The organism is Hymenobacter sp. J193, assembly GCF_024700075.1.
In the GTDB taxonomy this organism is placed as follows: domain Bacteria; phylum Bacteroidota; class Bacteroidia; order Cytophagales; family Hymenobacteraceae; genus Hymenobacter.
Genome location: NZ_JAJONE010000007.1, coordinates 57,672 through 114,893 on the forward strand (window position 1 = coordinate 57,672; position 57,222 = coordinate 114,893).

Genomic DNA, 57,222 nt, shown 5'->3' on the forward strand with positions numbered 1-57,222 from the left:
GAGGCCCTTGCCAGGTATGACCGCATACTCGGTTGTCATGTGCCAGCAGCAGCCGCCTTTCCCAAACGTAATCAGGCGCTTCCGCTTCGAGTCGACCGTGAACATGCCCAGATTGTCAGTGGCCAGAGCCGTCAGCTCGGCACTGCGAATGAATTTTCGGGGGTGGCTGGCGTACACGTACACGTCGTAGGAAGGGCCGCCGTAGCTGCTGTTGTTGCCGTTGCGGATGGCCAGGTCTTCGGTGCTGTCGAAGTTGAAGTCGTCGAACAAGAGCGGACTTTGCTCCCCGTACAGCTCCACGGTATTAACCGAGGGCTGCTGGCGGGCGTCGAGGTAGAAATTCAGGTCCTCGGAGATGAATGTCTGGACCAGCTGCTTGGTTTGCTTGTCGTAGAGGCGGATGGTGCCTGCCCCCTGACACTGCTCCGTGGTGCAATCGGCCGCGGTAATTTTAGCCGAATAGCGGGCCGATGCCTTGGAAATAGTGAAGCTGCGTTGCGCATGACCGGCCGTGGCGGCTCCAAGCAAGAAAGTCAGTATAAAGCAACGAATCATAAGAGCCGGAAGCTTCATTAACCATCAGGGTTTGATGACGAAAGCCGTTAACTCGGCCATTTTCCCGTCGCGAAAACGCCAGACGTCACAATACGCGTAGTCGGTCGCCTTCCCGCTTTCATCCGGTAGCGTAATCGTGCCGAGGGCCGTCACGAAATCAGCCTCGGCAATAAGGTGCTTGACCAGAAACACGGGCGGCTGTTCATACGCCGTGGCCATCCAGGTGCGCACCGCTTCCTTACCTCGCAGTGTTTGTTCGCCTACAAAATTCCACTGCGTGTCGTCAGTGCAGTGCGCCAGGAAACCTTCGTAGTTGCCGGCCCTAATGGCCGCATTTGCCTTTTCCAGTATCGTTTTGTTGTCTGTCATCACGGGAGAGAAGAGGATGAGAAGTAGAACATGCGCTACTGCCTTTTTATACGCCCGAGCGCGCTTTATTGCCGCAATGGCCACTAGGCGTTCTTTTGACGACCAATCATGCTACCTGCAGCTCCTCCTCGCGGTAGCAGTCCCAGAACCCATCATTGAGCCGGTACACGTTCACGCGCTGCACCCAGCCGGTTTCGGGGCTGCGCTCTTTGAGTTGCCCACGCCACACGATGGCATGCGGCTGGGCCTGGGTGGCCGGCTGCACGGGTTGGCCCAGGTCGTAGGCGAAGGTGCCCAGCTTCCGATGAACTGTCGGCGTTTCTTCCCTGAGAGCAGGTGATGCGGCGCAGGCTTCCTCGTGCCAGGCCAGCAAGTCGCCGCAGGTGGGGCACAGGGCCGCCTCCGTGCTGCTATCTTCCGGCAGATCGTTGCCGGATAAGTCGGCCTCTTGAATGGGTTGGACGTCCGCAACGATAGTAGAGGGACGCGGCTTACGGGTGGCTGCCATGGCTGGATTAGCTAAATGGATCAGCTAAAATACCGCCTGCTAACTTTTTTGGCAAATCAGTTTGCGTTCCGACTTGGAATATGCTTGTGCTTTATCCTTCTGGTATAGCTTCAACTAACTTCCATTAAAAGTCTGGTTTAAAGAGATTTGAACAACTTAATAATCCCTCTGAAGACACTGCTGACGTGGCGTCGCCAGACCGGGCTCCGATTAGCTTATTTCAGGTCCCAGGGCATCATAAATCACCACTTTCTCCCAGTAGGCCACATACTGCTGGCGAAAGGCATCGTGAATCGGGTGCTGCTGATAGAGTTCCTCTTGCTCAGCATTGTCGAACAGGCAGAGCCACGAATACGTGTAGGTGCGGTCAATCACCTCTCGATTGGTAGCGGCCGGCGTGCCGATATGCGCCATCCTGATAGATGGAATGCGGGCTAACTTCTGCAGCCCTTCCAGGAGGGTGTTTTTGTCGGCCTCACTGGCAGCAGCGGGCATGTAAAACAAGACGTGGTGCACAAAAAGAGCGGACGAGGCGGGCACATTCATACAGATCAGGACCAGTTACCAGGGAAATCGATTCCGCGCTAAGATGGGAAGATTGTCTTCATCAACCAATGAGGGCATTGAACGTCTGGCTGCATGTGGCCGGTCTCCAAGCTCGTGATGAGTATTTACAAGCACGACGGAGGCGTAGTGAAGTCGGTGCCGGCGCCGCTTGTGTTTATGGCGCGGGCGCTTCCGGCGGTCCGCTGAGGCAGCTGAGTCTGCTTCCAGAATTTGAGAGGGACGCTTTTTAGCGTAAGCGGCCCGTTTTAGAGCACCGATTTCGGTCGGTCGGCTGGTGCCACGCCCCAAGTCTTGCTGGGCTTAGGGCCCATTTCAAAGGACAGCGTACCTCCCTTGAGCAGCTCTTCGTGCGTGATGTAGGACTTGGGGTAGGCCCGGCCGTTGAGGGTAACCGCCTGGATGTATTGGTTGACGGAGCTGTTGTTTTTAGCCTCAATGGTTAGCGTTTTGCCAGCCGCCAGCTGAATGATGGCCTGACGGATAGCCGGGCTGCCAAACACGTAGGTGCCGTTGGCCGGATTCAGCGGGTAGAAGCCCAGGGTGGAGAAAACGTGCCACGCCGACATCTGCCCGACATCCTCGTTGCCGATAATGCCGTCGGGCTTAGCGGTGTAAAAGTTCTCGGTGATGAAGCGAACTTTTTCGGCCGTTATCCAGGGCTGGCCTACGTAGCTGTACAAATAGGTGATGTGGTGGCCGGGCTCGTTGCCGTGGGCGTACATACCTATCAGGCCCGAAATGTCGGGGGAAGCTTCCTTGCCCATGCTGCCTTTCACCAGAAACAGCGAATCCAGTTTCTGGCTGAACCGCTGCTCTCCGCCCAGCAGGTCAACCAGGCCCTCCACGTCCTGGGGCACCAGCCACGTGTACTGCCAGGCGTTGCCCTCCGTAAAGTCGCTTTTCTCATGCACCGACGTAAACGGATTGAACGGGACACGCCACTTGTTTTGCGCCACGCGGCCGCGCATAAAGCCCACGCGCTTGTCGAAGTAGTTCGCGTAGTTTTTGGCGCGCTTGCTGAAATAGGCGTAGTCATCGGCCTTGCCCATTTTCCTGGCCATCTGTGCAATACACCAGTCGTCGATGGCGTACTCCAGGCCTTTCGATACGCTTTCCACTTCGCTGTCGGCCGGAATGAAGCCTTGCTCTTTCACGGCTTTCAGCCCAAACTCGTCGCGCATGGCGGTGGCCTTCACGGCCTCGTAGGCCAGCCTGGCATCAAACCCCTTGAAGCCTTTCAGGTAGGCATCGGCCACGACGGGCACAGCGCTGTAGCCTACCATACAGTTGGTTTCGTTGCCCATCAGGTGCCAAACGGGGAGCTTGCCCTGCTGCTGATAGATGGCCAGCATGGAGCTAACCATGTCGTTGACCCGCTCGGGCTGGAGAAGGGTGAACAGCGGGTGCGCTGCCCGGTAGGTGTCCCAGAGGGAGAAGGTAGTCAGATTGGTAAAGCCCGGATTTTTACGCACCTGCTTGTCGGTGCCCCGGTAGTCGCCGTTGTGGTCGTTGAAGACGGAAGGCGCAATCATGGTATGGTAGAGGGCCGTGTAGAAGGTTTTCAGGCGAACTTCATCGGCCTGAATGCGCACTTTCTGCAGCTCCCGGTTCCAGGCGGCATCGGCCTGCGCCACTACGCTGTCAAAATTCCAGTGCGGAATTTCGGCCCGGATATTGGCCAGCGCCCCCGCGGTACTCACGGGGGAAATGCCCACTTTCATCCGGACTTTTTCGCCCGCCTGCGTGGCAAAAGTCACCACGCCCTTGATGCGGTTGCCGGTAGCGGCGGGCTTGGTGTTGCCCAATGTGTCCAGCACCTGCACGCTGCTGAAGCGGCGGATAGGCTTCGAGAATACTGCCGCGAAATAGAGACGCTGATCCGCAGCCCAGCCCTTGGAGTTGCGGTACCCAACGAGGGTGCTGTCGTTGAGCTGCTCGATGTGCGTGTCGGTGGCCAGGTCCCAGCCAATGCCCTGCTGCAGATCGAATACCAGGTGCGAGGCATCGGATTTGGGAAACGTGTACTGGTGGAAGCCCACCCGCTCGGTAGCTGTCAGCTCGGCCTTGATATCGTAACGTTTCAGGCGCACGGCGTAGTAGCCGGGCCGGGCCTGCTCTTCCTTGTGCGAGAACAGTGAAACCAGGCCTCGCTCAAGGCTTTTTATCCGGCCTTCGGTCACGCGCACCGGCCCGGTGGTAGGCATCACCGTCACATCGCCCAGGTCGCCAATGCCGGTCCCGCTCAGGTGGGTGTGGGAAAAGCCGACGATAGTAGAATCGGAGTAGTGGTAGCCCGAGCACCAGTCCCAGCCCTCGGTAATGTTTACCGGCCCCAGCTGCACGGCCCCAAACGGCACATTCGCCCCCAGAAATACGTGGCCGTGAAAATCGGTGCCGATATACGGGTCCACGTACTGGGTGAGGCTGTTTGTTGGGTGTTTACTGGCCGTTTCCCGGCTGCTGGCTCGAGGAGAGAAAGCGGCCATACCGCAAACCAAGGCGGCTGAGACAAGGATAAACCGACGGTTGAGGCGCTTCATAGGGGTTGCTTAAGCCAGTAAGAGAAGCGGAAAAGTAAGACGGTAGTCGTATAAAGGCAGATGATGCACACAAAAACGCGTGTTTGCAAAAGCCGCCTCTCAGAGATTCTAAAGCAACCATTGCCCCTGTCCGGAAAACCCTAATCACCTCCCGTTATGGTACTGCCCTTTATTTCCAATGTCTGTAGTATGGCTTTTTGCAATTTTTCCGGTTCATCTTTATGTATTTGATGACCAGAATTTTCAAAGACAAACAGACTCTTTCTTGGGGCTTTGATGACCTGAAAATAGTTTTGTGTAATGGTAGATGATGTTTGAATATCATTTTTGCCAACGAAGAAATAAATCGGGCACTTGACCTTCTTCAACGTCTTCGGCAAATCAATGGCCATTACTTCGTTCCACACGGGCGACCACGTCGCAGACCATTTAAGAAACCCATTTTTGAATTCGTCGCTGGTTGCGTACTTCTTGCCTTCCTTGTAAAAAAGCCACTTTCGGAGGTAGAACAAGTCTTCGTCCTTTTCGAAGGGAATAGTTACACTTGCCAACTCTTTGCTGGCCAGCGGGTCTTCTTTGAAATGAGTTCTTAGAATTTCAAGCAACTCCTGTTCGCTTGCTAATTGGCTGATAACTGGATTCACGGCGAAATAACCATGCAGCAGTTCCGGATGCTTTTCGACCATATAAAACCCCAACACGTTTCCCCAAGAGCTGCCCGCCAGGTATATTTTTTCCTGGTTTAATTCCTTGGTCAGAAACCGGATAACTTGGTACGTGTCCCGTTTCATCTGCGCAACGGACGGTTGGGTTGGCGAAGGATTCAATGCCAAGGTCTTTCCGGCATCCCGTTGGTCCCACTGGACCAGGGTAAATTTGGTTTTTAAAAGGCTGGTAAAGCTACTGGCGGCAGGCATCATCGAGCTTCCGGGCCCACCCGATAAAAACAACAGCACCGGCTTGTTGGAATCATCCGTCTTGATTTCCAGCGCCTGCTTAATTCCCTCAATATCAGGCATTAGAAGAGTGTCAATCTGGCGCGAAATAACAGTGGATAATTGTCTTTGGGTATGCTGGGCGTTACCAGCATAAACTTGAAAAAGAAGAGGCAACAGGAGTAAGAAGGAGCGCTTTTTCACGATAAAAACGGTTTGTCTGTTACAAGGATCTGCAACCACTGGGCGTTGTTGCAGGGGGCCCGCTATTGACCATTGGGCCTGAACTACACCAGCCAGCAGCAGTCACCGGCAGGCGCAGACCTCAAGATTAGCGCGCCTTCACCTGGCTGGCAAGTAAATTCATGCCAATGGCTCCAGGGACTTGCAAACAACAGGTACGCTTACCTTTAGCCCATGCCCCGGCTTCTGCTCTTTTGTCTGCTCCTGCTCACCCTGGCCTCCTGCCACTCGCAGGTGCGCTACGCGGAGGGCGCCGCCGTGTACCAGCTCGGCGACGACCCGCGCTGGGCCGCCCGGCAGTACGACGATTCCGGCTGGCGGCCCGAGCGCGGGCCTGTTGGCGGCCAGGTATGCTGGACCCGCAACTGGCTCACGCTGCACCATCGCAACCCCCACACGCCGCTGGGGTTGCAGATTGGCGCGTTCGGCGCGTTCGAAGTCTATTGGGACGGCACCCTTATCGGCCAAAACGGGCAGTTACCCGCCGGCCAGCAGGCCGAGGTCCCCGGCACGGAAACCAGCTACTACCAAGTGCCGGATTCGCTGGCTCGGCCCGGCCGGCACCTGGTTGCCCTACGCAGCACCCAAACCTACCTCCCCGGGGAGGAGCGGGGCACGCACATCCGCCTCGACAGCTACCCGCGGCTGCTCCAGGGGCCGCTCCTCATCACGTCCTTCATGAACCTCATGGCCGGGGCCTTTCTCATCGCGGCGGTATACTACCTGTTTCTGTTCCTGAACAGCCGCCGGAAAGAGCCGGCTGTTTTGGTGTTCAGCCTTATCTGTTTCCTTTTTTTGCGCTGCTGCTGCTGGAGTACGTTAAGTTCTACCTGGCCATTCCCTACCCGCAGTTCTACTTCCGGCTGGAAGCCATTGGCTGGCTCACTCTTGCTATTGCCCTGCTGGTGCCACTGTACTTCACCATGCAGTTTCGGCTTGCGCGCAAGCGCCTGCTTTCCGTACTGCTGCTAGCGGTGCTCCTGGGCATTTACGTCAGCAACTTTCGTCACTACGACCTGACGGCCCTGTACTTTAGCTACGCAATGTGGCTGGCGTCGATGGCGGTGGTTGTGGTGGCCGTTACCCGCAAGGCCCGGGGGGCGCGTGGTGCTGGCCGGGCTGCTGGCCAGCGCAGTGGTTCATTATTTTCTGTTCCATGATTTTGGTCTGTTTATCTCGTTCACACTCCTGGTGCTGTGTATGCTGTATCTGCACACCCTTCAGGTGCAGGCCATAGAAGCAGAGCGCCAGGCGGCTCAGCTACTCTCTTCGCGGCTGAAACTGGAGCTGCTAAAGAAGAACATTCAGCCCCATTTCATCAAAAACACGCTCACGTCCATGCTCGACTGGGTGGAAGAATCACCCAAAGAAGGCGCCGTGTTCATCCAGGCCCTGGCCCGGGAGTTCGACATTCTCAACGACATTGCCGAGGCCACGCTTATCCCCGTGAGCCAGGAAATAGCGCTCTGCCGCCACCATTTGCAGGTGATGGAGTTCCGCAAGGAAATTCGCTACGAGCTCGAAACCTTCGGCATTGACCTAGGCGACCTCATTCCGCCGGCCATTTTCCACACCGTGCTCGAAAACGGTATTACCCACAGCCTGCCCCCGGCCGATGGCTGCATACGGTTTCAGCTCCGATTTGAGCGCACCGGCCGCACCAAGCACTACACCCTGCTCACCTGCGCCCACAACCGGCCCGAGGCCCCTAACGGCCCGCCTAGCACCGGCTTCCACTACATCGAAGCCCGCCTCCGGGAAAGCTTCGGCAGCCAGTGGGCATTCTCGTCGCACGCCGTACCGGAAGGCTGGCTTACCTCCATCACCATTGGTCCCTTGGTATGAATATTCTCCTAGTGGAAGACGAAGCCCGCATCGCCCGGCGGCTGGAGCGCATGACCCGCGCCTTCTTCGGCCCTCAACTTGCGAGTCTCACCGTTTGCGAATCGCTGCCCATGGCCCTGCGCGCACTCCACACCGCTGCGCCCGACCTGCTTTTGCTTGACCTGAACCTGAACGGCCAGGACGGCTTCGACCTGCTGAAAAGTGTCGCGGCCGGCGCCTTCCACACCATCATCATTTCGGCGTACACGGAAAAAGCCATTACCGCCTTCGCCCACGGCGTGCTCGATTTCGTGCCCAAGCCCTTCACCGAAGAGCGGCTGACCCAGGCCTTTGCCCGCCTGACCATACCCACCGCCAAGCCCGAGAATGCCCTGCAGTTTCTGACCGTGAAGAAGCAGGGTAGCCTGGTATTGATTGAGGTGAAAGAGCTTCGCTACATCAAAGGCGCGGGCATTTACTCCGAACTGCATCTGCTAAACGGCCGAAAAGGGTTGCACGACAAGTCCCTCAATAAGCTGACACAATTGCTGCCCGCTTCCTTCGAGCGCATTCACAAGTCCTACATCGCCTGCCTCACACAAGCCGAAAAAATCATCGTGCAGGAAGGCAGCCGCTACCAGCTGCTCCTCAAAAGCGGCCAGCTACTGCCTATCGGCCGCTCCCGGTACAAGGAACTACGCAGCAAAATAAACTGACCTGGACACTTCGATCAGGAAAGTCCCTAAAGCAATCTAAATACCCAGGTAGTAAAGCAGGAGCAGGCTAGGATAAACGGGCCAAACTGGCTCCAGGAGTAAGCGCTGAGCATTGGCTGGCAACAAGTGTGGCCCCCATAGGTCGGCTAACCCGGGTGGAAACAAGCCAAACCAGCGTTTGACGCTGCAAACCTATCGGGACCTAAAACCCGATTGATAGAAAGTTGACGAACGGTTGAAAATGGGTGGTAGGGTGCAGAAGCCGCACACGAACGACACACCTTTAGCAAGCCAATGGTCCCCCTTCTTTCTTTGCTAGCTGCCCGGGTTTGCCTATCTGGGGTGTTATTAAACAAATAGAGCAAAACCTCCGACTCAGAGAAGCAGCTGCCCTGTTTGCGAGCTTAACATATTGTTATGCAACAAAATACATGGGGTTCTTTTAGTAAGTGGACATAATCCTACGCTAAGCGCCGGTTCTTAATGGCCGTAGTCCGGCCAGGAGCCCGGTTTCGTCGGGCAGGAACGAGTAGCGCCCGAGGCGATTGATGTGCCGGTAGCGCGCCGGCGAGAGGAAACGCAGGTCTTCGGCAGCGACTGCTTCCCCTTCACGCCTCAGCTGGGCGACCACTTCCTGCATATACCGGGTATTCCAGACCACGACCAGGTTGGTGAGCAGGTTCAGGCAGCGCACGGTTTCCTGCTGCTGCTCGTCCTGCTGGCGGCGCAGGGCCCCGTCGCCGCCGAACCAGAGCCAGCTGCGCAGCGCGTGCAGCTGCTCGCCTTTGTTGAGCTGGGCGTGGATGCGGCGGCGCAGCGGCTGGCTTTGCAGGTAGCGCAGGATGAAGTTGGTTTTCAGCAGCCGGCCGTATTCCTGCAGCAGTGTGGTGAGCTGGTGCTGCCGGGGGTAGGCCTGCAGCTTGCTGATGAGCAGCGAGGAGGTGACGTAGCCCAACTTCAACGAGGCGGCCACGCGTAGCAGCTCGTCCCAGTGGCGGCGCACGAATTCGGGGTGGAAGCGGGCCGTGAATTTTAGGGAGGGGTAGACCAGGTCGCGGCCCTGGATTTTGCACAGGCGCTGGTCCTTCAAATCGCGCAGCCGGGGCGAGAAGCGCAGGCCCAGCAAATCGAACAGGGCAAAGACCAGGTCGGTGTAGCCGTGCGTGTCGGTGGTGTGCTCGAGCAGGGGCAGCTCCGTTTCGTTGCCCAGCACCTCGTCGAGCACGTAGGTGGCGTCGCGGACGGTGGAGGCAATCGCCCGGCTGCCGAACTGCGAATACTGGTCGGCCGTGTGGGTGTAAAAGGTGAGCCCCTGGCCGTAGCCGTAGTAGCGCGGCAGCGCCCGGGCGGCGCGCACGTGGCCGCGCACGGGAAAGCGCTGCCCATCGGACGAGGAAAGCGTTCCACCGCCCCAGGCCGCGGCCAATGGCTGGCGGTACTGGTAATTGACCAGGCACGTGGTGGCCTGCTTGAGCGCGTCTTCGCGCAGGTAGTTGCTGGCCACCCACCACAGGGCCTGGTAGTCCAGGGCGGTGCTGCGGGCCATGTCCGTGAGCGGGATGTTGCACGCGGCGGCCAGCAGCGCGGCGTAGAGCAGCGCCCGCTGCGCCGCCACCGGCTCGGGGCCCAGGAGTACGCGGGAGAAGCCGGTCCAGGCATCCACTTCGCCCAGCAGCTCGCTCAGTTCCACCAGCGGCAGGCGCTGGCCGACCTGCGCGGCCAATTCCTGGGCGGAGACCGGCACCTCGGCCGCGGCGAGCGGGGTCACCACCAATTCGCCTTGCGCGTTGAGGCGGATGTCGCCGCCTTCCCGTAGAATCTGCTCCATGCGCGGCAGGTGCCCTTCCAACTCGTGCAGGTGGTCGTCCAATTGCTGCACTGGGACGGCGGGCAAGCCCAGCTGGGCGCAGGCGTCGGCCCGCAGCGCGGGCCATTGGTTGAGCGGAATGAGGTAGCTGTCCAGGCTGGCGTGTTTGCGGGAGTGGCGCACGTACACGTCCCCCGAGCGCAACCGCTCGCGCAGGGTGGCCAGCACGCTCAGGGCGTAGGCCGGCACCGAAAGCGGCCCACCCGTCGCGCCCACAAACGCCTGCCAGGCCGGTGCCATAAACGCCCGGGGCGGCTGGGGCGGCAACTGGCGGCGGGTGCCGGTCAGCAAGTCGCGCACCACCAGCAGGGCGGCGAAGAAGTCGTCGCCGGTGAAGGCGTTCTCCCAGTCCAGGTCGGCCAGCAGCGGGGCCGAAAAGCGCTTGATGGCCGCGTAATGGGCTTCGAGAAACTCCAGGTAGGAGCGCTTGGCGGGCTGCGTCAGGGCCTGGGCGGTGGCCAGGGCCTGCTGCAGTTCGGCCCGGGGGACGCGGGCGTAAATCTGCGCCCGCAGGTCTTCCCCCGGGCACGTGCGCTTCGTCGAGCAGCAGGCCCACGGCGTGGCCCAGCGTGGCCAGCACCTGGTCTTTGGCGCGGGCCGTGGCGCGCTGGTACTCCTCCATTTCCCGGCGCGCCCGCGCCAGGGCCGTTTCCCAGTATTCGTCCGCCATCTTCAGCACCAGGTCGGTGAGTTCGAGCAGCATCTCGCGGCCAAAAGCCAGCAGCAGCGGGTAGCGCTTGGCCGGGGCCAGGCGCTGCAGCGCCTGGTTGCTGCGGTGGCGGGCCAGGCCCGCCAACCGCTTTTGCCGGTTCGGGTGCAGGGCCGCCAGGTTCCACTCGCCCGCCCCCAGCGCCCGCAAAAAGCGCAGCTTGTCCAGCGTGGCGCGGATGGTGGCCGGCGTGCTGCGGGTGGGCGGCTGCAGGAGCCAGCCGTGGCGGGTGCGCCGCTCCGGGTCCTCCACCACGAGCAGGGCATCGAGCTGCGCCTCCACGGTGGGCGTGAGCACCGGGGCCAGCCGACGGTACGTTTCCGTGTGCGCTTGCTCCACGAGCGAGCCAATCAGGCGCTCCAGCTCCACTACGGACGGGCGCACCAACTGCTGCTGGCGCAGTCGTTGGCAGGCCAGTTCCAGCAGCACCCGCTCCTGGTCGTGCGCAAGCGCCTGCTCCAGCAGCCACGCTTCCAGCACCGGCGTATCGAGCAGTGGCTGCCAGCGCCGCCAGCCCAGGTGCCCGAGTACCTGTTGAAAGTGTTCGTACACGGTGGCCTCGCGCTGGCCGTAGGCGGAAAATACGCCGGCATCCACAGCCAGTTGTACCGCCACAAAGTCGAGTAGGACGGCGGGCACCTGCGTCCACCAGCGCTCGGGCAAGTGGGCGAACACGCGCAGCACGACCAACTGCACGGCGCACCCGAGCCGGTTGACGTCCCGGCGTTGCCCGCGTAGCAGGTGCTGGTCGGCCTCCGACAGCTGGCCGTGCTGGCGCAACGCGCCTTCCGGCACGGAGGAGGGCAACTGCTGGTAGCGGAGGCGCTCGGCCTCGGAGAGAAAGGTAGCGGGCATGGGGCGGCAAAAAGGTGTCTCGCGAAACGGCCGTTTTAGCGGCCCACCCGCTTCGGCTTTCTGACGAGTCGAAAAGCTACCAAAGATTGTCTCATTTCCTGTTCTCACCAATCAACGGCTCGCTATCTTCGCCCCCATTGACTTCTTGAGAATAATGGCGATGATTTTCGGCTATGCCCGCGTGAGTACCTCCGACCAGCACCTACACCTGCAGACCGATGCCTTGCAGGCCTACGGCTGCGTGGAGGTGGCCCAGGAGAAAGTGTCCTCGGTGAAAGAACGCCCGGCCCTGCAGCACCTGCTGACCCGGCTGCGGCCCGGCGATACGCTCGTGGTCTGGAAACTCGACCGGCTGGGCCGCTCGCTCAAGGACCTGGTCGCGTTGGTGACCGGGTTTCAGGACCAGGGGGTGCACTTCGTCAGCCTGCAGGACCACCTGGACACGACCACGGCCCAGGGCCGGCTCATGTTTAACCTGTTTGCCTCGCTGGCCGAGTTTGAGCGCGACATCATCCGCGAACGAACCAAGGCGGGACTGACGGCGGCCCGCGCCCGCGGCCGGCAGGGCGGCCGGCCCAAGGGGCTGTCGAAGGAGGCCCTCTCCAAAGCCCAGGCGGCGAAGACCCTCTACCTGCAGCAGGACAAGACCGTAGCCGAAATCGGCCAGCTCCTCGGCGTGGGCCGCGCCACCATTTACCGTTACCTCGCCCACTTGGGGGTCCCCACGGGGCAGTTACCACCCGTGTCTGGCAATTAATTGCTTCCCCTGGCTCATGGAAGGTGCCGAGGTGCAACTAGCCAGCTGCGCGAGGTATCTGATTCTCTAGAAACTCACTTTTTCCTTATGCTACCGCTTCGTTACCTGCCACTCATTACCCTACTCGGGTTGTTTAGTCTGCCAGGAAAGGCGCAATCGCGGGTCAAAAAGTATGTGCAAGCGCACGTGGCCCCTATTGTTTCCATTCAGCCCGACTACAACGACAACGCGGATTTAGCCGTGGTAGGACAGGCCATCGGCGAGGCCCGCATTGTGATGCTGGGGGAGCAGGACCATGGAGATGGCGCGACCTTCTTGGCCAAAAGTCGGCTGGTGCGCTACCTGCATGAGCAGAAGGCCTTCACGGTACTCGCCTTTGAGGGCGACCTGTTTGCGCTAAATCACGGCTGGGAGCAGGTAGCCACGGCGGCTGACCGGCAGGCAGCCTTTTTGCACACCACTATTCACCCCTACTGGGCTGGCTGCCAGCAATGTGACCATTTGTTGTACGAGTACGTGCCCCATACTACGCGCAGCGCACGTCCCCTGCGTATCACCGGCTTTGACAATCAACTCTACTCGGACTACAGTCGACAACAGTTTCCAACTTATTTCCACACTTACTTAGTGCACCACCGCTTGCCCTTTCTGCAGACCACCACTTACCGGCATTTCTTTCGGCCCTTTTTAGACACGCTGCTGGTGTCCAGCAATTTCATCACCGGGAAGCTGGATTTGGATAATCCAGATAAGGCACGGGCTATTAAGGCTATTAAGGATAAAAGAGGCAAATTAAGGCGTTTTGAAACGTGTCTGGATACCCTCACGGCGCAATTGCCAGTGACCGACGGCACGCCCGCCGAAGCGTTTAACCGGCTGCTCCTGCGCAATCTTTATGCCCTTGCGCAGGAAAGCGCGGTGTACACGGAGGACCGCACGGCCACCTACAATGTGCGCGATGCCCAGATGGCCGCGAACCTAGACTGGTTAGCCAATACGCAGTTCAAGAACGAAAAAATCATCGTGTGGGCCGCCAGTGCCCACCTAGTGAAAGGCCGGGGGAGCGACTACTTGGTGCAGTCTCGGTTCACCCCCGCTGAGCAAGCGCAACTGCGCGCCGATAACGAGGCGTTGCATCCCATGGGACAGGTATTCATGGACCTCCCGCACAATCGTCAGCAAACGTATATCGTCGGCTTTATCTCTCGTATGGGCAGCAGCCAGCGCACGGTTGCCGCAACGGCTACTGCGCTAAGCCCACCTGTTAAAAACAGTTTGGAAAGCTGGCTACCTGCTAACCTGGCCTATGGCTTCCTGGATTTCCAACCGTTACGGGCGCAACTCGTGGGCCAACCGCCCGAGTATTTTGCCATGCAAGGCATCCGGCACCAAACGCAGTATGCGAATTGGCCCAATTTCTTCGATGGTATTTTCTACGTGCAGACAATGACCCCCTGCACTAAAACAAATTTTACGCCCAGTAAATGAATGCCAACTGCTGAGCTTACCTGGCTTAGCGTAGAATTATGTCCACTTGCTAAAAGAACCCCTACATGGAATAACGGCGTGAACGATAGCGTAAACGTTCGTTTTCGCTAGCTTCTTTCGATGGCTTTAAGGGACGTGTAAAACTATCGTCCCTCGCTATTTTTACGGCGCATTTGTGCCTTATAAGCAGCATTGGGGCTGCTCCACTTCCGAATCGGAGGTTTTGCCCTAATTGTTTAACAACACCCTAAACAAGGTATCCAGCTGCTGGCGCACGGCGGGTGTGAGCAACGCGGCCAACTGCGTGGTCAACTGCTGCTCGACCGTGCGGAAGGCCTCGGTCACGACGCCGGCCAGCGCAGCGTATGTAGGCACTTCCCAGCGGCGGGCCCGCAGCGTATCCACGGCCGAGCGAAATACGGCCACGGGGTTCATCTGCTGGCGTGCGAAGTGGGTCACCTGCGCGCGCACGGCGGCTTCGACCTGTTCGAAGGGGGCCACGCCGAACTGCTGCAGAATCAACTGGCGGTGGTGAAAGCGGGTGGCCTTGTCGTAGCGCGCCCACTCGACCGCGCCTAGGCGGTAGCGCTGCTGCACGTACGCGCCGTCGGCGGCCCGAAACCGGTCGGTGGAGAAGAAGCGGCCGGTGGCCTGAAAATAGCTCACCTGCAGCACGAAACCGCCCCGGCTGTGGGACGTCACCAGGCTGCCGAGCACCTGGGCGGCCCAGTCGGGCACACTGCAGTAGAGCTTGCGCTGGGCCGCGGTCCACTTGGGCGGGTGGTCGAACGCCCGCCGCTGGGCGTCGTCGAGTAGCGGGAGGTAGCGCACGGACTTACGGGGCCAGCTGGCGCCGGTAGCGCTTGACGCTCGACTCACTGACGCCCGTGGCGGCCACAGTTTGGTGCACCGACATGCCGGCGGCCAGGCAGGCCTGCACCTTGGCCAGCTTCGTGGCGTCCACTCCCGCGCGGCGGCCCAGGTGCTTGCCCTGCGCCTTGGCCAGGGCGATGCCCGCCGTGGCCCGCTCGCGGATGCTCTCGCGGTCGTACTCGGCCAGCGCGGCGAAAATGCCCAGCACCAGCCGTCCGGCCGGTGTGGCCGTGTCGATGCCCAGGTCCAAGGCGACGAAGCGCACCTGGCGCTCGTGCAGGTCGGCCACGACCTGCATGATGTGGGCGCTGTTGCGGCCCAGCCGGTTGAGCCGGGCCACGGTCACCGTGTCGCCGGCGCGCAAGGTGGCCAGCAACTCGGTGAGCACCGGGCGCTGCGTGGTGGTGCCGCTGATTTTTTCCTGAAACAGGCGGTCGACGCCGGCGGCCTTGAGTTGGTCGAGCTGAGTGTCGAGGTGTTGGTCTCTGGCCGAGACGCGGGCATAGCCGAAATGCATACAAACGGGTCAACAAGGTGGGGCCACGAAGGTAAGCAGGTGAACCCACTTTCTGGCCCCAGCTTGGCCTATCCCGCAGTCCTCAATTTGTGGGGGCCGGCAAGGTGTACCTTTCTCGCCCCCACCTAAACGGCGCAGCGGGCGTAGACACACCTATCGAGTGGCCGCTCGTTTAACTTCGTATGATTGCGATGCCTTTCGGTGAAGGGCAGCTGGCGCAGGAAGCAGGGTCACCACGTTTAACCAAACGCGCGGCTGCGGCCTTGACGTTGCTACAAAGAAAGCGTGCCCTGCTTCCGTTTTGCCTGAAGACTGCACAGTATGGAGGGAACCTAAGCCGCGTGCGGGTATCCCGTATTTGTACGAGACAAGTTGTGGCAAAACCCTGGCCGGCTGATGGTTTAATCTGCTTACTGCTTGCCCAATGCCCTCCGCAAAACCCCTGATTCCCCCGCTCAAGTACGTTGTCGGAATCGACATTGCCAAGAGCTCCTTTGTCGCCTGCTTTGGCCAGGTGGACGGCCACCAGCAGTTGCTCTTTGGCAAGGAAACTACCTTTGAAAACACGCTGGGCGGCTTTGCCAGCCTGCTCAGCTGGGTGGCCCGGCAGCAAGCGGTTGCCGTTCCGCTGTGGTTTGTGGTCGAAGCCACCGGCGTCTACTACGAGGAGCTAGCGTACTTTTTAGCCGATCAGCAGCAGCTACTCAGCGTGCTGTTGCCCAATAAGGTGAAGCATTTTGCCCGCAGCACGGAACTCAAAAGCAAGACCGACCAGCTGGACGCGCGCTTGCTCTGCCGGTTGGGTCTGGAGCGGGCGCTGCCTGCCTGGCAGCCGCCCACGCCGGCGCTGCGGCAGCTGCGGGCCCTGGCCCGCGAGCGGCAGGTGCTGACCAAGCAAGGGGCGCAGCTCAAAGCCCGCGTACATGCTTACCAGCATAGCTACCAGCCCGATAGCCGAACATTGGCACGCCTGGCGGCCCAGCAGCAACTTATCCTGCAGCAGTTGGCAGCGCTGGACCAGGACCTGACGGAACTGCTGGCGGCCGAGCCGGAGCTGGCGCGCAAGTTGACGCAGTTGACGAGCATTCCCGGCATTGGGCTGACGACAGCCATCATCGTGGTAGCCGAAACCAGCGGCTTTGCCCTGGTCGAGAATGAGCGTCAACTCGCTTCCTATGCCGGCCTGGACGTGGTGCAGCGGCAAAGCGGCCTCTCGGCGCATGCCACCCGCATTTCCAAGCGCGGCAACACGCGCCTGCGCACGGCGCTCTATTTGCCCGCGCTCAGCAGCCTGCGCCATAACCCGCGGCAAATCGCCTTTTATGCCCGTTTGCGTACGCGTCACCCCAGCGGCAAGCCGGGCGTCATTGCTGTCATGCGCAAACTGCTCGTGCTCTGCTACTCGCTCTGGAAAAACGATCAAGCGTATAATCCCGACTATCCCACGGCCCACCAGAGCAGACATGAAATAGCCCCGGCCACAGAAGTGAGCCGAGGCTACACAGGATGAACGCGCACGCCCTCCTTGAGGAAGTCGAAGATAAATAAATGCGGCCTAGCCCTTGCTTGCCATCACAGTATCTTTACGGCAAACTTTTAACCAAGGCCGATAATGTTAGCCATACTGAAAAACGACTTTTTATCAGTTAAGTGGTCAGTTATTACTGACTGCATGTCGTGAAGCCAAGGCAATCAGCTAGAAGGCACTTGAGTGCGAGCTAGTAGGTAGCATTGACTGATAAAAAGTCGTAATAAGCTTTGGACGTATTTGCGAAGGTTAGTGTAGTAAATTCGTAGGTTGATATGCCGGGTCTATTTCTGAGAAGTAGTTATTTAGAACGGGGAAACGCTAGGTAATAAAAGCACAATAAAGTATTAAAAAAGTGCAATCACATAATGCGGTTTTGAGCTTTTTTGTGCTTTCTGTTTTGTTGCTTTTTCTCCCTTGTTGTGTCGTATATACCACACCTTAAAAGCTATCCTTTTGCTCTTGCGCGCGAATCATCAACTTGTGTATTTTTAGTTATTTGTCTATTTGCAGGGCTCATAACCTATTGATTATATACTAGTTACCGCACTATTAAACGACTTTTTATCAGTTTAAAACGACTTTTTATCAGTGAACTACGACTTTTTATCAGTTTAAAACGACTTTTTATCAGTCATATCTAAATCAAACTACTACCTTTTATCAGTTAAAAACGCCCTATAAAAACAACTGTAGTTTTTCGTATATTTTCTATATTTGTCCCCTATTCCACCTCGCTATGGAGCCTTCTGAATCACTGGAAGTCAGGCAACACAATGCCATTACGACAGCTCGCTACGACTACACTGCTTGCCAGCTAGACCTGCTGTTCTTCCTGCTCTCCAAACTTCGCCGTGAAGACTTACCGAACCAGGAATACCAGATTCACATGAATGAAGTGGTGGCCATGACGGGGCGGGAATGGCACTATAAGCAACTTCGGGAAGCTACTGAATCCATGGGCTCTCGGATGTTCGAGGTAGAGAATGATCAGTCGTACGTACAGCTCTGGATGTTTCAGAAGGTAGAGTACGTCAAAGGTCAGGGGTTCCTGCGTATTCGCCTTTCGGAAGATATCCGGCCCTATTTGTTTGAGTTGAAAAACAACTTCACTTCCTACCAGCTCTTTTCCGCCCTAAAGATATCCAGCAAGTATGCCAAACGCATCTACCAGCTGGCTTCGCAGTGGAAGGACATTGGGGAGACGAAAACCTACGATCTGGAGGAGTTTAAGCTTATGCTTAAGCTCAAGGATCCGAAGGGTAAAGAGCCCGAGCAGTTTCAGCGCATCAGTGACCTGAAGGCCAAAGTGCTGGACATTGCTGTGCGTCAGATAAACGAAAATACTGAGCTAAAAATTGGATACACCTTGCTCAAGCAAGGCCGCTCTTTTCACGCCGTACGCTTCTACGTTACCAAGCAGCAGCCAAAGCAACTGCCGATTCCTTTTGATGAATCTCCTGAACAAGCAAAGATCTTGATGGCCCGCCGCCATCTGGAATCGCTGGGCATCAAAGACGCCAAGCTTATAGCACAGATCATCGGCGACGAGAATCTCGTAAATGAGCTATTCAAATTCATGTATCGTCTGAAGACGGATAAAATCAAGGCGGACAAGAACCCGGCCGGCTTGCTGCTTACTGTCTTGGGGCTAAAGTCATCCGCTAAAACCAGTTAAGCCTACTGCTTCTCCCCTCCCCCCACCATGACACCGCACAGCCAAGAAGCCTACCGCGCACTCCGGGCCTACCTGACGCACTTACTTACCAATCCCCAGGACAAAGCCTTGGACGATGTGCCGACGCCGCTACGGGCCAGCGTAGAAGCCTTTATGCAGGGCAAGACAGTGTACCATGATGCGGCTGACCGCCCTGTCATCTACGCGCACGATCTGGCCGCCTGGGCACATCAAGTGATTCACGTGTCGGGCTTGGAATACCCGGTGTCGCTGGCCACCGTTGACTTGGACACTCTGCGCCAAGCGATAGCGGCATGAGTTGGGAGGAGATTGAACGACTTACGGCTTTAGTACAGCAACTGAGTCCCAAAGAGCAATTGACGCGAGAGCAGTTGAACCACGTGCTGGTCTCAGCTCATTCGACGATGATTGAAGGCTCCCGGGTAACTGTGCAATCCGCCTTTGATTTCCTGGTAGGCGATGAGGCAAAAGTCGATAAAAGTCTTCCTTGGGACGGCTACGACATGCTGGCGGACCACGCGCAGGCACTGGACTTGGCTTTGCGCCTGGCAAATGAGCAGCGCCTGCCCACACCTGACCTATTGCAGGAACTGGCGGGCGCCGTCATGCGCACAACCGGGCTACAGACCCATAGCATCTTGGGGAGCACCGATGCCAGCCGCGGCGACTTTCGTTTGGACAAAGTCTCTATCATGGGAGCGAGTTCATTTCCCAATGCCCAGAAAGTACCTGACTTAGTTGGACAGCTTACTCGGCAACTCAGCGCACGTATGCTGAAGGCATCTACCCTGCAGGAGCAACTACACATAGCTTTCGACGCTCATCAGCAGCTGGTCAGCATCCACCCATTTAATGATGGCAACGGCCGCACCTCTCGCCTACTGATGAACTACGTGCAGCGCTACTATGGTCAACCACTCACCGTGGTCTTCCGGGAGGATAAGGCTGACTACTTTGCAGCTTTGGAAATTAGTAGGCAAACGGAGAACCTGACAGTGTTCAGGGAATTCATGCTTGAGCAGCATGGTAAATCCCTGAAACAGCATTTAATACCGCCCAATACCGCAACTTAATTTACAACTATATCTGCAACTTATACCGCAAGTTATTTTAGTTCTGCTTCTTATTCTCTTTGGCAATCTTCTCCTTCACAGCTGCTACAACGAAATCGTGAATGGAAATCCGGTCGCGCTTAGGTAAGCTATCTTGAATAGCGCGGATCTGAGCTAATTCGCTTTCGTAAATTTTGAAGGTAAAAGACTTGAGCTTATCCTCTTCAGGGGTTGTTTTAGCAGGGGCAGATACTGACGTTTCGAGCACAGAGCCACCCTTGCTGATCATCTCCTGCATGGCGGCATTGGTGAGTCTAGTAGGTGAAGTAGGAGGGAGGCCAAGCTTTGGTTTTTTCATGATAGTAGGTTCCTAAAAGAGTTGTCTTACAGGTTCTAAATTTGCAAGTAGATTTAGTTGTAAATCAGATTGTGATTTTAGTTGCATCTGTAGAAGTACCCATAGCAGCTTGCACACTGGCACACAGCTCCCTTATCTCGGAAGTAGCTTTATCATCTGCTGGCTTCATTTCCAAAACTCCCAATCCAGAGGCGGCGGCGTTAGCAAAGGATATACGATTACCCACAGCCGTTTCCAGAAACTGTAGGTACTCTGAGTCACGCAGTAGCTCTGCGGCTTCTTCCCGGTAGGTACCGCGTGGATCTGCCTTATTAATAAACGTCAGCGAGCGAAGGCCAGCATTGAAAGGGGCTACTTCAGCAATCAAGTTCTCCACTTTGCGCAACGTCCAGATGTCGAGCGAGCGAGGAGCGAAGGGCACTAGGTACACATGGGAGATGGTTAGTGCGGATCGTTGGCTTACCGTATCACGACCACCAGTATCGATAACGATGTCATCACATTTAGTAGCCAGACGCTGTACCTGGGCGTTGAGCTCCCGGCCTGTTACCTTGACTGTCGTATATCCTAAGTCTCCGTTAAGTGTCTGATGGCGGAACGACGTGAAGTCTGTCGATGATTCTTGGTCATCTGCATCAATGAGTATGACGTCTCTACCCTGCTGAAGTAAGTAGACTGTTAGATTCGTTGCTATAGTAGTCTTACCACTACCTCCTTTGATGCCCCCTACCGTGTAGATCATGTTGCTATGGTTGAACTAGTACCGGTTGTTATTTTAGTTGTAAATCTAGTTGTGATTTAAGTTTTAACAATGAAATCATTGGCTATCTTGATCTAAGTATGTCTTTAGCCACTACAATCCACAGGTTAAATGGCATATAATAAACTACATACAAGGATACAACCAAGCTATTTTTTTCTACTCTTTCACTGGCCTTAAACGGTTTCAGTAGTATACTTGATGAAAAAGTATGATTCAGCCAAGTGACTTCATAAATAGAGTTCGTTTGAACATGGCTTCCAATGGCTACTACTTCATGGTATTTACAGGCGGTGTATTTGCTTTTGCTGACGGTTATATGCCGCATTCCTAGTCTACATCGGGCCAGCGCTTTATCGTCCGACTTTCCCTCGCTTTCCCTGGTATGAGACCACCCCAATGGCTGCTGTATGGCCTACTGAGTAGCTGCTTTGCTTGTCAGCAACAGGCGAAAGAGGCTCCAGCCGCGGCAGAGCAGGACCTAGCCCCGCAGCCTGCAGTAGCCAACGCGTCGGTGGCCGCCACGCCGGTAGTCGAGGCATACTTCTCCTGGCATCAGGCCAGCCGGTATATTCTGGATCTAGCCTTTGCGCCCCGCACCTCGGAACTGGCACTGGTGCTGCAGTACCAGCGCCAGCCGGCCAATCACGACGGGCCACCTCCGCCTCCCTTGCCGGCCAACGACCGTAGTGAGGATCCAACCATTAGCCTGCTGGGCACCGATACGCGGCAGCTTACCCAGGTTGACTACGGCTGGACACCGGCCTTTTCGCCCGATGGGCGGATGTTGGCCTATAGCTACCAACTGCGGCCGATGCCCAACCTTCGCGCGCTGGCCTCCACCTTTACCGGTAATCCCATCCGGCTGTACGACCGCACCACGCGGCACATCACCACGGTAGCTCGCCCAGCACGGACGTTTTTGATCGAGCCGCAGTTCACGGGCCCGCAGGAATTGGTGTACCAAATTGGCGATACGACCAATGGCAGCTACGCAGGTGGCGTGGGGCTGCTGCAACTGAATCTGCGTACGCGACGCACCGATACGCTGTACGCGGTCCAGCGCAGCCATGGGCACTACCATTTACTAGGGGGCGTCTGGCCAGGCTCGGGGCAGCTGTACTACTCGGTAGCCGTACCTCAGGATCATTCTCTGTGGATGGCCAATACCTACGAACACCACCTGTATACCCCGCGGGGCATAGCACAAAGCTTCGGGCTCAGCAGCGAGGCGTATGTTGACGAGCTGATCGGTCTGCGGCCTTCGGGGGAAGCGGTGCTCGTGGGCCTGGGCCAGGACCCGGACGATACCCGCTACTACCTGAGCTATTGGCGCAAGGGGAGGGGCCAGCGGGAGCGGGCCTTGCCGAGCCCGTTTTCGAAGGCGGTGCTCAGCCCCGACGGGCAATACCTGTTTTACCTGACGGAGGAAGGGCAGGCCTTTGTGCTCAATACCGACACGTTTCAACAGACGCCGCTAACCATCGGCGATGGGGAGGTTCAAACGGTGCAGTGGTCCGCCGATTCGCGCCGCTTGGCGCTGATACAGCCCCATGATACGCGGACCGCTACCGACGTGCTGCACCTGTACCGGCTGCGCTGACAAGCGTTGCGCACTATCTTTCCTGGCTTAGTCCCAATGTGATCTGGAAGTCATTTAATGGCATACACCGAATAGCATTTTGGGGGCCGTTTGGAAGCGTAAGCAGGAAGGCGCGTTCGCGGAATTATTTCTTAACATAACAACAGGTATAAGCGCCCTCTTGGAATAAGTGCAGTTTTAACCTCCCTGCGCGGCCGGCCGCTAGCGTGGTACTTTATAGAGGCAAGGAATTAATTTGAAAGCCCTGACTGGGTTGAGGTCAATACCACTACAATAAAACTAACAAGGTCATTTCGGTTAGTTATACTTATAAGAAAACGTCCTTTTTGTATGACTAAAAGAGAAAATGTCTTCTGCGAAGGTTTCTATTAGGCCAGTAGGAGTGTAGGTAAATTCTTCCATTCCAGTGGTAACCTCTTGGCCCTGTTTGAGCGTGAAATGTCGTCGGGACAACAACTGGTTATTACTTCCATAGATATACTCTACTCCGGTCGTCTCCCTAGGCTCCACAAATGTTACCTTGCTCTTCTTTCCATTAGGCTGATATTCTATCAATTTAGTAAAGAAGAGCTTTCCTTTATCAGAAAGTTGCTCTTTAATGGGACGGCCCTGCTGGTCATATGTGGTTTTTTTGACTCGTCCTGCAATGCCGCTACCGTCTATAGTAGACTCTACTTCATTGCCTCTGTTATCGTAAGTAAACCGTTCATCACTAATAATTTGCCCTGTAGGGGCAACCAGCGATTTACGCACCAATTGGCCGGAAGGACTATACTCCAAGTGCTGTACCTCCTTCCCCGTATACCCGTCGGTTACAGACGCCAGTTTATGGTTTTCATTGTAGTGATAACGCCAAAAGGTCGTATCCTTCATAGAGGAATGAGTGCTTTTGGAATACAGTACTTGATTTTCTGTGTTGAACTGCTGGACGCGGGAGTGCTTGATTGTTTCAGCTAAAAAACTGTCGTCTGAGGAAGCAATTGTATTCCCGTTTATATCATACCGTTCTGTAGCGGCTAGCCTAGAGCCCAGATAAGAGCGTGTTTGGGAATTTGAAAAGAACGTCATGCTGAGCCTGCCGAAGCATCTCTACCGCTTCGTTTGGGGCTTTTTCAACGAAGCGGTAGAGATGCTTCGGCAGGCTCAGCATGACAGAAACGACGTTTTCATAAATTCCCAAACACGCTCTAAATCTTAACCTGTGTTACTTTCTGGTCTTTGAGAAGCGATGCTTCATTCGTCTGGGCAGATGCTTAGAGCGTGTTGGGGAATTTAGGACCGATTGAGCGACATGGTGATGTTGGCCAATAACAGCCACGTGACATGGCTAGCGGGGGTAAATTCGTAATCGACTACGACGCGGCGAAAGCAGGCCAGCCAGGCGAAGGTGCGCTCGACGACCCAGCGCCGGGCCAGGGGTACGAAGCCGTGCAGGGTAGGCGGCCGACTACTAATTTGTTGGACTAGGCCCAACCGCAGCAGTTGCTGGGCAAAGCGCCCACGGTAGGCCGCATCGGTCAGCACAAGCTGCAGGCGCCGTGCCCACCAAGGCCGCTGGGGCAGCAATGCCAGGGCGCCGGTGCTGTCGTGGCGGTGGGCCGCGTGCACGTGCGCGGCCCAGATACGCCCGCCGGAATCCACTAGGAGCTGGCGTTTGCGGCCGTTGACGAGCTTGTGCGCGTCCAGGCCGCGGTGCTCGTAGATGCGCGGGGCCAGCTTGACGCTTTGGCTATCTATGCAGGCCAGCGCCGGAGTCGGTTCGCGGCCGTGTGCGACTCGGTCCAGGGCGTTGACGACCGTATTGAGTTGCTGCCACAGACCCAGCCGTTGCCAGCGATAGAAATAGTAGTAAACCGCCGTCCAGGGTGGAAACTGTGGGGGCAGCGCCCGCCACTGGCAGCCCGTGCGGCACACATACAGTAAGGCGTTGAACACCTGCCGCAAACACAAGCGCCGCCGTCGTTGCGTGGGCAGCAGCGACTTGATAACTTGCCACTGCGAGTCAGTAAGGGGTTGGTAGCCATCAACCATAATGCCCGTGGAAGCCTAGGAACTCCCCGCGCAACTTACTGACTCGTCTCTTTTTAGCCCTTACTCAATTCCCAAACACGCTCTAAAGCTGGTAAAATAGCAAACAAGCAAAGAAGCTTCTTTTTCATAATGTGTTCTTGCGTCCTAGTTATCGATGGAAGTCAAAGGTAGAAATCTGACGTTCCTAGGCATAACCCAATCTCCTTTACGCGTTTATTTAAACTGCTTAGAGAAACAATAAAGTGCTTTAGGGCTAGGTGCTTCTGAAGGGCTACGGGGGCACGTCGAGCTTTGTGAGGCGATACTTCGCTTGCGCTTCACGGAGGCGGTCGGTTCACTAGAAAGATACGGGTATAACCTTCTATAAACGTTCTTTCAACGAATGTGAAAGGGACTCGCCTCAGCTATACGACCATCAGCTCTCTTCTCATACGAGTTCAGTTCGTCGAGTCGGGGTAGAGGGTTTCGTCTAAGCACTGGGCTCAGCGCATTGGGTAGGGCAATATTAGTTACGTTTCGAGAGGGACAATTCGTCTTTTAAGAAGCAATTTGCAAGCTAGTATATCTGAGAACCCTGTACAGACGAGTCCAGTTGCACACCGCATGGGCTTTTTGCCTGCTCCATGTTGCTTACTGCCTTTCTTCATGACCTACTGACCACGGGCGGCGTTACGCTGGCCGGTCAGCTCGGCCCCTTTGAGCCAGACGACCTGCACGCCGCCGACATTGCCCTCCGCGCTTACCACGCCGAAGATGTGCTGGAACTACCGCATGCCGCACTTGCTTTCGATGCTCCCTCCGGGCTTTGGGCCGCTCTGTTCCTGTACCACAGCGTGCAGCTAGCGGTGCGGCGGGAGCTGGATGAAGCCGTTATCGGGCAGTGCCTGACGGATTTCGCCGGTGAAATCACGCCCGAAGCTATTTATTCGGCCGACCTCACGTTCCGCTACCTGCCGGATTTGCTGCGGCTGGCCAAAGGGCTAGCGCCCGGCGATGCACTGGTGTCCCGGCTGCTGACCGTGGCCCGGCAATGGCCTTTTTCATTTGTGGGCACCGCTCCTGATGCGACGGAAGCGGAAGCTGCCGTACTGGCGCACCCAGTACTGCGGCAAGCCTACATCGACCGCATTATTCAATTGAAGGACCGGGCACGAGCTAGCCAGCCGCACCTGGTACCACTAGTGCAAGCGGTGTTGGGTGGCCACGCGGCTACCTTATGGCCCGATTTTGCGGACTTCACTATCCTTGCTTAGATGGAAAATTTACTAACCGAAGAATGGCAGCTGGTTGAGAAGCTCAACCTCGTGGCCCGCCACCTTAAAAGTACTTTTGTAGGTAAGGATGACATCATCGACTTGATGAGCCTTTGTCTGGTTGGGCGCGAAAACCTGTTTTTGTTGGGCCCGCCCGGCACGGCCAAAAGCGCCTTGGTGCGCGCCCTGGCCCAGCGGCTACAAGGCAAAACCTTCGAGTACTTGCTCACCCGCTTCACCGAGCCCAATGAGCTATTCGGGCCGTTCGACATCCGCCAGCTGCGCGAGGGCAACCTCGTGACCAACACCGACGGCATGCTGCCCGAAGCTCACCTCATCTTTCTCGATGAGCTGCTGAACGCCAACAGCGCCATTCTCAACAGCCTGCTGATGGTCCTGAACGAGCGGGTGTTTCGGCGTGGGCGCGAAACCCGCGCCCTGCCCGCACTGCTCATGGTGGGAGCCAGCAACCACCTGCCCGAAGATGAGGCCCTGCAAGCCCTGTTCGACCGCTTCCTGGTACGCGTGCACTGCGACTACGTGGCCCCCGATGCCCTGGCCCAGGTACTCGAAGCTGGCTGGAAACTGGAGCGCCGCGCCGATGAAGCAGCGCCCACTATCACGGCGGAGGAAATCCTGCTCCTGCAAGCAGCCCTGCCGCTGGTCGATCTGGGCCCCGTGCGTCCGGCCTACACTGACCTAGTGCGCAAGCTGCGCCTAGCTGGCGTAGCCGTATCCGACCGCCGGGCTGTGAAGCTGCAGCGACTGCTAGCGGCCAGCGCGTTGCTGTGCCAGCGCACCACGGTTATCCCCTCCGATATGTGGGTGCTGCGCTACATCTGGGACACCGACGAACAGCGCGAAGTAGTGGTCGGCATCGTTGATGCTGTGGTGCACGCCGACGCGCAGCCCGCTCAACATCCCCGCGCCGCCGGCCACGACGCTCCGGATGCCGACGCCCTGCTGCGCGAGATAGGCACCCTGTCTGCCCAGTGGGAGCTGCCCGAAACTTCGCCCGCCGAGCGCACCGCTATCAAGGACCAGCTGCGCTACCTGCACGGCCGCGCCCAGTGGCTCACCAACGAGGTGCAGCGCAGCTACGTGCAGGAGCCGCTCGATGCCCTCTGGCAAAAGGTGCTACAGGCATGATGACGGAGCGCGTGCTCATGTTGGCAGCTTCTTACCGCGAAGTCCTCGGCGGGGTGCGCGCCGTGCCCGGCCTGCAAGCGGCCGAGGCGGCCGGTGAGCTATGGCTGCGCGGCTTGCCCGCTACCGGCGAGCTGCCGCTGGCCGTGCGGGCGCTGCCCGCCACGGCCGCCTACGTGCTGGATGCGCAGGGCCGGCTGTTTCCGTCGGGCAGCCGCACGCCCACGGCGCAGCTGCCGGCGCTGGCCTGGCAACCCATTCGGGCGTTTGTGCCGCTGGAGTTGCCTACGGCTGCCCTGCCCGCTCAAGGCGCGCCCCGCTACCGCGTGCGGCTGGTGCCGTCAGCCCGGGCCGAGGCGGGCACGGCGTTGCTCACCACGCTGGCGGTCTGGCACGAATACGCCGAAACCGCTCCCGCAATCCGGCTGGAAAGTCTGCACTTCGCCGTCGCGGCCGACCAGCGGGTGCTGCTGCAGGGCTCGCCGCTGCCGCCCATTCCGGGCCAGGAGCACTGGCTTCGGGAGGGACTGCTGTTGCCGGCGGGCTTTGACTTTGAAGCACCCTTGCTGGCGCCCATGCTGGCCCGGCAGCTCAATGCCCATGCAGATGCCGTACTGCTGTTTGCTGCCGATGGCAGTTGGGAGCGAATTCTGAAAGAGAATGTATTGCCCGTGACGCGCAGTGCGGTGCGGCTCACAGCGAAGGGCTTTCGGGATGAGTGAGGTAGACGACGCCGTAAAAACGGTGCCCGAGCTCGCACCTGACTATTTCCGTAACCCCAGTTACTACTTCTGGCGGTGGGTGGAGAAAGGCCGATTTGTGGAATGGCGCAGTGGCGACACGCTCTGTTACCGGGAGGAATTGGCCCGTGTACTGCGGGGCCTGACGGAACAAGGCTTGCCGCCGCTTGCCTCGGTGCTGCTGCTGCTGGCGGCCTGTGCCGATGCCTGGCCGGAGTCCTATGGCAAGGCCGCGCAAGCCTATCATGTGTGGAAAAACCTGCCGATTGGTCCTGAAGATCCAAGTAGAGAACAGCTGGACTGGCAAATGCGCCATGTGCTCCTGTTCCTGGACGTAGTGCGGGCATTGCCTGCTGACCTACGAACCGGCCACTCCAAGTTGCATTTGTTCCGGGAAGTTTTCATCACCCAGGCTCCGCAGATCAGCGCGGAGTTGGCTTCCACTCTGCTAGACGAATGGGAAAGTGGCCGCTCTGACGTAGCGCTGCATTTCAGCCGGGGACAGATAACTCGCCGGGAGCATTTTAATGAGCTGGCAGTGCTTGCTCAGGCCATTAACCGCTTTCCCACCACCGAAGCCCTGGCCCTACATCTACGGACTGGCCTTGATAAGCTACCCGAGCCGCTGCCCGAACCGGAGCCGCCAACCCCAGAAAACCCCACGCAGCCCCTCGACCTGTTTGAGCAGCTGGCCCAGGACCCGCGCACGACTGGCCTGGCCCGCCTTGCCCAGCACCTGGGAGCGGCGCTACGCATTCCCCTGCACACGCAGGGCGCCAGTGACCAGCCCCTGGGCGGCGTGTCAGACGTGACCAACCGGGGCAACTTCGACCGGCTGCTACTTAGCGAGCTGGCCCACGACGACCTTTCCCTGATGGCGCGGCTGGTGAACAACGAGGCGCTGTATCTGCGTCGCGAGGAGCCACCGCGCCAGGATGCGCGGCCGCGTTTTATCCTACTCGACACCACTTTACGCATGTGGGGCGTGCCCCGGGTGTTTGCGCTGGCCGCCGCGCTGGCCTGGGCCCGCAGCTCGCGCCAGGTCCGCCCACCGGTTCCGGTAGCGGCCGTGGCCTTAGGCGGGAAGGCATTCTCAGCCCTCGACCTAGAGTCGTTTGAGGGCGTGGTAAGGGCGTTGGAGCTGCTCGATGTGGCGCCGCACGGTGGCGTGGCGTTGCAGGCATTTGCGCGGGTTGCACAAACGCAGGCTGCTGCCGACACCCTCCTTATTACCGATGCGCAGCTACTGCACCAACCCGAATTCGCCCTGGCGCTGGCTGAAGTCAAACCGGCTCTACGCTTCCTACTCACGGTGGACCGTAGCGGCGAATGGCAGCTCTACGAGTACCAGAACGGCCACCGCGTGCCGCTCAGCTCGGCGCGATACGATTTGGAAGAGTTGCTGTTTAAAGCCAGCGCCCCGGCTCGAAACCTCCCTCCACTACCCATAAGCGACGTCGCCATTCCGGCATTTTTGCAGCAGCAACCCACCCCACTCTGTTTCCCAACGTTGGGCTTACGGGTCTCAACCAGCAACACGTATTTTACCAGAAAAATTGGCGTATTGAGTGTCAATAACGTGCAGCGCGTACTGTATTGGTCTAATAATAAGTATGGAGCCCGAGAGCTGTTGCCGGTGATTGAAGAGGGCAACTACTATTTTGGGGATGATGAGCGAACTATTTACCTACTGGTGAGCGGCAAAAGCCAACTGGTCTTTTACGCGCTGACCGTCGATACCGGAGCGGTGACTCGCGTTGATTTATCGGCAGAGCTGCCAGACGGCGCTACACCGAACAAAGTGGTATATTTTTCCTCGCACTTTTATCTGTGGATTCCGGACCGGACGAGTGAACCAGGCAGCCAGGTAGCGGGCATTACAGTTGTTGATTGCAGACGTCAGCAAATAGTGGCCCGGGGCAATACCAGCGGCCCTACTGGGCGGTCTGTTACGCTCAACCATCAGCATGTAAAGCACCTCATTAACAATGGCTACAATGTGCTGCAGCGCGTAACCCGAATGGGTCTCAATGACTTGGGCGAGTTGGTAATCGAGGGGCAGGAATTGCGGGTGATGAGCCGGGGCGTCAGCGGTGAACTGATACATGAGCTTCGCCTGAAAAGCAAGCGTTCCGAAAGCCAGGTGCGCGCCTTGGCACAGGTCAGTAGTGAAACGTTTACTCTCACGGCCAACAAGCGGCTGCCATTTCGGCTGTTTCGATGGCCCAACGGGAGCGAAGCCGTTCTGGACTCGCGCGGCCTGCTGCATCTGCGCAGCGCCAATGCCAGCGTGCCGGCAATTACACTGGTGCTCATTATCAACCAGCCCACCGCCGCCTGGGCCTACGATGATTCGGTGGGTGGTACGGTATGCGGCTCGGCTTACTTCACCGGTCCGAATCCAAGCCGACAACTGGCGGTACCGGAGTTCTACCAGTTGTATATTCAACGCTTTATCGAACACCTCGTCTAGTTATGCTCCTCACGCTTCGCTATCAGGAAATGGCCCAACGCACGGCATGTGCGGCCTTTCTGTGCGGAACTGATGCAGCGGTTTGGTTGCGCGAAATCGGGCGCTGGGGCCTGAGCGCCGGGCAGCTGAGCTGCTACCTGGTGCCCGAATCCATTCGCTCGGTGCGGCCGGCGGGCCTGTTTGTGGTCGTGAAGGACGGCAGCCCGCTACCCGCCGATTTGCTCGAACCCTACGGCGTGGTGGCCGGAGGTCTCTACGTGCCCGTGCAAGCCACGCTCTGGCCGGCCACCACACCCGATGAGCTGGCCGGCGCCTTGCTCTGGCCTCGTCAGCTGCTGCACCCCAGCATTGGCCTAATCGGCTTCGAAACGGCCGATGAAATCGACCTGACGGCCCTGCTGGACTGCGTAGCGCCGCGCTCCACCGACTGGGGCCTCGCCCGGCCTGGCCTGGCCCCCAAGCCTCGGCTGGAGCGGGTGCGCGTGCTGGCACCGACGGTAGCGGAGGTGGTAGAGTCGTTTCAACAGGAAATTGGGACGGTGCCGCTTACGGCGCTGCCGGGTGCGTCCGAGGCCCATCCCGGTATGCTTCAGCGGGCACTTGACAGCCTGCGCCGGGGGATGCTGACGTTCTTTCTGGCTTTGGTGCGGTGGTTGCCCACGCCTGCGCTGGGGCAGGTGGGTCGCGCCATTGGAGTCGTGCTGCTGCTGGTGTTGGGTATTGCGCTTTTGATAGGACTCATGGGTAAGATGGGAAGCGGTAGTGCCGGTGGGCTGCTTGTGCCCCTGATCATTCTGCTTGTGCGGCTGTTGATAAGCCTCACAGACAACGCAGGGAATGCTCCCCACCGCCCGCCGGCTATGCACCGCCCGGCGTCCAGCCGGCCGGGCGTGTTTCAGCGCCTGGAAAACTGGCTGGGAGGCCGCATCCACCACCTGGAGCAGAAGCGGCAGAACGAGATTGAGCGGCTGCTGCGCCTGTTCGGCGATAACACAGAGGAGGCGCTCAAATACGCCATTCCACTGAACAGTCCTTACATGAACCGGGGCCAGGCACCACCGTCGGCCTGGCTGGGCCAGCGCCTCGCTGATTTCAACCTCGGCGGCCTGGGCGGGGGCGGCCGGGTTGACGTGTGGGATTTGGGGGCTTACCGGCATAACCTAGGCTTGCAGTACCGTGCCGCGGCCACTCGCGAGATGGAGGCCGGCCGCTTCAAGAAAGCCGCCTACATCTACGCGCACCTGCTGGGTGATTACCAGGCTGCCGCCAACGCGTTGGACCAGGGCGGTTTCTACCGCGAAGCCGCTGCCCTTTTCAAAGACCACCTGCACAACCTGCCCGCCGCCGCCAAGTGCCTCGAAAACGGCGGCCTGCTGCTCGAAGCTGCTGAGCTATACGCCGAACTCAAAGAGCACGAAAAGGCCGGTGACCTGCACCAGCGCCTGGAGCAGCCGATGCTGGCCGCCCGCCACTACGAGCGCGGCGTGAGCCTCTTCCTCGACAACGACGACCGCCCCGCCGCCGCCCGCCTGCTGGCCGACAAGCTGGCCGCCCCTGACCGCGCGCAACAGGTGTTGCTGCAGGGCTGGGCCAGTTCGAAACAGCCGGAATTGTGCCTTAAGCAGTATTTTGACGTGCTGGCTGCCGCGTCCGAAGCCGACCTGCGCCCGCACGTGCAGGACATTTACCGCAACCACACCGCCGCTTGGCGGCGCGTGCCGCTCCTACATGTCCTCTCCACCGTCAACGAAAAGCACGCCACGCCGGAGCTACGGGCCGCCACGCTGGAAATTGCGTACGAAGTGGTGAGCGCCGAGGCCGAAGCGGGCAACGCAAGTCCCCTGGCCCTGTTGCGCAACTTCCTGCCCGACGACCGGCTCCTTGCGGCCGACTGCAGCCGCTATGCCACCCGCCAGCCGCGCCCGGTGGCCGCCAGTAGCGTGTCGGACCCGTTAGTCGGCATGCAACTCGATGCGACCATTGAATGGATAAGCGCGGTGACGCATGGCCACCAATGGGTAGCCATCGGCATGCGGGATGACCGGTTGCACCTGGCCCGCGGCAACTGGTATGGCCAGGTGGAATACTACTCCTGGCTGGCCGATATGAACGGGGTGTACGTGCTGCTGATAGCCGATGAGCAGCACGGCAACCGCATTTTGCTACGAACGTCAGCGGTAGTGGGCCTGGAAACGAAGTACCTGCCTAAAAACAAGCATTTTCCCATTGCCCTCACGGTAGAATGCCCGACCTGGCTGCCCCCCTGGCCTGTGCGTGTGACATTGATGCCGGGTGGGGTTACGGCCGCTGCCTGGAGGGAGGATACTACCATTACGGTACAGCGGTATCTAGCTGGTGGTCAACTGTTGACTCCTTTTACGACTCAACTATCGGCTCCCATCCGGGCCGAAGAGGAGGGATGGCCAGCTGAGTTGCTATATCGAGATGGAGAATACTATAGCTATTGGGGCAACAAGCTGGTGAAATGGGCTGATAGCGGTTGGAGCCGGGTGTATACAATCGAGGAAGGCTCCAATGGATTTTATATGACCTCGTCGGCTTATTCACCCAAGCTGCAGCTAGCGATTTTCACGCCGTTCAACCTGCTGTTGTGGGAGCCGCAGAAACGAATCAGCAACGAGCCGCTACCTGTTTTCTCCCCCAACTTCACGGCTATCGGCGACATGAAGTTTGTGAGTGCGCAACACCTGGTCTTGCTGAATGATTCGAGGGCGGCACTACTTCAAAAGCAGGAAAACCGCTACGTAGAGGTTCGAAATATCGAATTGAAAAATGAGCCGGTAGCCGTTTTGCCCACCATCAACCGCCAGCAATTTGCCCTGCTGGAAATGACGGGGCGCATTTCGCTGCATCATATTGACAACAGCTAAGCGGCAGGTCCTAACAACCGTATAGGCAAACGCCCAGGGGCCTATCAAAAGCCGCTTACAGGGTCTTTCAAGTTTGGTTCAGCTCGCTGAACCCTCACTCAACAGATCTGCAGCGAGTTCTGCAACAGCCACATTCTTTTAACGAATGGGGAAAAGCCTCGCCTTTGGGATACAGCGTTTTCGTGCCTTCCTATTTACCCTGAGCAATCTATGCCTAGCCTGATCAGACAACCCCTCGTAGCATTGGCAGTTTCCCTACTAGTGGTTGTCAGTGTGCAGTATTGCCTGACCAGTGCTGTCATCTTACATGCCGCCTGTGACTCGGTGGCAGGCAACGGCGAGTGGCTGGAGTTACGGGCCGACGGCACCTTCGACCATACCAGCGCCGGCCTGTTCTCGCAAACTATTACTCACGGCCGCTATACCCGAACCGACAGCCTCCTGCACTTAGATCGGCTACCGGAATTTGGGTCACTACAGCGCAAAACGCTTCGCATAAGTGCGTCTTCCCTCTTTGAAACGGGAAAAGGGCTATGGCAAGTTGGCCCTACCGGCGAGATTGATTCTACCTTATCTCGGTTAATCATCGTTTACCAAAAATAACCGTGGCTTAAGTGGTTACCGGTTCTCGGATATTGATAAGCGTAATCGAGGTAGCCCTGCAACCTCGATATCCAGCAAACGGACGATTACTGGCCACTTTTCCGACCTAGCCTGACGGCCCCGAAAACGCGGTTTTTCGGGTCTGTTTTTTACCCCGTTTTTTGGACGCAATTTGCCCCTATCGAATCCCATTAAACCCCGTAGGATGAAGTTAGCAGATCATTATCAGCTTGTACAAACGGCATTGGACTACCTAGGTGCAACCGTCCTATCGGAGTCATCTGTACTTGACGAAGAACTACGAGCGCATTATCAGAAGCTGCGTACAGACGCAGCTGAGCTATATCAGCAAAAAAAGCTGGCGCAGCTAAAGCGGTGGTTTAGGGATATTTCAGCACCGGCACTCGCTACAGATGCTACCGGCTTTGCGGCCTATGTTAAGAAAGCGACTGGGCTAACAATTGATGTAAAAAGTGATTTTGAGCAACGAATTGAGCACATATGTAAGCGGAAGCGCATTCGAACGGAGGAAGAATACTATGAGGTAAAAACCATGATCGATGCGCTAGATCCAACGGCGCCAGCGGATGAGGACCGGTTACAGTTGCTCTACGATTTAGTAGCGGAACACGAAGGGCTCATCCAAGCAAAAGACGTAGACAAGCCTCGAAAGCGCGTAAAGGTTGTCCCTCCCGTAATGAAGGAAGTGGTGCGTGCGCTCTCTCCGGATGGAACCAAAGCACTCACAATCACAGAAAGGAGTTACGAGCAAAGTCCGGAATGGACCGGAACGCAAGTGATGCTAGAGTTTCTTAGCGAGAGGAGTGGATCTGGTGTCAGTCATTACGATGCCCTTGACCTAGGTATGACGGCGTACTGGAAGGGCAATAACACTTTGGTGGTGGAGTTGGGCAAAGCACCCTTCGATAGACAGTGTGCCAACAAGCTGCATTACTGCAATGGCGACACGGTAAACATCACGTTTATAGCGAATGCATAATCGTTGCCATTTCAAAATATCCCCTGTAGTTACACTCGGTAAAAAGGATCGCAAAAGGTGTTCGAAATAGAGGCCTTTGCTGAACGGTTTTATACCCGCCGCGGCAAGGAGCGAAAACGCTATTTGTTAAGTCGCGTTTTGAGCAGGTAATCTGAACCCCTTGGCCGCCGTAGGTAGTAGCCATCTTATGAACGACCTGAATAGAGAGCCAAAGGCCGATGATCTGCTTGAAGGACAAGCGTTGATTCCCGGTATTGATTACATGTCCGGCATCGATCTAACGATTACAAGTCAAGAGCTGCTCACGGAAAAAGAGGGCTATGAAGCCTTTCTCTACACGTTGCTGCGCTACTGGCAGATGTCGCGTTGCACGGACCTGACGGACATTCTCAGCGGGGGAGAGTATGTGGCCCCTGGGCGGCCCATGGACACGGCCTTCTGGTATTATTGGCTTGATGCGTTAACCTCCGTTAGAACCCTGGGGCCGCCTGCCTTGCCCCAGGTGCCCCGACACTTGGCGCCCGCTGACACGCGAATTGCCATCGCGGGAAACGAACCCTTGACCGAACAGGAAGGCTATGAAGCGCTGCTCTACACGCTGCTGCAGTACTGGGAGAACACGGGAAAAGATGACTTGACAGCCATTTTGAGTGCCGGCGCTTATGTCGAACCGGATACGCCTGCTGACCCGCTCATTTGGTATGCCTGGCGGGAAGCTATCGCCACCGTGCGCCGACAAGGGCCTCCACCTGTGAAAGAGGTACAGTAACCTGCCCGGATGGTGTCTGGACTGACGCGTATGCCCTCTTTTCTTACGATCCTTCGCGCGCGTAATTTTGGTGCCACCGCAGCCGCACCGTGTCGTTGGTGACGGCGTTGCAGCGGTTCACCCGGCCTTTTTGCGGGCGTCAACGTAACGGGTAATCTTCATCTCGATATCATCGCCCACCCACTGCACGACTTCGCCCTCGAGCAGCGTGCGTTCACCCATAGGCAGCAAGCCACATTGATAATCGATGTAGACGCGCAGGCGGGCACCTGGCGGCAACGCTAGTTTCTCCGTGATGAGTAGCTGAGCATTGTGAGCCCGTACCGAAGAGTCCTGCCGCGCCTGTAAAGTGGCCCGATACATCGGGTCGTTTTCCCAGCGCTGCGTGTGTTCGGCCGCTGCTTGCCAGTAGGCTTGGTAATGCTTGACCTGCTGGTCGAGCTGCCAGTCCTGCTGGCGCAGGGAACGGTAAAAGCAGGTGAGCAGGATGCCCGACATGTCGTCCGGGTGGTAGATGCCCAGCGTGTGAAAGTACTCTGCAAGGGCGCTGCCCCGCCACAGTCCCCACTTGTTTCGCATCCACAGTCCCAACCCGAAGTGGGCGTGCGCGAGGAATGCTTCTTCTGTTTGGGAGACAATCTGCTGCTTGAGCGAGTCGCTATGGATTTTCTGCAGCTGCAGAACTGCCTCCACAAGGGTCCGAGGTTGATACGTTCGGTCGGCTTTGGAGAGCGATTGGCCCAGCGCCGTGACAGCAATGAAGCAAGCCAGTAAGAGCAGGGCGAGGTGTTTCATGGCAGCAAGAAAAGCCTAAAGTACAGGGAAGCACATACCCTTCCCCTCTCTGATACCCTTCCCCTCTCTGAATGGACCGTTTACTTGAACCTCTTAGCCGTCCACACCAAGTGTAAAAAGCAACTAGGTGTTCACGACGTAAAGGTCAAGCTGTGCTGACTGGCACAAAGTCTAATCGCGGTCACTCGATTATCGGCCACTTCAGCCAGGCTGTTAAAGTCATAATCGGCATCAATGGCAAAGTGCAGGTCCAAGTCGACAATGTAGACTATTTCATTGTCAAAGGTGACCTCGGGAAAGGCCCGCTGCACGTCGCGGACCGTGCTGCCTATGCCAATGCCCCGCACTTTGCCTTGGTAGGCGCCGGTTACCTCAATCTGGACGATGAGGCCGGTATAAAGCAGCGAGTAAATGTGGATGGTGTCCTGGTAAGAGAACCGAACCCAATCCGGAAACACGGCCGCCATTTCCCACGCTCCTTGGCGCAGGGAGTTTGGCTCAATCAGGGGTTCTTCTTCCAAAAGGGCGGATTTACACGCTAAGCCATCGGGTCGCCGGGATGGCGGAGTGGACGGCGGTGTAGCGGGTCCAAGTGAGCCGGGTTGGTAAAGGAATATTTACCGAGGCGGTTGATGTGCTCGTAGCGGCTGGGGGAGAGGTACGGGAAGTGGGCCTCGTCGACCGGATAGCCTTCGGCCCGCAACTGCCGGAGGACTTCCTGCATGTAGATGGTGTTCCAGAGCAGCACGCAGTTGGTGAGCAGCGTCAGGCACCGGGCCGCCTCGGTCTGCGCCTCCTGCTGCTTGCGGCGGATAACGCCTTCGCTGCCAAACCAGAGCCAGGCCCGCAGCGCGTGCAGCTCTTCGCCTTTGTTCAGCTGGGCATGGATGCGCTGGCGCAGGGGCTGGCTTTGCAGGTAGCGCAGAATGAAGCGGGTCTTGATGAGCTGACCGTAGGCCTGCAAGACGTAGGTGAGGTGGTTTTGGCGGGGGTAGGCTTGCAACTTGCTGAGGAAGAGCGAAGCCGTGACCCGGCCGGATTTGATGGAGCCGGCCAGCCGCAGCAGCTCGTCCCAGTGCCGCCGGATGTAGTCCGGGTTGACCGTGCCCGTGAACCGTAGGTCGGGATACGTCCAGTCCTGGCCCCGGATTTTGTAGAGCCGCTGGTCGGCCAAATCGCGCATCCGGGGACAGAAAAACAGCCCCAGCAGGTCAAACAGCGCGAAGATGATGTCCGAGTAGCCGGCCGTGTCGGTGGTGTGCTCGGCCAGGGCCAGATCGGTTTCGTTGTCGACGATTTCATCGAGCACCACCGTGGCGTCGCGCAACGTGGCCGGCACGACTTTGCTGCCGTACTGCGCGTACTGGTCGGAGGAATGGGTTTGCATCGTCACGCCCCGGCCGGTGCCAAAATAGGTGGGCAGGGCCCGGGCGTTGCGCACCTTGCCGCTGACGGCAAACCGCTGGCCATCTGAGGAAGAGAAGGTGCCATCGCCCCAGTAAGAAGCCAGCCACTGGCGGTGGTGCTCGTTGACCAGCAGGTTGCCCGCGGCTTTCAGTGTGTCATCCCGCAGGTAGTTGGTGGCCGTCCACCACAGCGACTGATAGGGGATGGCGGCACTACGGGCCATGTCGGCAAGGGGAATGTTGCAGCCCGTGGCCAGCAGCGTCGCCAGCAGCCGCGTGTCGTGCTCGTCGCCGCGCGGGGCGTGCTCCAGTCCGGGCAGTTGCGCCGTAAAGCCCAACCACGCGTTGACTTCGACCAGGATATCGGTCAGGTCCACGGCGGGCAGACGGCGGCCGATTTCCTGCTGCAAGGCCTGCGCGCCGGTGGGCACCTCCTGCGCGGCGGACCGCGTGACGACCAGCTCGCCGGCTTCCAGGCGCACCTCGCCGCCGGCATCGAGCAGCGTTTTCATCGGGCCCAGCAAGTCGGCCAGCTCCTGCACACGCTCGGTGAGGCGGTCCGTGGTCACGGGCGGCAGTCCCAGCTGGGCACACAGCTCGGGCCGCACCTGCTCCCCACTCCGCGGGGGGGATGAGGTAGCTGCTCAAGTCGGCGTAGCGGTGTGAAGGAGCCACGTAGACGTCGCCCGAGCGGAGCCGGTCGCGCAGGGTGGCCAGCACGGCCAGCTCATAGGCCGGCCGTTGCTGCTCGAAGCTGAGTTGGTCGCCCAGCACGAACTTGCGCCAGGTCGGTTTTAGGAAGCCGGTCGGGGCCTGTTCGGGCAGCTTGCGCCGCCTGCCCGCCTGCAATTCGCTGACCAGGTGCAGGGCGGCCCCGAAGTCGTCGCCGGCAAAGCCCTGCCGAAACCCGAGCTGCTCCAGCAGCCGGGGTGTGAACTGCTTGAAGAGCGGGTAGCGCTTGGCCAGGAAGCTCAGGTGCGAGTGACGGGTCGGGTAGAGCATGGTTTGCACGGCCTCCCAGGCCAGCACCAAATCCTCGCGCGGCACCTGGTCATAGATGCGCGGCCGCACCTGCCCGGCCGGGGTCTGGTCCTCGTCGAGCACGATTTCTACGGCCTGGGCCAGCGTGCGCAGGGCCGTATCCTTGGCCGCGACGATCTGCTGCTGGTACTGGTCGTGGGCCCGGCGGGCCTTGGCCAGGCTCTGTTCCCAAAAGGCATCCACCATGCTCAGCACCTCGTCGGTCAGCGTCAGGTAGCTCTCGCGCACAAACGCCACGAGCACGGGGTAGCGTTTGGCGGCCGGTAAGCGCTCCAAGTTTCGATTGGAGCGACTACGGGCCAGCAGCGCCAGCCGTTTCTGCCGGTTCGGGTGCAAACTGCTCACGTCCCAGCTGGCCACGCCGAGGCCGTCCAGGTAGCGGAGCTTATCCAGGGCCGTCGTAATAGCGACCGGATTGCTCACCGTAGCCGGCTGCACCAGCCAGCGGTGCCTGGTCAATTGCCGTCCCGTTTCGGGCAGCAGCAGCGCATCCAGCTGCTGGCGTACCGCGTCCGTGAGCAAGGGGGCCAGCCGCCGGTAGGTTTCCTGGGTGGCCAGGTCGCTAATGCCGCCCACCAGGCGCTCCAGCGTGCCGATGGCCGGGCGGGCGATGCGGGCCTGGTGCAACTTCTGGCACGTCATGGCCAACAACACCCGGTCGCCGTCGTGCTCTAGGGCCCGCTCCACCAGCCACGGTTCCAGCCACGCCGCATCCAGCGGCTCCCACTTGCGATACTCCAGGTGCCGGAGCACGGCTAAAAAATAATGGTCGCTGCGCGTTTGCTGCCGCGCGCCGTAGTCGGCCAAGTGGGTCACTTCCGTTGCGAGCTGCGTGGCCACGAAGGCCACCGCTTCGGGTGGCAGCTGGCTGGCCCAGGCCTCGGGTAGAAAGCCCATCAGCCGCAGCACACCCAGCTGCAGGGCCAAGCCCAATCGGTTGGCCACGCCTCGAAACGACGTCAAAAAGGTGCGGTCGGCTTCTGTCAAATGGAAGTGCTGGCGAATGTCGACTTCGAGCAGACTGGACGGCACGGTCTGGTAGCGCAGTCGCTCGGGAGTGGTGAGGAATTCCTGCGGCATGGGCTATCAAAAAGGGTAGGCAAAACGACCCGCGTTTTTCGGGGCGGCAAGGCCGATTTTACGCCCCAAAAAGTAGCTTTGCAAAGGAACTCCTTTTTGATAACCCTCGATGCCCGCCAAACCGACCGACCAACCCAAGCGCGTGGCCCTCTACGCCCGCGTCTCGACCCTTGACAAAGGGCAGGACCCGGAAACGCAGTTGCGGCCGCTGCGCGAGTATGCCCAGCGCCGCGGCTTCGCTGTGGTCGAAGAATACGTCGACCAGGCCTCGGGCACCAACGAAGACCGGATCCAGTACAAGCGGATGATGGCTGCTGCCAAGAAACGGCAGCTCGACGCGGTGCTGGTCTGGCGCTACGACCGCTTCGCCCGCTCGACCCAGGCGCTGGTCAACGCATTGAAGGAATTCCAGAGCCTGGGCGTGGACTTCATCTCCTACCAGGAAAACATCGACACCACCACGCCCACGGGCGAGCTGATTTTCCACGTCATGGCCTCGCTAGCCCAGTTTGAGAGCGCCCTCATCAGCCAGCGCGTGCGCGCCGGCATGGCCCGGGCGAAAGCCCAGGGCAAGCACGTGGCCCGCCCTCGTTTGGCGCAGGCCAAGCAGGAGGCCATTGCCCAGCTGCTGAGCGAAGGCCTGTCCATGAATCAGGTCAGCAAGCAGTTGGGCGTGGCGTATGGTACAGTCTACAATTACGCCCAGAAGCAAAAGGGTTCGAGCAACGAAAGCGGTGCTCTTGTACAACAACTTTAAGGTAGCTGCCTCACTATGTCCATGGATACTCTTGTCCCCCTGCTCCGGTCGCTGCCCCTTACCCATCAAGCGGTGTTTGCGGCCTTGACCTGTGAGAAAATGCTTCCCTCTATTGTTCGGTTTGATGAGACCGAAGAGTCGCCTGGAGCATCCATTTTCCGCCGGGCCATTGATGCCCTCTGCGCCTTTGGGGCACACGAGCCCATTAGCAAGGACGAGTTTGCCCATCTGCAACAGCAACTGGAAGAATTCTGGCCTGATTTAGACGAAAGTACCAACCCGGTTGCTTCGTATGCATTCGACGCCTGCGTAGCGCTCGGCGAGGCCTTGGCCCTGGTCCAAGATGCCGAAGCGGAACATGTTGTGCAATGTGCCACCGCTGCCCGGGACACGGTGGATATGTATGTCCAAGACGTGACCGACATCGACCTGCCACCTGTTGAGCTAAATGAATTCATTGATGCCACGCCTGTCATGCAGCGAGAAGTCGCGCGGCAGGCAGCAACGGCCCAGGTTTTAGCTACAGAAGCGCACTTAACGACGGCTTTTATAGACCAGCTGCGCCAGCAGAACCGGCAGGAGCCTTTAATAGACTTTGCAATGGTCTAAACCACGTAGCTCAAGAAGCAGGGCCTTAGCGTGTAAATCCGCCCTTTTGGAAGAAGAACCCCTTCCATCGGGGGACGACCAGCCCCTCCCCTCCCCCACCGCCCAAAAAACAAAGCCAGCCCCCAAAGAGGCTGGCTTTGTTGGTTCAGCTCTTTCTACCCCTCCCCTACTTGGCCGGCGGCAGCTTGCCGGTTTTGCGTAGCTGGGCATCGAGTACCCGGTGCGCCAGTTCCAGGTACTGCTTGATGTTCGAGGGGTTTTCGGGGCTATCCGGCAGCAGGGCCAAGCTGAGCTTAATCTGCTGGACCACGGACCGGGGAAGCTTCACGGAGTGCTCCTGCTCCGGGCTGGCCGCCGGCGTAGCCGGCACCTTAGCTGCCCGCGGCCGGCGGAGCGGTGCTGCTGTGGCGAGCAGCTCGGGCGATGAGGCATCCAGCACAGTGGCTACCGGCGCTGCCATCTGGGGCGCTGCAGCGGCCGGCGTCTCCACAGCAACCACGGCAGCGGCTGGCGCAACCGGCATAGGGGCGATTCCCGTGGCCCTGGCTGTCTGCTCCCCTCCCATGCCGGCGCGGGCTTCCTGGCGCGCTTCTTCGGATACTGGAATACGCCCCCGGCGTGATTCGATTTTAGCAGGCTTGAAGGCAGGCATTAGTTGGCGGCGGTTGAGGTGGAGGAAGTGGACAAGCTGGTCGGAGCCCCAGCAGGCTTGCGGGCGGGCAGGCCCAGGCGTTGAATAAGCTCTTCGCAGAGGCGGCGGATTTCATCGGCCGTTTCCTTGTTGCCGCCGGCATAGCGCAGCCAGGCCGGGTTGAGCAGGCTGTAAAGCGTGGAGGCCCGCGAATAGGCTACCCGGTTGCTCAGGTAGGAATTGAACCGTGAGAGCCCCAGATTGTCGATGTAATCGTCCATCTGCTTTTCTTCCCGACGGCCCGCAATCCGCTTGGTCGAGAGGCCAAAGTACTGGAAGTCGATGCCATGGGTATCGGCCGACTTCTTAATGGCCTCCAGAATGCCCATAAACTCGGCCGTGGAGGCCCGATCCAGGTAATCTGATACCAGCGGCACGATGACAGCGTCGCAGGCGGTGAGCACGTTAAAAACGTCATCCCCATCGGCCCGGCCCGGCACGTCGATGATGATCAGGTCGTAGTCCTTCTCCGGGTCGTCGATAAAGGTGAAGACCTGCTCCAGGCTTAGGGCAAAGACGTCGTAAGGATACCGGGCATCGGGAACCGTCTTGAGCAGTTCTTCAAAGTTGTCGGCGTCGACCTGCTCGCGGGTTTTAACGATGCTCTGCTGGTAGTCACAGTCCAGCACGGCGATGCGCAGACCGTACTCGGTGGCCAGCGGGGCCGCGAGCACCAAGGCAAGGGTAGATTTTCCGGAGCCTCCCTTCTGGGTGGCAAAGCTGATGATTCTGGCCATGGGCAGGTATGCTGGGAGATAAGGAGAAGCCGCCGCGGACGAGAAGCGCCCTTACTGGCAAATGTAGAGGAATTGTGGAGAAGTACCTAAGTAGAAAAAGATAAAAGAGGATTTAGATAAAAAGATAAAAGTAGAGAAAGGGCGATAGGATAAAGGATAAAAGTAGAGAAAAGTAAAAGTAGAGACGACCTACTATTAACAGGTAGAGAAAGCCACTAGTGGAAAGTAATACAAGTAGAAAAAAATAAAAAAAATACTTATCTATAAGTAGAGAATAATAGAAGTAGAAAATATGCGAAAGGGAATAAGAGAAATATTTTAGTGAGTAGAATAGGGTAGAAGTAGAGAAAGGTAATTGTGTAGTGAGGTGTTATAACGTCTGCTTGTGGTCTGGATAAAAGTAGAGAAGAGTCTTTATAGAGAAGGAGAAAAGTAGAGAAAGCGTATCTTGTAAATGAACTGCTAAAGTAAAAAAAAGATATAAGTAGAATAGTATGCAAGTAGAGAAGTAGAGTCAACTCACGAATAGCCCACTGACTTCCGGGCACACGTGAGATAAACGAAGCAGAAAATAGGTGATGTGTACAAGTAGAGAAAGGGAGAAGTGTAACGACATGTCTTTCTCGTCTGAATTACCACAGCTGGAGCTGGATAAATCACCTCAGAACGTAGCATAAGCCAGGAGTACGGCCGAGGATTATACGCCCTAAAACGATGGTCTACCCACGCGGCAACAACACCTGATAACCTGTCGGCTATAACTGCGTACTATCTTCTTACTAACTTTTTGCTAACCATAGAATAGTCTCAGCAAGAAGTCGCCTCTTTTCCGGACTTGAATTTTTTTAGGCAGCTAGCCACGCATTCCGGTGAGTACATAAGAAGTAAATAGAGCATATCAGAGGGAAGTTACGTCCTTCTTCTGTTCGGCCACATTAGAGTAACCCAAGTTGCGGATTAGGTGCCTAATTCGGCGAGGGTGTGGGTGAAGACGAAAAGCCGCAGTTTAAGGACGAGACCTTGCCTCGTGGCGGCGTGAATGGACTTGGGAAACCGCTCGGTAATCTGGCTGATGGTGGTTTCCATGCCTTTGCGGAAATGCTGAATGAGGTACTCCGGCCAGGGCTCGTGCGGGCGCTTGCTATTCTTGCGCTGGTTGGCCTGTAGGCTCACCTGCTCGGCTTGCAGCCAAGCGTCTTCCCAGTCATAGTCCGTTTAGGCGGCATTGGCGTAGAGCACGCTACCTGCGGGCAGTTGTGGGCCCAGGGCCCGCATTCCCGGGATGTCGGCCTGGCAGCCGGCATGGATGTAGAGTTCCACGGGCAGCCCGTCATGGATCATGACGAACTGGACTTTCACACCGTAGAAGTAGCGGCGTTTGCTGGACAATGCGCCGGGGCAGCGCGGGTGTAGTGCCGGCGAATGAAGCGGTCAAGTGCGGCCTGCGCAGCCCGGGGTGCCAAGGCATCCAGGAGAGTTACCTCGTAGTATTGCAGCGGCTGACTCATGCTGAAAAAGCGCGTATCCAGGCCGGTTAATAGCCGGTGATTCAGCTCTGAATCGACTAGGTTTATCTGCGGGGAAATGGGAGGAGCACACCTGCCCAACCCGGTGGCTATAACTACCATTAGCACGCTTGCAGCGCAGGTGCGAAGCCGGGAAAGCAACAACGGGCAGCGCGAGCTGCTAGAGAAGACGTTCATAAGGTGCTCACAAGGCCACCAGCCGCAGCTCACCAAGCGAAGCCGTGCCGTAGCACAAGGCGAACTTAGCGGAATAATCACCCACCCCAACCTTCCGCCAATCGCGCCCGAATACGGAAGGAATTTATTGTTCAGCCCCATGTCGAAAGTCCCTGTCGCCTTGCTGTTATTCGGCTGCCTGAGTGTGGCTGCTTGCCGCCCCGAGACTCGGGCCGAGCACCCGGCCGGGCCGCTCCGGCTGGTGCAGCGCCTTTCCGACGATGCCTGCGCCTACGTGTCGGCGGCCGGTGATACCGTGATTCCCTTCGGGCGCTACGCCAGGGCGGCCACCGAACGGTTCGACAAGGTAGCGCTGGTTCTCCAGCCCGGTGGGAACTGGGTGGGCATCGACCGGCAAGAGCGGGTGCTTTTCCGCCCGTTTATTTTCGACAACGGCCCCGACTACCCCGCCGAGGGCGTGCTGCGCATCGTGGACGCCGCCGGGCTGATTGGCTACGCCGACACTGCCACGGGGCGCGTGGTGCTGGCCCCACAGTACGAAGCCGCCTTTCCCTTCGAGCACGGTCGGGCGCGGGTAGGCCGCCGCTGCCAGCTGGTACGCGAGGGCGAACATTCGTATTGGGCCTGCGCGGCGTGGCAGTCCATTGACCATGCGGGCCGCCCCGTGCCCGATGCTATTCCGTAATTTCCGGCAACGCTGCCCAACCATGACTCTCTCGCAAACTCACCGGCTTCGCCACGAGCAAACTGGTCAAAGCAGCACGCTTACGCTGATGAACAGCCAAGTCAGCACGGAGACGACCCGCGGCGGCAAAACCCGGCGCACGGAAAAGCTTTTTGCCACGGTGGCCGAAGCCGCTGCGTACGCCGAGCGCCAGGAGTGGGCATTGTTGAAAAAGGGGTTTGTGCTGCACCACCAGGCCGCAGTTCCCGGCGAGCCGCTGCTGCACTGCTTTATTGGGGGCGGCTACACGGGCAGCCTGGCCTTTGCCGAAACGCCCCAGGGCCTGTATGTCTATAAAAATGGCTGGTTCCGCTCGGCTACTGACCAGCAGGATTTCCTGCTGCGGCTGGATGTGGCCGGGCGCGTACACGATACCGTGGCGCTGCCCACCATTCTGGCTTGGGACGCGCACTACCAGCCGGCCTGGCAGGCGCTGGTGCTCGACCTCGACCATACCGTGTACGAGTACCACCTGGCCACGGGCCGCTTCCGGGCGCTGAGCAAGCCCGGGCAGTGGTCGTCCAGCTTCGTGGCCGTGGCGGCGGGCCGTACGGCCTTTGCGGCCAACCATGAGCTGGTAGTGCTGGGGCCCGATCGGCAGGCGCTGTTCCGGCAGCCGTTCACCACGCAGCTGCTTAAGGGCTCCCCGGTTTTCGCAGCGGCGCTGGGGCGGAATGGAGAGGTATTGGCCCTGCATACCGTGCCAGGGGAGGTGCAGCTGCGCAGCACCCTGGACGGCACCTTGCAGCACACGCTCACGGGGGATTTCGGGCTGGTGCGACAGCTGGAGTTTATGTGCAACGACCAGCTGCTGCTCTTGCTGGAGCTACACGGCACCGGCCGCCTGCGATGCTTTGATTTGGCGCAGCACGCGGAAGTCAATTTTACCTTGTTCAGGGGCGAAGACGGGCCCTCGTGGGTAAAAACGTGCTGCCTCAACGCCGACCAGTCGCGCCTAGCGGTGCTCAACGGCAGCTGGGTCGAGCTGTTCGATACGGCCACCCGGCAGCTGGTACACCGCTTCCGGCTTCGTCACTGCGTGAAAACGGCGCGCCTGCGGTTTATTGGCAACACCCTTGGGGCACGCACCGATTACGGTTGTTTCAGCCTCTATCAGGGCTAAGCTGGCGCCTCGGCGTAGCTTACCGGGGCATCGTCGGGAATGCTGCCTTCGGCGTTGGTATGGCGCAGCTTCAGCACAGCCCGGGTGGGAGCAGACCAGCGGGCTTCGACAGGCTCCCGGGCGGTAGGCTTGCGCTGCAAGAGCCGGCGCGGACCGTCGGCCGCTATCTGCGCCAGGCCCAGGGTGTTGGCCTGGTCGCCGCCATCCAGGCTGGTCCCAGCGCAACCAACTATCAGCGCTCCAGCAGGATTTCTGTGCCCAAAATCACCAGGTCTACCCGGCCTTTCAGCGTTTGGTCGATGAAGGGTGTGTTCTGGGATTTGGATTTCATGAATTCCCGCGTGAAGGTGGTTTCCGCATCGGTATCGAACAAGACGCACTCGGCTTGCTGACCAACTTCGATGGTGGGTACCGGCAGGCCCATCAGACGGCGGGGCTCGGCCGAATAGCGCTTCACCACCAAGTCCCACCCGAATTTCCCGGGCTCGACGAAGAAGTGATAAAGCGACACCAGAGCTGTATCCAGGCCGGTGATGCCGTTGGGGGCGCTGATGAAATCCTGGGCTTTTTCGAACGGCGTGTGCGGCGCGTGGTCGGTGGCAATGAGGTCGAATACGCCTTCAATAAGCCCCTCGAGCAGCGCATCACAATCGGCCTGCGTCCGCAGCGGCGGGTTCATTTTATAGTTCGTGTCGTAGTCTCCGATGTGTTCGTCGGTGAACAGCAGGTGGTGCGGGGCCACTTCCGCCGTCACCTTCACATCGCCGCGGGATTTCCACCAGCGGATGGTTTCCATGCCGAGCTTGCTGGAAACGTGCTGGATGTGCACATGCGCGCCCGCCGCCCGGGCCAGGCGGATGTCGCGGTCGATGATAATTTCTTCCGCGCACGCCGGTGAGCCTTTGATGCCGAGCCGGTAGCTCATCACCCCTTCGTTCAGGGCGCGCGGTCCGGCCAGCTCCGGCACCTCGCAGTGGCTGGCGAAAAACATTCCAAACTCGGTGGCGTACTGCATTGCCCGCAGTAGCACGGCGGGGTCGCTGGTGGTATCCCCGTCGTCGGTGAGCATTTTCACCCCGAGCGTACGCATTCCTTCGATTTCCGCCAGTTCCTTGCCCTGGCGGTCTTTGGTGACGCAGCCGGACGTGTATACCGGAATGCGGGCCTTGCGTTTGGCATTGTCCAGCACGGTGGCCACCGAGGTTGCCGAGTCGAGGGCCGGGCGGGTATTCGGCATCATGACCACGCCGGTAATGCCGCCGTTGATAGCCGCTTCGCTCCCCGTAGTGATGGTTTCCTTGTTCTCAAATCCGGGGGCGCGGAAATGGACGTGGGCATCAAACATGGCTGGCATAAGAACCCGACCACGTGCGTCGATGACGCGGGCGCCCTCGGGAATGGTTAGGCTTTTGCCGATGTCTTGAATTTTTCCTTCAACAATCAGAACATCACTCTCGACAAGTACGGGTGAATTTTCGGAGGCGATGCGGGCGTTTTGAAGGAGGAGCATGGGTGAGAGAGTGCTGTAAACCGGCAAGGGGGAGGGGGATATTCTGGCTGTTAGAGATGAAAATACACGGGCGGGGCCAGCCGTAGCGACCGGCGTTTAGGGCAAAATCGCCGTTGAGCTGGCTTGCTGCCGTGCGATATACGATTCCTGCTTCGGGAACTCCCCGCCCGGCGTGAGCCAGTCGAGCACGGCCATGCGAATGGAAATACCGTTTTCGACCTGGTTGGTGATCAGGCTGCGCTCGTAGTCCATGACGGCGTCACAGAGTTCAACTCCCCGGTTCACGGGGCCGGGGTGCATGATGTAGAGGCCCCGGTCACGGATTTCCGCTAGCCGGGCGTTGGTGATGCCATAGACCCGGTGGTATTCGCGGACGTTGGGGAAAAACTGCACGTCCTGGCGCTCCATCTGCACGCGGAGCAGATACACGATATCGGGCTTCCAAGCCATAGCCGCTTGATAGTCGGTGAAACGAGGAATGGTTGTCGGGCCGTACTTGGGCACCAGCGAGCCTGGGCCTAGGTAAGCGACTTCGACGCCCAGCTTTTGCAGCAGGGTGCTGGTGGAGCGTGCGACGCGCGAGTGGAGGATATCGCCGATGATGAGGACTTTTTTGCCCCGGGGGTCGGGAAATTTTTCCTTAATGGTGAAGGCGTCCAGCAGGGCCTGGGTGGGGTGCTCGTGTGCCCCGTCGCCGGCATTGATGACCGACGCTGTGGTTTGGCGAGCTATCATGCCGGGCAGGCCGGAGTGACCGTGGCGGACGACGATGTAGTCGGTGCGCATGGCCTGGAGCGTCTCGATGGTCTCGCGCACCGATTCGCCCTTGGTGATGGAGGAGTGGTCGACGTCGAAATTCGTCACCTCCGCCGAGAGGCGTTTGGCGGCCACCTCGAAGGAGGAGTGCGTCCGGGTGCTGGCCTCATAGAACAGCATGAGTACGGACTTGCCCTCGAGAGCAGGAATTTTTTTCACCGAGCGGGTGAACAATTTTTTAAAAGACGTGGATTGGTCGAGCAGGAACTCGATTTCCTCACGGTGGAGGGAGGCGATGTCGAGCAGGTCTTTACGTGCCATACCGGAGTTGAGGAAAGTGGGGTCGTCTAGCTAAAAAGAACAGAATGAAGTCTTAGTCTACCACTCCCCATGACGGAGAGACGAGCTGTTGGTATGGGGCGAGGCGCTGGTGGCAGCAGTCACGGTTGAGGAAAGGGGTAGAGGTGTCCGTGAGCGGTATGAAGCGGTGGCCGGGCGGCAGCCCACGAACTCAACGGACATAAAAAAACCGTTTCGGAATCCGAAACGGTAGCGAAGTAACACCCAGAAAAGACAATGGAAAAAGCAGAGGCAAAATCGAGAGAATCGATGGCGGCGAAGACCTCTCGGGCCACTCGCGGTTCCTCGCTGAGCAGGGTCCCACGCTTCATCAACAGATTTTTGGGTTGAAGCATACTGCAAAACTACGGCATTGTTGCGCCCGGTAACACAGCGTCGATAGTAATTTTTTTCATACTGACTTTCTCGCATTTCATTTCAGACCCAGCGGGCTAACCGACGCAGGTTCTGTCAGCTTTCCGTCACCAAAAAAATATGGCTTGCATACCCATTCGCTTTGCCAGCATAAGCCACCTTCCGGCGGCAAGCAGCCCAAGTCCCCGGGAGGTCTTGGGCTGCTTCATTTTCGATCGATACAATTGGTGTTGCGGTGGTCAGGCTAGCTGTAGCGTGCCGTATGAGGTGGGCCGGCTCCTGTGTTTTGCAGCTCAAGAGAGGTGACTAAGCCAACATCGATGGTAAGAAACCGCATCGGCAGTATGAAAATAACGCCGCAGTCTGCTATTCCAATTTGGTAAACTTCCGTGTCTGGCGGTAAGTGCCATTGGTGAGAGAGACCTGGTAGATTCCCGCTGCCAGATGCGCCAGGCGCAAACTGTGCTGCGGCCCGCCGGTGTACTCCTGCAGCACTTGGCGGCCCTGGCTGTCGAATAGTGTTACCTGGCTATGTTCCCAGCCCGGGGCCAGACGCAGCGTGAGGCGGTCGGTGGCCGGATTGGGGTACACCTGCACAGGCGGCTCGGTTGCGCTCCGGGCCGTGCTCGTGGACAGGGCGCGTGCTCCGCTAGCCGCGCCATACACCTCAAATTCAAACAAGGAGAAGCCGTAGGTGGTAGCGCGGTTGATGCAGTACACCTTCACGTAGCGGGCCGGGGCGCTGAGGCCGGTGTGGTCGTCGGCCGCGGCCGATGCTTTGCCCCACACGTCTTTAACCGTCGTCCAGGTGGTGCCGTTGGTGGAAACCTGCACCTGGTAGTCGCGGGCGTAGGCGGCCTCCCAGGCCAGGCGCACCCGATTGATGGTGTACGTAGCGCCCAGGTCCACGATGATGTGCTGGTTGTTGGCCGCCGCGCTGGCCCAGCGGGTGGTGCCGTTGGCGTCCACGGCTTTGGGGCCAGTGTGGGTGGTGTTTTCCGAGGACGATACGGTTACCGGGCGGTTGTAGGCCAGGTTGGGCGCCGTGGGCGAGGCGCCGCCCCAGCCGGGCATCTCGCCGCGCACCAGCACGTTGCTGGCGAAGTAAGTATTCTGGATACTGGTGTTAGAGTTGGAATTGGGGTTGAACACCAGCTCCGCCCAGCCCATGAAAAAGCCCCAGCGGGGCTGCTGCGCCAGCAGGCTGGGCGAGGGCAGCACCTCACACTCGCCAATAGCAATGGGCTTGCCCCCTGAGGCATTCACCATGGCATTGTACTTGGCCGTGGTGTAGCCTTGCCCATCGGAGTAGTACATATCCAGGGCCAGCACGTCCCAGTAGGCGCTGCCGGGGTTGTAGTTGGTGAGGTCGGAGGACAGGGAGCTGAAGTCCTGCAGGTCCCAGACCCAGATCAGGTTGGTCAGGCCCTTGGTGTTGCGCAGGTAGTCGCGGGTAAGCTGGAACAGGCGGCGCGTGCCGTTGGCACCGGGGCGGCCGGCCCACCAGAAAATACCCTGATTCATTTCGTGCAGGGGCCGGAAGTACACTTCCACCCCGTTGTTTTCCAGGTCCTGTAGGTAGGTAGCAATGACGTCGAGGCGGGCCTTCCAGTTGTTGTTCAGCGTGGTGCCGTTGGTAATCAGCTCGTTCCACTGGCTGTCGTTGAGGTAACTTTTCACCCCGCCTTCCCACTGACAAGGCTCGGGCTGGGTGGGCGGGCAGGCGTGCCACATCAGGTTGATGATGGCCCCGCTGGCCCACTGCGCCTTGGCTTCGTTGATCATCGTCCAGCGGTTCGACACGTCGGAGCCCGCAAACAGGAAGTCTCCGCTCCACAGGCCGGGGTACTGGCCCGTGATGGAGTAGATACGGTTGGTTTGCACGGCAGGGGAGGAGTTGGGCTCCCGGTTGTGCTGGCCCGCCACCGTGCGCTGCCCGGCGTTGGCATAGAGGTAATTCAGGCTTTTGAAGGAAGTCTGGGCCAGCGCCTGAGTGCCGGCCAGCAGCAGCAGAGCCATTGCCCCGCAGAGTTTGAGGTTGAACATGGTAAGTGAATTGGTGGGTTGGAAAAGAAGGGACAGAGCAGAATGGCGTGGCACCTAAAATCAGGCAAAGCGCGGCCCGCACCGGCCCGGGAAGGGGGGACGGCTGGTCAGGTGGCAGTAAGCAATAGGGCGGGGCCAGGGCGCCGCTCACAGCAAGCGGGCCGGCCGGTAGGCGGTTGGTGTTGCCAATCAACCGGAAAAAAGCAACGAGCCCGCCAGGTCGTTAAAAATTGGCAATAAAACGATAAGAATTAGGAGGTTGAGCGAGGCTTAAGCCCCAGCTCAGATAAACAGGCGCGTGCCCGAGAAGCTCTGCCGAAACTCCTTGGGCGTGCAGTTCTTGCGCTTCTTGAAGATGCGGTTGAAGTTGGAGATGTTGTTGAACCCGCACTTGTAGGCTACTTCGGCCACGCTGTGGGTGGTGTCGATGAGCATGCGGGAGGCGTGGCCCAGGCGGATTTCGTTGAGGCTGTCGATAAACGTGGTGCCGGTGCGCTTCTTGATGAAGCGGCTGAACGACACCTCGGGCATGTTGGCCACCTTGGCCACCTCGGCCAGCGTCACCGGCCGGCTGTAGTGGGCGTTCATGTACTCAAATACCTTCTCGATGCGCCGGCTGTTATAGTGCAGCCGGTCGTTGGTGAAGGAGGAGTCCGAGAGGATGCGCATGTTGCGTGAGGCCGACAGATCGTGCAGGATGGAAAGCAGCTCCAGCACCGAGTCGAAGCCGGTTTTGCGCTCCAGCGACAAGATCCGGTCCCGGATGCGCTCCGTGGCTTCGCGCGAGAACAGGATGCCCCGCTGCGCATTCTCAAACATCTTCTGAATGAAGTTGAGCTGGCTGCGGCGCAGGAACCGCTCGTCGAGCAGGTCCTTGTGAAACTGAATGGTGACTTCCCGGATTTCCTGGCTCTGGCACTGGTGCGTAAACCAGGCGTGGCTCAGGTTGGGCCCCACCAGCACCAGCTCCAGGTCCTCCACTACCTCGATATGGTCGCCCACGATGCGCTTGGCCCCGGCCGCATTCACAATCAGGTTCAGCTCAAACTCCTCGTGGTAGTGCAGCGGGAAGTTGAACTCCTGCTTGACGCGGGAGAAAATCATGAAGCAGTCGTTCTGCGTCAGCGGGGTTATTTCCCGCATCATCTGGTGGGCCATGGGAGAAAACAGTAGTGGGATGCGTTAAAACTACAAGGTTTTGATAAGATAGTATCTGCCATGTATCAGGCGCTGCTGACCATAAAAACACCTAATAGAGGATATAGAGGCCATATTTAATAGACATGATCCTGTGCTAGGCTATTTAAGTATCTGATTATGCTAAAACATCATTAATAAAGGCGTGGAGGGCACGGTACTTTTGGATCTATTCGGCAGGCAGGTTGGCACCACCTGCTCAAGGGTGTTCTACCCGCTGCGTTTCTCACCTCCCACCATTCCTGTATGCGTCTACATCTGCTCGACCTGCTCATCATTGCTGCCTACCTGCTCACCACTGTCTTCATTGGGTTGTGGTACCGCAAAAAGGCCCGCGAAGACAAGGACAGCTACCTGCTCGGCGGCAAAACCCTGCCCTGGTACAAGCTCGGCCTGAGCGACGCCTCCGACATGTTCGACATCAGCGGCACGATGTGGATGGTGAGCCTCTGCTTTGTGTATGGCATGAAAAGCATCTGGATACCGTGGCTGTGGCCGGTGTTCAACCAGGTGTTTCTGATGATGTACCTCTCGCGCTGGCTGCGCCGCTCCAACGCCTCTACCGGGGCCGAGTGGCTGGCCACGCGCTTTGGCACCCGCGGGCCGGGCGTGGCGGCCTCCCACCAGGTGGTTATTGCCTTCGCGCTGCTCAGCTGCCTGGGCTTTCTGGCCTACGGGTTCGTGGGGCTGGGCAAGTTCATCGAAATCTTCGTGCCCTGGACGCTGGTAAAGGACTACGTGCCCTTCGCCGTGGCCCCGCAGTACGTGCCGCACATGTACGGCATCGTGTTCACGCTCTTTGCCATGTTCTACTCCATCATCGGGGGCATGCACAGCATCGTGCTCGGCGACCTGATCAAGTACGCCATCATGACGGTGGCCTGCCTGGCTATTGCCGTCATTGCCTACCTGGAGCTGCAGGGCAAGACCTTGAACGTGCCGGATGGCTGGTATAACCCGTTTTTCGGGCAGCGGCTCGACCTCGACTGGTCGCGCATTATCGGGCAGGTCAACCAGAAAATCGACAGCGACGGGTACTCCCTGTTCAGCATCTTCTTTATGATGATGGCCTTTAAGGGCGTGTTTGCCTCCCTGGCCGGCCCCGCGCCCAACTACGACATGCAGAAGATTCTCTCGACCCGCTCGCCCGAAGAGGCCAGCAAGATGAGCGGGTTCGTGTCCATTATTCTGCTGCCCATCCGCTACTCGCTTATCGTGGGCCTCACCATTCTGGGCTTGCTGTACTACGACCAGATGAACCTGGTAGCGCCCGACGGCACCATGGACTTTGAGCGGATTCTGCCTGAGGCCATCAACCGGTTTCTGCCCGTGGGCCTGATGGGCCTGGTGCTGACGGGCTTGCTGGGCGCCTTTATGGGCACGTTCAGCGGCACAGTGAATGCCGCCCAGGCCTACATCGTCAACGACATCTACCTGAAATACATCAACCCCAACTCCAGCACCGGGCAAATCATGTCCATCAACTACCTGGTGGGCGTGGTGGTAGTGGCCGTGGGCGTGCTGCTGGGCTTTCTGGCCAGGGACGTGAACAGCGTGCTGCAGTGGATAGTATCGGCGCTGTACGGGGGCTACATTGCGTCCAACGTGCTTAAGTGGCATTGGTGGCGCTTTAATGCCACCGGCTTTTTCTGGGGCATGCTCACCGGCATTGTGTCGGCGCTGGTGGCCTCGCGGTTTTTTGAGGGTGTGGAGTTTCTCTACTTCTTCCCCGTGCTGTTTGCCTTGTCGATGGCGGGCTCGGTAATTGGGACTTACCTCTCGCCGCCTACCGACGTGGAAGTGCTCAAGGCCTTTTACCGCAACGTGCGGCCCTGGGGCTTCTGGGGCCCGATCAACGCCCTGGTGGTAGCCGAAGACCTCGCGTTCCAGCCCAACCGCAATTTCCGGCTGAACATGTTCAACGTGGTGCTGGGCATTATCGCGCAGCTCTGCCTCACCATCCTGCCCATGTACCTGCTGCTTTCCCAGAAGGTGCCGATGCTCGTGGCGCTGGCCATCCTGGCCGTGGTAGTGGTGATTTTGAAAAAGACCTGGTGGAACCGCCTGTCGGACTACTAAGTGACGGGTTTCGACGGGTTAATTTTCTACCAGACAACGCTAAGAATTCATTACACCGGCGGGGCGGGCACCAGGTATCTTTGATTATGGCGTTTGCCCCGGCAGCACAAGGGTAAGGGGAAATTACTGCTGCCTGCCGCAAACGTTTTTCAGCCCGTTTTGCAGCTCCCCCGCGCGGGGAGCTGCAAAATAGTATCAGCCGGTTGCTACTCTGCCCGCTTTTCTGAACTCCCATCCCATGCCTGCTTTTTCTACATTTTTTTCTACTGTCCGCCCAGCCCGGCAGTGGCTGGCGGCGCTGTTGCTGCTGGCCGCCGGGAGTGCCGCGGCCCAAACGCCGCTCAAGTCGCTCAACTACCTGTACAGCATATCCGGCAAGAAAACCATCGGCGGCATCCATAACAAGGAGCCGCTGAATGAGCCCACGTTCTACACCGACAAGTTGCAGTTTGCCACCGGCAAATATGCCGGCCTCTGGGGTGGGGACTTCCTGTTCCAGGAGTACAACAACCGGTGGCAGATGATTCTGGAAGCGGAAAAGCAGTGGCAGCAGGGGGCTTTGGTTACCTTGACCTGGCACGCCTGCAACCCCGCCCAGAACGTGTCGCCCTGCCAGTTTTCGGGCGGCGTGACCAGCACCATGTCCGATGCCGACTGGACGGCCCTGGTCACCGAAGGCACCGTGCTGAACACCCGCTGGAAAACCTGGCTTGATGAGCTGGTGCCCTACTTTCAGTACCTGAAAAGCAGAGGCGTGGAAGTGGCTTTCCGCCCCCTGCACGAAACCAACCAAAGCGCCTTCTGGTGGGGCGGCCGGCCCGGGGCCAACGGCTCCCGCAAGCTCTACCAGATAACCCACGACTACCTGCGCAACACGAAGGGCCTGTCGAACATCGTGTGGGTGTGGAACATCCAGGACTTCCCGACCCTGCCCGCCGACGTAACCGACTACAGCCCCGGCGCCGACTACTTCGACGTGGCTTCGCTGGACTTCTACAACGGGGACGGGCTGACCGCGGCCAAGTACGAGGCCATGCTGGCCGTGGCGGCCGGCAAGCCCATTGCCATCGGCGAGCTGGGCCAGCTGCCCACGGCCGCCCAGCTGCTGGCCCAGCCTAAGTGGACCTATTTCATGGGCTGGTCGGAGCTGGTGTTCTCCCAGAATTCCCCCGCCCAGCTCCAGGCCCTGTACTCCGCCGCTAACGTGCTGACGCGGGAAGAAATGCCCGGCTGGAATGCTGCTACCCCCAACGCGGGCAATCTGGCCTACCAGCGCCCGGTCACGGTGTCCTCCACCGAGGCCCCGAATGAGGCCCGCTTTGCCGTGGATGGCGACCCGACCACCCGCTGGAGCTCCCTCTACGCCGACCCGCAGGAGCTGGTCGTGGACCTCGGGGCCACTTACCTGCTCAGTTACCTCACCATCCTGTGGGAAACGGCCCTGGGCAAGGACTTCGAGCTGCTGGCTTCCACCGACCAAACCACCTGGACCTCGCTGCGCAAAGTAGCCGGCAATACCAGCCTGTTCAACGAGTACACGGACCTGAACGCCTCGGCCCGCTACCTGAAGCTGCGCGGCACGGCGCGGGGCACGGCCTACGGCTTCTCCATCCGGGAGCTGGCCGTGTACGGCAGCGTGGCCACCGCCGCGGCCGAAGCCACCGACCCCGCCCTGCGCGTGCAGGCCTACCCCAACCCGGCCACCGACCAGCTCACGGTAGCGCTGGGCGCCGCCTGGCCGGCCGCTACCCAGCTCACCCTGCTCACCAGCACGGGCCAGACAGTGGCCACCTTCGCCGGCTCCGGCAGCACCCGCCGGTTGCCGCTGGCCAGCCTGCGCGCCGGCCTGTATTTGCTGCGCGTGCAGAGCGCCCAGCGGGTGCATACTCTCAAGATTACCAAGCAATAAGACTCGCTTCACCCAGTCGTTTTCTGATGGAAAACTTATTTCAACAACGCCTCCACGCGCTGGAAAACCACCAGTCGTCGCTGCTTTCCCGCCCCAACAAGCCACAGCCCCTGGGCAACGGCATCTTTACCCGCTACCAGCACCCGGTGCTCACGGCCGCCCACGTACCGCTGAGCTGGCGCTACGACTTCAACCCCCGCACCAACCCCTACCTGATGGAGCGGCTGGGCGTTAATGCCGCCTTCAACGCCGGCGCCATCAAGCACGAAGGCAAATACTTGCTGGTGGCCCGGGTGGAAGGGCTGGACCGCAAATCCTTTTTTGCGGTGGCCGAAAGCCCCAACGGCCTTGACAACTTCGTGTTCCGGGAGCGGCCCATCACCATGCCCAAAACCGCGGAGCCCGACACCAACGTGTACGACATGCGCGTGGTGCAGCACGAGGACGGCTGGATCTACGGCCTGTTCTGCACCGAGCGCAAAGACCCCGCCGCCCGTCCCGGCGACGAATCGGCGGCCGTGGCCCAGTGCGGCATTGCCCGCACCCGCGACCTGGTTTCCTGGGAGCGGCTGCCGGACCTGCGCACGCCCTCGCCTCAGCAGCGCAATGTGGTGCTGCACCCCGAGTTTGTGCAAGGCAAGTACGCCCTCTACACCCGGCCCCAGGACAGCTTTATTGAGGCGGGCGCCGGCGGCGGCATCGGCTTCGGGCTGACCGATTCAATGGAAAACGCGGTGGTCGACCAGGAGTGGATTGTGGACGGCAAGCAGTACCACACAGTGTACGAGGCGAAAAACGGCCAGGGCCCCGCACCCATCAAGACAGCCCAGGGCTGGCTGCACCTGGCTCACGGCGTGCGCAACACGGCGGCCGGCCTGCGTTACGTGCTGTACGTGTTTTTGACCGACCTGCAGGAGCCGGCCAAGGTGCTGCACAAGCCGGGCGGCTACTTCATTGCCCCGGAAGGCGAGGAACGGGTAGGCGACGTGTCCAACGTGGTGTTCAGCAACGGCTGGATTCTGGACGAGGACGGCACCGTGTTCATTTACTACGCCTCCTCCGACACCCGCACCCACGTAGCCACCACCACCGTGGAGCAGCTCGTGGACTACGCCC

The 57,222-nt window shown here is 58.8% G+C and carries 51 protein-coding genes and 2 pseudogenes (2 of these 53 running past the window's edge); 26 read left to right on the forward strand and 27 right to left on the reverse strand.

Annotated features, from left to right (window positions below):
• The 6 genes from LRS06_RS24875 to LRS06_RS24900 form a co-directional block, all read right to left on the reverse strand.
• On the reverse strand, positions 1-555 hold the 5' portion of the coding sequence (locus tag LRS06_RS24875; protein ID WP_257873924.1) for a hypothetical protein. The gene continues 135 nt to the left of window position 1, outside the view; 555 of the gene's 690 nt are visible here — the first part of the coding sequence; its start codon is at positions 553-555; the stop codon falls past the left edge of the window.
• Positions 556-579: 24 nt separating this feature from the next.
• Complete coding sequence (locus tag LRS06_RS24880; protein WP_257873925.1) at positions 580-924, reverse strand: nuclear transport factor 2 family protein; 345 nt, start codon at positions 922-924, stop codon at positions 580-582.
• A gap of 106 nt (positions 925-1,030) precedes the next feature.
• Positions 1,031-1,432 (reverse strand): hypothetical protein, encoded by a 402-nt coding sequence (locus LRS06_RS24885; protein WP_257873926.1) that lies wholly within the window; start codon positions 1,430-1,432, stop codon positions 1,031-1,033.
• Between the two features lie 210 nt (positions 1,433-1,642).
• Complete coding sequence (locus LRS06_RS24890; RefSeq protein WP_257873927.1) at positions 1,643-1,978, reverse strand: Dabb family protein; 336 nt, start codon at positions 1,976-1,978, stop codon at positions 1,643-1,645.
• Positions 1,979-2,244: 266 nt separating this feature from the next.
• The gene (locus LRS06_RS24895; protein ID WP_257873928.1) at positions 2,245-4,539 is read right to left on the reverse strand and encodes a GH92 family glycosyl hydrolase; all 2,295 of its coding nucleotides are present in this window, start codon (positions 4,537-4,539) and stop codon (positions 2,245-2,247) included.
• A gap of 140 nt (positions 4,540-4,679) precedes the next feature.
• Positions 4,680-5,678: an alpha/beta fold hydrolase gene (locus LRS06_RS24900; protein ID WP_257873929.1), complete on the reverse strand. Its 999-nt coding sequence runs from the start codon at positions 5,676-5,678 to the stop codon at positions 4,680-4,682.
• A gap of 213 nt (positions 5,679-5,891) precedes the next feature.
• Between LRS06_RS24900 and LRS06_RS24905 the strand changes: the two genes are divergently transcribed.
• The 4 genes from LRS06_RS24905 to LRS06_RS24920 are packed head-to-tail and all read left to right on the forward strand — an operon-like array spanning position 5,892 to position 8,257.
• Positions 5,892-6,689 carry a hypothetical protein gene (locus LRS06_RS24905; RefSeq protein WP_257873930.1) on the forward strand — a complete coding sequence of 266 codons (798 nt, stop codon included), beginning with the start codon at positions 5,892-5,894 and terminating at the stop codon, positions 6,687-6,689.
• Positions 6,641-6,877 carry a hypothetical protein gene (locus LRS06_RS24910; RefSeq protein ID WP_257873931.1) on the forward strand — a complete coding sequence of 79 codons (237 nt, stop codon included), beginning with the start codon at positions 6,641-6,643 and terminating at the stop codon, positions 6,875-6,877. The genes LRS06_RS24905 and LRS06_RS24910 overlap by 49 nt, the downstream gene beginning before the upstream one ends.
• A 40-nt stretch (positions 6,878-6,917) precedes the next feature.
• The gene (locus LRS06_RS24915) at positions 6,918-7,562 is read left to right on the forward strand and encodes a histidine kinase (protein ID WP_257873932.1); all 645 of its coding nucleotides are present in this window, start codon (positions 6,918-6,920) and stop codon (positions 7,560-7,562) included.
• A complete protein-coding gene (locus tag LRS06_RS24920; protein WP_257873933.1) occupies positions 7,559-8,257 on the forward strand; it encodes a LytTR family DNA-binding domain-containing protein in 699 nt (232 codons plus the stop codon). The genes LRS06_RS24915 and LRS06_RS24920 overlap by 4 nt, the downstream gene beginning before the upstream one ends.
• A 466-nt stretch (positions 8,258-8,723) precedes the next feature.
• Here LRS06_RS24920 and LRS06_RS24925 read toward each other — a convergent pair whose 3' ends face one another.
• Both LRS06_RS24925 and LRS06_RS25715 read right to left on the reverse strand, forming a co-directional pair.
• A complete protein-coding gene (locus LRS06_RS24925) occupies positions 8,724-10,637 on the reverse strand; it encodes a Tn3 family transposase (RefSeq protein WP_374679475.1) in 1,914 nt (637 codons plus the stop codon).
• A gap of 598 nt (positions 10,638-11,235) precedes the next feature.
• A pseudogene (locus LRS06_RS25715) lies at positions 11,236-11,688 on the reverse strand (DUF4158 domain-containing protein); the annotation flags it as partial.
• Between the two features lie 154 nt (positions 11,689-11,842).
• Here LRS06_RS25715 and LRS06_RS24935 point away from each other — a divergent pair.
• On the forward strand, positions 11,843-12,445 hold the full coding sequence (locus LRS06_RS24935) for a recombinase family protein (RefSeq protein ID WP_374679463.1): 603 nt from the start codon (positions 11,843-11,845) through the stop codon (positions 12,443-12,445).
• Positions 12,446-12,631: 186 nt separating this feature from the next.
• A complete protein-coding gene (locus tag LRS06_RS24940; RefSeq protein WP_257873701.1) occupies positions 12,632-13,933 on the forward strand; it encodes an erythromycin esterase family protein in 1,302 nt (433 codons plus the stop codon).
• 228 nt (positions 13,934-14,161) lie between these two features.
• Here LRS06_RS24940 and LRS06_RS24945 read toward each other — a convergent pair whose 3' ends face one another.
• The gene (locus LRS06_RS24945) at positions 14,162-14,764 is read right to left on the reverse strand and encodes a DUF4158 domain-containing protein (RefSeq protein ID WP_257873934.1); all 603 of its coding nucleotides are present in this window, start codon (positions 14,762-14,764) and stop codon (positions 14,162-14,164) included.
• A gap of 4 nt (positions 14,765-14,768) precedes the next feature.
• Positions 14,769-15,323, reverse strand: a complete 555-nt coding sequence (locus tag LRS06_RS24950; protein WP_257873935.1) for a recombinase family protein — start codon at positions 15,321-15,323, stop codon at positions 14,769-14,771.
• 424 nt (positions 15,324-15,747) lie between these two features.
• Between LRS06_RS24950 and LRS06_RS24955 the strand changes: the two genes are divergently transcribed.
• The 4 genes from LRS06_RS24955 (at position 15,748) to LRS06_RS24970 (ending at position 19,623) form a co-directional block, all read left to right on the forward strand.
• The gene (locus tag LRS06_RS24955) at positions 15,748-16,833 is read left to right on the forward strand and encodes an IS110 family transposase (RefSeq protein ID WP_257873641.1); all 1,086 of its coding nucleotides are present in this window, start codon (positions 15,748-15,750) and stop codon (positions 16,831-16,833) included.
• Positions 16,834-17,590: 757 nt separating this feature from the next.
• Entirely contained in the window at positions 17,591-18,529 is a 939-nt protein-coding gene (locus LRS06_RS24960) for a replication initiation protein (protein ID WP_257873936.1), read from the forward strand.
• Positions 18,530-18,646: 117 nt separating this feature from the next.
• On the forward strand, positions 18,647-18,847 hold the full coding sequence (locus LRS06_RS24965) for a hypothetical protein (protein ID WP_257873937.1): 201 nt from the start codon (positions 18,647-18,649) through the stop codon (positions 18,845-18,847).
• Complete coding sequence (locus LRS06_RS24970; protein WP_257873938.1) at positions 18,844-19,623, forward strand: Fic family protein; 780 nt, start codon at positions 18,844-18,846, stop codon at positions 19,621-19,623. The genes LRS06_RS24965 and LRS06_RS24970 overlap by 4 nt, the downstream gene beginning before the upstream one ends.
• Positions 19,624-19,660: 37 nt before the next feature.
• On the opposite strand, the gene LRS06_RS24975 is transcribed toward LRS06_RS24970, so the two are convergent.
• On the reverse strand, positions 19,661-19,960 hold the full coding sequence (locus LRS06_RS24975; RefSeq protein WP_257873939.1) for a hypothetical protein: 300 nt from the start codon (positions 19,958-19,960) through the stop codon (positions 19,661-19,663).
• Positions 19,961-20,024: 64 nt separating this feature from the next.
• Entirely contained in the window at positions 20,025-20,702 is a 678-nt protein-coding gene (locus LRS06_RS24980) for an AAA family ATPase (RefSeq protein ID WP_257873940.1), read from the reverse strand.
• A gap of 403 nt (positions 20,703-21,105) precedes the next feature.
• Here LRS06_RS24980 and LRS06_RS24985 point away from each other — a divergent pair, with 403 nt between their 5' ends.
• On the forward strand, positions 21,106-22,323 hold the full coding sequence (locus tag LRS06_RS24985) for a hypothetical protein (RefSeq protein ID WP_257873941.1): 1,218 nt from the start codon (positions 21,106-21,108) through the stop codon (positions 22,321-22,323).
• 297 nt (positions 22,324-22,620) lie between these two features.
• On the opposite strand, the gene LRS06_RS24990 is transcribed toward LRS06_RS24985, so the two are convergent.
• Together LRS06_RS24990 and LRS06_RS24995 are read right to left on the reverse strand one after the other, a co-directional pair.
• On the reverse strand, positions 22,621-23,196 hold the full coding sequence (locus tag LRS06_RS24990) for a hypothetical protein (RefSeq protein ID WP_257873942.1): 576 nt from the start codon (positions 23,194-23,196) through the stop codon (positions 22,621-22,623).
• A 399-nt stretch (positions 23,197-23,595) separates the two neighbouring features.
• Positions 23,596-24,354, reverse strand: a complete 759-nt coding sequence (locus LRS06_RS24995; RefSeq protein WP_257869755.1) for an IS5 family transposase — start codon at positions 24,352-24,354, stop codon at positions 23,596-23,598.
• A gap of 623 nt (positions 24,355-24,977) precedes the next feature.
• On the opposite strand from LRS06_RS24995, the gene LRS06_RS25000 reads away from it, so the two are divergent.
• The 8 genes from LRS06_RS25000 to LRS06_RS25035 all read left to right on the forward strand — a co-directional run bounded on the left by LRS06_RS25000 (position 24,978) and on the right by LRS06_RS25035 (position 35,229).
• A complete protein-coding gene (locus tag LRS06_RS25000; RefSeq protein WP_257873943.1) occupies positions 24,978-25,607 on the forward strand; it encodes a hypothetical protein in 630 nt (209 codons plus the stop codon).
• The gene (locus LRS06_RS25005) at positions 25,608-26,756 is read left to right on the forward strand and encodes an AAA family ATPase (protein ID WP_257873944.1); all 1,149 of its coding nucleotides are present in this window, start codon (positions 25,608-25,610) and stop codon (positions 26,754-26,756) included.
• A 17-nt stretch (positions 26,757-26,773) separates the two neighbouring features.
• Positions 26,774-27,475 carry a hypothetical protein gene (locus LRS06_RS25010; protein WP_257873945.1) on the forward strand — a complete coding sequence of 234 codons (702 nt, stop codon included), beginning with the start codon at positions 26,774-26,776 and terminating at the stop codon, positions 27,473-27,475.
• A complete protein-coding gene (locus LRS06_RS25015; RefSeq protein WP_257873946.1) occupies positions 27,468-29,966 on the forward strand; it encodes a hypothetical protein in 2,499 nt (832 codons plus the stop codon). Before LRS06_RS25010 ends, LRS06_RS25015 begins: the two co-directional genes overlap by 8 nt.
• 2 nt (positions 29,967-29,968) lie before the next feature.
• The gene (locus tag LRS06_RS25020; RefSeq protein WP_257873947.1) at positions 29,969-32,857 is read left to right on the forward strand and encodes a hypothetical protein; all 2,889 of its coding nucleotides are present in this window, start codon (positions 29,969-29,971) and stop codon (positions 32,855-32,857) included.
• 210 nt (positions 32,858-33,067) lie between these two features.
• On the forward strand, positions 33,068-33,460 hold the full coding sequence (locus LRS06_RS25025) for a hypothetical protein (protein WP_257873948.1): 393 nt from the start codon (positions 33,068-33,070) through the stop codon (positions 33,458-33,460).
• Positions 33,461-33,665: 205 nt separating this feature from the next.
• Positions 33,666-34,460 carry a hypothetical protein gene (locus LRS06_RS25030; RefSeq protein ID WP_257873949.1) on the forward strand — a complete coding sequence of 265 codons (795 nt, stop codon included), beginning with the start codon at positions 33,666-33,668 and terminating at the stop codon, positions 34,458-34,460.
• A 187-nt stretch (positions 34,461-34,647) separates the two neighbouring features.
• Positions 34,648-35,229, forward strand: a complete 582-nt coding sequence (locus LRS06_RS25035) for a hypothetical protein (RefSeq protein WP_257873950.1) — start codon at positions 34,648-34,650, stop codon at positions 35,227-35,229.
• A gap of 117 nt (positions 35,230-35,346) precedes the next feature.
• Here LRS06_RS25035 and LRS06_RS25040 read toward each other — a convergent pair whose 3' ends face one another.
• The 4 genes and pseudogenes from LRS06_RS25040 to LRS06_RS25055 form a co-directional block, all read right to left on the reverse strand.
• Positions 35,347-35,922 carry a DUF6794 domain-containing protein gene (locus LRS06_RS25040; RefSeq protein ID WP_257873951.1) on the reverse strand — a complete coding sequence of 192 codons (576 nt, stop codon included), beginning with the start codon at positions 35,920-35,922 and terminating at the stop codon, positions 35,347-35,349.
• Between the two features lie 233 nt (positions 35,923-36,155).
• On the reverse strand, positions 36,156-36,545 hold the full coding sequence (locus LRS06_RS25045) for a hypothetical protein (RefSeq protein WP_257873952.1): 390 nt from the start codon (positions 36,543-36,545) through the stop codon (positions 36,156-36,158).
• Positions 36,546-36,562: 17 nt separating this feature from the next.
• On the reverse strand, positions 36,563-38,038 hold the full coding sequence (locus LRS06_RS25050; RefSeq protein WP_308239937.1) for a Tn3 family transposase: 1,476 nt from the start codon (positions 38,036-38,038) through the stop codon (positions 36,563-36,565).
• Between the two features lie 1,063 nt (positions 38,039-39,101).
• Positions 39,102-39,551: pseudogene (locus LRS06_RS25055) on the reverse strand (DUF4158 domain-containing protein); the annotation flags it as partial.
• Between the two features lie 109 nt (positions 39,552-39,660).
• On the opposite strand from LRS06_RS25055, the gene LRS06_RS25060 reads away from it, so the two are divergent.
• Positions 39,661-40,308, forward strand: coding sequence for a recombinase family protein (locus LRS06_RS25060; RefSeq protein ID WP_257873954.1), 648 nt, complete (start codon positions 39,661-39,663; stop codon positions 40,306-40,308).
• Between the two features lie 21 nt (positions 40,309-40,329).
• Complete coding sequence (locus tag LRS06_RS25065) at positions 40,330-40,917, forward strand: YjaG family protein (RefSeq protein WP_257873955.1); 588 nt, start codon at positions 40,330-40,332, stop codon at positions 40,915-40,917.
• A gap of 166 nt (positions 40,918-41,083) precedes the next feature.
• On the opposite strand, the gene LRS06_RS25070 is transcribed toward LRS06_RS25065, so the two are convergent.
• The 4 genes from LRS06_RS25070 to LRS06_RS25085 form a co-directional block, all read right to left on the reverse strand.
• Positions 41,084-41,569, reverse strand: a complete 486-nt coding sequence (locus LRS06_RS25070) for a hypothetical protein (RefSeq protein ID WP_257873956.1) — start codon at positions 41,567-41,569, stop codon at positions 41,084-41,086.
• Complete coding sequence (locus tag LRS06_RS25075) at positions 41,569-42,345, reverse strand: ParA family protein (protein WP_257873957.1); 777 nt, start codon at positions 42,343-42,345, stop codon at positions 41,569-41,571. Before LRS06_RS25075 ends, LRS06_RS25070 begins: the two co-directional genes overlap by 1 nt.
• A 957-nt stretch (positions 42,346-43,302) precedes the next feature.
• Positions 43,303-43,518: a hypothetical protein gene (locus LRS06_RS25080; protein WP_257873958.1), complete on the reverse strand. Its 216-nt coding sequence runs from the start codon at positions 43,516-43,518 to the stop codon at positions 43,303-43,305.
• A 42-nt stretch (positions 43,519-43,560) separates the two neighbouring features.
• Positions 43,561-43,734 (reverse strand): hypothetical protein, encoded by a 174-nt coding sequence (locus LRS06_RS25085; protein WP_257873959.1) that lies wholly within the window; start codon positions 43,732-43,734, stop codon positions 43,561-43,563.
• Between the two features lie 453 nt (positions 43,735-44,187).
• On the opposite strand from LRS06_RS25085, the gene LRS06_RS25090 reads away from it, so the two are divergent.
• Both LRS06_RS25090 and LRS06_RS25095 read left to right on the forward strand, forming a co-directional pair.
• The gene (locus tag LRS06_RS25090; RefSeq protein ID WP_257873960.1) at positions 44,188-44,733 is read left to right on the forward strand and encodes a WG repeat-containing protein; all 546 of its coding nucleotides are present in this window, start codon (positions 44,188-44,190) and stop codon (positions 44,731-44,733) included.
• A gap of 22 nt (positions 44,734-44,755) precedes the next feature.
• Complete coding sequence (locus LRS06_RS25095; RefSeq protein WP_257873961.1) at positions 44,756-45,895, forward strand: hypothetical protein; 1,140 nt, start codon at positions 44,756-44,758, stop codon at positions 45,893-45,895.
• Here the strand turns inward: LRS06_RS25095 and LRS06_RS25100 are convergent.
• The 5 genes from LRS06_RS25100 to LRS06_RS25120 form a co-directional block, all read right to left on the reverse strand.
• On the reverse strand, positions 45,892-46,035 hold the full coding sequence (locus tag LRS06_RS25100) for a hypothetical protein (RefSeq protein WP_257873962.1): 144 nt from the start codon (positions 46,033-46,035) through the stop codon (positions 45,892-45,894). The genes LRS06_RS25095 and LRS06_RS25100 overlap by 4 nt on opposite strands.
• Before the next feature lie 92 nt (positions 46,036-46,127).
• A complete protein-coding gene (locus LRS06_RS25105) occupies positions 46,128-47,405 on the reverse strand; it encodes a dihydroorotase (protein ID WP_257873963.1) in 1,278 nt (425 codons plus the stop codon).
• A gap of 96 nt (positions 47,406-47,501) precedes the next feature.
• Complete coding sequence (locus LRS06_RS25110; RefSeq protein ID WP_257873964.1) at positions 47,502-48,482, reverse strand: aspartate carbamoyltransferase catalytic subunit; 981 nt, start codon at positions 48,480-48,482, stop codon at positions 47,502-47,504.
• Between the two features lie 759 nt (positions 48,483-49,241).
• The gene (locus tag LRS06_RS25115) at positions 49,242-50,921 is read right to left on the reverse strand and encodes a glycosyl hydrolase (RefSeq protein ID WP_257873965.1); all 1,680 of its coding nucleotides are present in this window, start codon (positions 50,919-50,921) and stop codon (positions 49,242-49,244) included.
• A gap of 282 nt (positions 50,922-51,203) precedes the next feature.
• Positions 51,204-52,079, reverse strand: a complete 876-nt coding sequence (locus LRS06_RS25120; protein ID WP_257873966.1) for an AraC family transcriptional regulator — start codon at positions 52,077-52,079, stop codon at positions 51,204-51,206.
• 285 nt (positions 52,080-52,364) lie between these two features.
• Here LRS06_RS25120 and LRS06_RS25125 point away from each other — a divergent pair, with 285 nt between their 5' ends.
• The 3 genes from LRS06_RS25125 to LRS06_RS25135 form a co-directional block, all read left to right on the forward strand.
• Positions 52,365-54,197, forward strand: coding sequence for a sodium:solute symporter family protein (locus tag LRS06_RS25125; RefSeq protein WP_257873967.1), 1,833 nt, complete (start codon positions 52,365-52,367; stop codon positions 54,195-54,197).
• 238 nt (positions 54,198-54,435) lie between these two features.
• Positions 54,436-56,106: a glycosyl hydrolase gene (locus LRS06_RS25130; RefSeq protein WP_257873968.1), complete on the forward strand. Its 1,671-nt coding sequence runs from the start codon at positions 54,436-54,438 to the stop codon at positions 56,104-56,106.
• Between the two features lie 26 nt (positions 56,107-56,132).
• On the forward strand, positions 56,133-57,222 hold the 5' portion of the coding sequence (locus LRS06_RS25135) for a glycosidase (RefSeq protein WP_257873890.1). It continues 134 nt past the right edge of the window; the window shows 1,090 of its 1,224 coding nt (coding positions 1-1,090); its start codon is at positions 56,133-56,135; its stop codon lies beyond the right edge, outside the window.

Excerpts from the sequence above, each read along its gene's own strand:
- LRS06_RS24920 (WP_257873933.1), top strand. The coding sequence starts at position 7,559 with ATGAATATTCTCCTAGTGGAAGACGAAGCCCGCATCGCCCGGCGGCTG.
- LRS06_RS24880 (WP_257873925.1), bottom strand. The coding sequence starts at position 924 with ATGACAGACAACAAAACGATACTGGAAAAGGCAAATGCGGCCATTAGG.
- LRS06_RS25060 (WP_257873954.1), top strand. The coding sequence starts at position 39,661 with ATGCCCGCCAAACCGACCGACCAACCCAAGCGCGTGGCCCTCTACGCC.
- LRS06_RS24980 (WP_257873940.1), bottom strand. The coding sequence starts at position 20,702 with ATGATCTACACGGTAGGGGGCATCAAAGGAGGTAGTGGTAAGACTACT.
- LRS06_RS25065 (WP_257873955.1), top strand. The coding sequence starts at position 40,330 with ATGGATACTCTTGTCCCCCTGCTCCGGTCGCTGCCCCTTACCCATCAA.
- LRS06_RS25035 (WP_257873950.1), top strand. The coding sequence starts at position 34,648 with ATGAACGACCTGAATAGAGAGCCAAAGGCCGATGATCTGCTTGAAGGA.
- LRS06_RS24895 (WP_257873928.1), bottom strand. The coding sequence starts at position 4,539 with ATGAAGCGCCTCAACCGTCGGTTTATCCTTGTCTCAGCCGCCTTGGTT.
- LRS06_RS25030 (WP_257873949.1), top strand. The coding sequence starts at position 33,666 with ATGAAGTTAGCAGATCATTATCAGCTTGTACAAACGGCATTGGACTAC.
- LRS06_RS25090 (WP_257873960.1), top strand. The coding sequence starts at position 44,188 with ATGTCGAAAGTCCCTGTCGCCTTGCTGTTATTCGGCTGCCTGAGTGTG.
- LRS06_RS25105 (WP_257873963.1), bottom strand. The coding sequence starts at position 47,405 with ATGCTCCTCCTTCAAAACGCCCGCATCGCCTCCGAAAATTCACCCGTA.
- LRS06_RS25005 (WP_257873944.1), top strand. The coding sequence starts at position 25,608 with ATGGAAAATTTACTAACCGAAGAATGGCAGCTGGTTGAGAAGCTCAAC.
- LRS06_RS24950 (WP_257873935.1), bottom strand. The coding sequence starts at position 15,323 with ATGCATTTCGGCTATGCCCGCGTCTCGGCCAGAGACCAACACCTCGAC.
- LRS06_RS24960 (WP_257873936.1), top strand. The coding sequence starts at position 17,591 with ATGGAGCCTTCTGAATCACTGGAAGTCAGGCAACACAATGCCATTACG.
- LRS06_RS25000 (WP_257873943.1), top strand. The coding sequence starts at position 24,978 with ATGTTGCTTACTGCCTTTCTTCATGACCTACTGACCACGGGCGGCGTT.
- LRS06_RS24955 (WP_257873641.1), top strand. The coding sequence starts at position 15,748 with ATGCCCTCCGCAAAACCCCTGATTCCCCCGCTCAAGTACGTTGTCGGA.
- LRS06_RS25115 (WP_257873965.1), bottom strand. The coding sequence starts at position 50,921 with ATGTTCAACCTCAAACTCTGCGGGGCAATGGCTCTGCTGCTGCTGGCC.
- LRS06_RS25110 (WP_257873964.1), bottom strand. The coding sequence starts at position 48,482 with ATGGCACGTAAAGACCTGCTCGACATCGCCTCCCTCCACCGTGAGGAA.
- LRS06_RS24935 (WP_374679463.1), top strand. The coding sequence starts at position 11,843 with ATGGCGATGATTTTCGGCTATGCCCGCGTGAGTACCTCCGACCAGCAC.
- LRS06_RS25075 (WP_257873957.1), bottom strand. The coding sequence starts at position 42,345 with ATGGCCAGAATCATCAGCTTTGCCACCCAGAAGGGAGGCTCCGGAAAA.
- LRS06_RS25095 (WP_257873961.1), top strand. The coding sequence starts at position 44,756 with ATGACTCTCTCGCAAACTCACCGGCTTCGCCACGAGCAAACTGGTCAA.
- LRS06_RS25015 (WP_257873946.1), top strand. The coding sequence starts at position 27,468 with ATGAGTGAGGTAGACGACGCCGTAAAAACGGTGCCCGAGCTCGCACCT.
- LRS06_RS25120 (WP_257873966.1), bottom strand. The coding sequence starts at position 52,079 with ATGGCCCACCAGATGATGCGGGAAATAACCCCGCTGACGCAGAACGAC.
- LRS06_RS25025 (WP_257873948.1), top strand. The coding sequence starts at position 33,068 with ATGCCTAGCCTGATCAGACAACCCCTCGTAGCATTGGCAGTTTCCCTA.
- LRS06_RS24990 (WP_257873942.1), bottom strand. The coding sequence starts at position 23,196 with ATGAAGGATACGACCTTTTGGCGTTATCACTACAATGAAAACCATAAA.
- LRS06_RS24885 (WP_257873926.1), bottom strand. The coding sequence starts at position 1,432 with ATGGCAGCCACCCGTAAGCCGCGTCCCTCTACTATCGTTGCGGACGTC.
- LRS06_RS25125 (WP_257873967.1), top strand. The coding sequence starts at position 52,365 with ATGCGTCTACATCTGCTCGACCTGCTCATCATTGCTGCCTACCTGCTC.
- LRS06_RS24975 (WP_257873939.1), bottom strand. The coding sequence starts at position 19,960 with ATGAAAAAACCAAAGCTTGGCCTCCCTCCTACTTCACCTACTAGACTC.
- LRS06_RS25010 (WP_257873945.1), top strand. The coding sequence starts at position 26,774 with ATGTTGGCAGCTTCTTACCGCGAAGTCCTCGGCGGGGTGCGCGCCGTG.
- LRS06_RS24970 (WP_257873938.1), top strand. The coding sequence starts at position 18,844 with ATGAGTTGGGAGGAGATTGAACGACTTACGGCTTTAGTACAGCAACTG.
- LRS06_RS25020 (WP_257873947.1), top strand. The coding sequence starts at position 29,969 with ATGCTCCTCACGCTTCGCTATCAGGAAATGGCCCAACGCACGGCATGT.
- LRS06_RS25130 (WP_257873968.1), top strand. The coding sequence starts at position 54,436 with ATGCCTGCTTTTTCTACATTTTTTTCTACTGTCCGCCCAGCCCGGCAG.
- LRS06_RS24995 (WP_257869755.1), bottom strand. The coding sequence starts at position 24,354 with ATGGTTGATGGCTACCAACCCCTTACTGACTCGCAGTGGCAAGTTATC.
- LRS06_RS24890 (WP_257873927.1), bottom strand. The coding sequence starts at position 1,978 with ATGAATGTGCCCGCCTCGTCCGCTCTTTTTGTGCACCACGTCTTGTTT.
- LRS06_RS25070 (WP_257873956.1), bottom strand. The coding sequence starts at position 41,569 with ATGCCTGCCTTCAAGCCTGCTAAAATCGAATCACGCCGGGGGCGTATT.
- LRS06_RS24985 (WP_257873941.1), top strand. The coding sequence starts at position 21,106 with ATGAGACCACCCCAATGGCTGCTGTATGGCCTACTGAGTAGCTGCTTT.
- LRS06_RS24905 (WP_257873930.1), top strand. The coding sequence starts at position 5,892 with ATGCCCCGGCTTCTGCTCTTTTGTCTGCTCCTGCTCACCCTGGCCTCC.
- LRS06_RS24915 (WP_257873932.1), top strand. The coding sequence starts at position 6,918 with ATGCTGTATCTGCACACCCTTCAGGTGCAGGCCATAGAAGCAGAGCGC.
- LRS06_RS24910 (WP_257873931.1), top strand. The coding sequence starts at position 6,641 with ATGCAGTTTCGGCTTGCGCGCAAGCGCCTGCTTTCCGTACTGCTGCTA.